At 48.8% G+C, this 50,184-nt stretch carries 50 protein-coding genes, 1 tRNA gene and 3 pseudogenes (1 of these 54 running past the window's edge); 37 read left to right on the top strand and 17 right to left on the bottom strand.

Translation table 11 applies throughout. The features are described from left to right. The 4 genes and pseudogenes from ACYQ8U_RS08030 to ACYQ8U_RS08015 form a co-directional block, all read right to left on the bottom strand. A partial coding sequence (locus ACYQ8U_RS08030) for a PAS domain-containing protein (protein ID WP_459945018.1) occupies nucleotides 1–331 on the bottom strand: 331 nt, incomplete at its 3' end. A gap of 7 nt (nucleotides 332–338) precedes the next feature. Next, nucleotides 339–542 (bottom strand): annotated as a pseudogene (locus tag ACYQ8U_RS08025) (CheR family methyltransferase); the annotation flags it as partial. A gap of 163 nt (nucleotides 543–705) precedes the next feature. Then, on the bottom strand, nucleotides 706–891 hold the full coding sequence (locus tag ACYQ8U_RS08020; RefSeq protein WP_459945013.1) for a hypothetical protein: 186 nt from the start codon (nucleotides 889–891) through the stop codon (nucleotides 706–708). A gap of 332 nt (nucleotides 892–1,223) precedes the next feature. Further along, a complete protein-coding gene (locus ACYQ8U_RS08015) occupies nucleotides 1,224–2,537 on the bottom strand; it encodes a hypothetical protein (protein WP_459945012.1) in 1,314 nt (437 codons plus the stop codon). 928 nt (nucleotides 2,538–3,465) lie between these two features. Here ACYQ8U_RS08015 and ACYQ8U_RS08010 point away from each other — a divergent pair. From ACYQ8U_RS08010 to ACYQ8U_RS07980, 7 genes are all read left to right on the top strand, one after another. After that, entirely contained in the window at nucleotides 3,466–4,251 is a 786-nt protein-coding gene (locus ACYQ8U_RS08010) for a TOBE domain-containing protein (RefSeq protein WP_459945011.1), read from the top strand. 50 nt (nucleotides 4,252–4,301) lie between these two features. Then, complete coding sequence (gene modA / locus ACYQ8U_RS08005) at nucleotides 4,302–5,054, top strand: molybdate ABC transporter substrate-binding protein (protein ID WP_459945010.1); 753 nt, start codon at nucleotides 4,302–4,304, stop codon at nucleotides 5,052–5,054. A gap of 27 nt (nucleotides 5,055–5,081) precedes the next feature. Then, nucleotides 5,082–5,762 (top strand): molybdate ABC transporter permease subunit, encoded by a 681-nt coding sequence (modB, locus tag ACYQ8U_RS08000; RefSeq protein WP_459945009.1) that lies wholly within the window; start codon nucleotides 5,082–5,084, stop codon nucleotides 5,760–5,762. A 3-nt stretch (nucleotides 5,763–5,765) separates the two neighbouring features. Further along, nucleotides 5,766–6,857, top strand: a complete 1,092-nt coding sequence (gene modC / locus ACYQ8U_RS07995) for a molybdenum ABC transporter ATP-binding protein (protein ID WP_459945008.1) — start codon at nucleotides 5,766–5,768, stop codon at nucleotides 6,855–6,857. 29 nt (nucleotides 6,858–6,886) lie between these two features. Further along, on the top strand, nucleotides 6,887–7,201 hold the full coding sequence (locus ACYQ8U_RS07990) for a winged helix-turn-helix domain-containing protein (RefSeq protein ID WP_459945007.1): 315 nt from the start codon (nucleotides 6,887–6,889) through the stop codon (nucleotides 7,199–7,201). A gap of 101 nt (nucleotides 7,202–7,302) precedes the next feature. Beyond that, nucleotides 7,303–7,785 (top strand): tRNA (N6-threonylcarbamoyladenosine(37)-N6)-methyltransferase TrmO, encoded by a 483-nt coding sequence (tsaA, locus tag ACYQ8U_RS07985; protein ID WP_459945006.1) that lies wholly within the window; start codon nucleotides 7,303–7,305, stop codon nucleotides 7,783–7,785. A 117-nt stretch (nucleotides 7,786–7,902) separates the two neighbouring features. Further along, a complete protein-coding gene (locus ACYQ8U_RS07980) occupies nucleotides 7,903–8,538 on the top strand; it encodes an alpha/beta fold hydrolase (protein ID WP_459945005.1) in 636 nt (211 codons plus the stop codon). Nucleotides 8,539–8,814: 276 nt separating this feature from the next. Here ACYQ8U_RS07980 and ACYQ8U_RS07975 read toward each other — a convergent pair. Continuing rightward, a pseudogene (locus ACYQ8U_RS07975) lies at nucleotides 8,815–9,171 on the bottom strand (TrbI/VirB10 family protein); the annotation flags it as partial. 130 nt (nucleotides 9,172–9,301) lie between these two features. Between ACYQ8U_RS07975 and ACYQ8U_RS07970 the strand changes: the two are divergent. The 3 genes and pseudogenes from ACYQ8U_RS07970 to ACYQ8U_RS07960 form a co-directional block, all read left to right on the top strand. Next, nucleotides 9,302–9,400: pseudogene (locus ACYQ8U_RS07970) on the top strand (IS200/IS605 family transposase); the annotation flags it as partial. A gap of 182 nt (nucleotides 9,401–9,582) precedes the next feature. After that, complete coding sequence (locus tag ACYQ8U_RS07965; protein WP_459945004.1) at nucleotides 9,583–9,930, top strand: hypothetical protein; 348 nt, start codon at nucleotides 9,583–9,585, stop codon at nucleotides 9,928–9,930. After that, nucleotides 9,872–10,816 carry a tyrosine-type recombinase/integrase gene (locus ACYQ8U_RS07960; protein WP_459945003.1) on the top strand — a complete coding sequence of 315 codons (945 nt, stop codon included), beginning with the start codon at nucleotides 9,872–9,874 and terminating at the stop codon, nucleotides 10,814–10,816. Before ACYQ8U_RS07965 ends, ACYQ8U_RS07960 begins: the two co-directional genes overlap by 59 nt. A 104-nt stretch (nucleotides 10,817–10,920) precedes the next feature. Here the strand turns inward: ACYQ8U_RS07960 and ACYQ8U_RS07955 are convergent. Beyond that, nucleotides 10,921–10,996: transfer RNA gene (locus tag ACYQ8U_RS07955), tRNA-Glu, on the bottom strand. A 102-nt stretch (nucleotides 10,997–11,098) separates the two neighbouring features. Then, nucleotides 11,099–12,691, bottom strand: coding sequence for a 4-alpha-glucanotransferase (malQ, locus tag ACYQ8U_RS07950; RefSeq protein WP_459945017.1), 1,593 nt, complete (start codon nucleotides 12,689–12,691; stop codon nucleotides 11,099–11,101). Nucleotides 12,692–13,030: 339 nt separating this feature from the next. Here malQ and ACYQ8U_RS07945 point away from each other — a divergent pair, with 339 nt between their 5' ends. The 9 genes from ACYQ8U_RS07945 to ACYQ8U_RS07905 all read left to right on the top strand — a co-directional run bounded on the left by ACYQ8U_RS07945 (nucleotide 13,031) and on the right by ACYQ8U_RS07905 (nucleotide 22,097). Next, a complete protein-coding gene (locus ACYQ8U_RS07945; protein WP_459945002.1) occupies nucleotides 13,031–14,359 on the top strand; it encodes a sigma-70 family RNA polymerase sigma factor in 1,329 nt (442 codons plus the stop codon). Between the two features lie 53 nt (nucleotides 14,360–14,412). Beyond that, nucleotides 14,413–15,510 carry an aminofutalosine synthase MqnE gene (mqnE, locus tag ACYQ8U_RS07940; RefSeq protein ID WP_459945001.1) on the top strand — a complete coding sequence of 366 codons (1,098 nt, stop codon included), beginning with the start codon at nucleotides 14,413–14,415 and terminating at the stop codon, nucleotides 15,508–15,510. 23 nt (nucleotides 15,511–15,533) lie between these two features. Beyond that, complete coding sequence (gene mqnC, locus ACYQ8U_RS07935) at nucleotides 15,534–16,592, top strand: cyclic dehypoxanthinyl futalosine synthase (RefSeq protein ID WP_459945000.1); 1,059 nt, start codon at nucleotides 15,534–15,536, stop codon at nucleotides 16,590–16,592. A gap of 86 nt (nucleotides 16,593–16,678) precedes the next feature. Further along, nucleotides 16,679–17,914 carry an amidohydrolase family protein gene (locus ACYQ8U_RS07930; protein WP_459944999.1) on the top strand — a complete coding sequence of 412 codons (1,236 nt, stop codon included), beginning with the start codon at nucleotides 16,679–16,681 and terminating at the stop codon, nucleotides 17,912–17,914. A gap of 4 nt (nucleotides 17,915–17,918) precedes the next feature. Further along, nucleotides 17,919–18,803, top strand: a complete 885-nt coding sequence (locus ACYQ8U_RS07925) for a menaquinone biosynthetic enzyme MqnA/MqnD family protein (protein WP_459944998.1) — start codon at nucleotides 17,919–17,921, stop codon at nucleotides 18,801–18,803. Nucleotides 18,804–18,860: 57 nt separating this feature from the next. Continuing rightward, a complete protein-coding gene (locus tag ACYQ8U_RS07920; RefSeq protein WP_459944997.1) occupies nucleotides 18,861–19,433 on the top strand; it encodes a UbiX family flavin prenyltransferase in 573 nt (190 codons plus the stop codon). After that, on the top strand, nucleotides 19,421–20,296 hold the full coding sequence (locus tag ACYQ8U_RS07915; protein WP_459944996.1) for a UbiA-like polyprenyltransferase: 876 nt from the start codon (nucleotides 19,421–19,423) through the stop codon (nucleotides 20,294–20,296). The genes ACYQ8U_RS07920 and ACYQ8U_RS07915 overlap by 13 nt, the downstream gene beginning before the upstream one ends. Before the next feature lie 29 nt (nucleotides 20,297–20,325). Beyond that, nucleotides 20,326–21,168 carry a DUF3108 domain-containing protein gene (locus ACYQ8U_RS07910; protein WP_459944995.1) on the top strand — a complete coding sequence of 281 codons (843 nt, stop codon included), beginning with the start codon at nucleotides 20,326–20,328 and terminating at the stop codon, nucleotides 21,166–21,168. Between the two features lie 32 nt (nucleotides 21,169–21,200). Next, the gene (locus tag ACYQ8U_RS07905) at nucleotides 21,201–22,097 is read left to right on the top strand and encodes a phosphoribosylaminoimidazolesuccinocarboxamide synthase (RefSeq protein ID WP_459944994.1); all 897 of its coding nucleotides are present in this window, start codon (nucleotides 21,201–21,203) and stop codon (nucleotides 22,095–22,097) included. Nucleotides 22,098–22,207: 110 nt separating this feature from the next. Here ACYQ8U_RS07905 and ACYQ8U_RS07900 read toward each other — a convergent pair whose 3' ends face one another. Continuing rightward, on the bottom strand, nucleotides 22,208–23,098 hold the full coding sequence (locus ACYQ8U_RS07900; protein ID WP_459944993.1) for a TIGR01777 family oxidoreductase: 891 nt from the start codon (nucleotides 23,096–23,098) through the stop codon (nucleotides 22,208–22,210). A gap of 28 nt (nucleotides 23,099–23,126) precedes the next feature. After that, nucleotides 23,127–23,636: a shikimate kinase gene (locus ACYQ8U_RS07895; protein ID WP_459944992.1), complete on the bottom strand. Its 510-nt coding sequence runs from the start codon at nucleotides 23,634–23,636 to the stop codon at nucleotides 23,127–23,129. 255 nt (nucleotides 23,637–23,891) lie between these two features. On the opposite strand from ACYQ8U_RS07895, the gene ACYQ8U_RS07890 reads away from it, so the two are divergent. The 3 genes from ACYQ8U_RS07890 to ACYQ8U_RS07880 all read left to right on the top strand — a co-directional run bounded on the left by ACYQ8U_RS07890 (nucleotide 23,892) and on the right by ACYQ8U_RS07880 (nucleotide 26,103). Then, nucleotides 23,892–24,221, top strand: coding sequence for a hypothetical protein (locus ACYQ8U_RS07890; RefSeq protein WP_459944991.1), 330 nt, complete (start codon nucleotides 23,892–23,894; stop codon nucleotides 24,219–24,221). Nucleotides 24,222–24,232: 11 nt separating this feature from the next. Continuing rightward, on the top strand, nucleotides 24,233–25,306 hold the full coding sequence (locus ACYQ8U_RS07885; RefSeq protein WP_459944990.1) for a DUF4388 domain-containing protein: 1,074 nt from the start codon (nucleotides 24,233–24,235) through the stop codon (nucleotides 25,304–25,306). A gap of 86 nt (nucleotides 25,307–25,392) precedes the next feature. Beyond that, the gene (locus tag ACYQ8U_RS07880; RefSeq protein ID WP_459944989.1) at nucleotides 25,393–26,103 is read left to right on the top strand and encodes a DVU0298 family protein; all 711 of its coding nucleotides are present in this window, start codon (nucleotides 25,393–25,395) and stop codon (nucleotides 26,101–26,103) included. 59 nt (nucleotides 26,104–26,162) lie between these two features. Here ACYQ8U_RS07880 and ACYQ8U_RS07875 read toward each other — a convergent pair whose 3' ends face one another. From ACYQ8U_RS07875 to ACYQ8U_RS07865, 3 genes are read right to left on the bottom strand one after another with little or no spacing between them, the layout of a single operon-like run. Beyond that, a complete protein-coding gene (locus tag ACYQ8U_RS07875) occupies nucleotides 26,163–26,993 on the bottom strand; it encodes an SDR family NAD(P)-dependent oxidoreductase (protein WP_459944988.1) in 831 nt (276 codons plus the stop codon). Nucleotides 26,994–27,001: 8 nt separating this feature from the next. After that, the gene (locus tag ACYQ8U_RS07870; protein WP_459944987.1) at nucleotides 27,002–27,670 is read right to left on the bottom strand and encodes a FlgO family outer membrane protein; all 669 of its coding nucleotides are present in this window, start codon (nucleotides 27,668–27,670) and stop codon (nucleotides 27,002–27,004) included. 17 nt (nucleotides 27,671–27,687) lie between these two features. After that, nucleotides 27,688–28,464 carry a hypothetical protein gene (locus tag ACYQ8U_RS07865; RefSeq protein ID WP_459944986.1) on the bottom strand — a complete coding sequence of 259 codons (777 nt, stop codon included), beginning with the start codon at nucleotides 28,462–28,464 and terminating at the stop codon, nucleotides 27,688–27,690. 314 nt (nucleotides 28,465–28,778) lie between these two features. Here ACYQ8U_RS07865 and ACYQ8U_RS07860 point away from each other — a divergent pair, with 314 nt between their 5' ends. After that, entirely contained in the window at nucleotides 28,779–29,651 is an 873-nt protein-coding gene (locus ACYQ8U_RS07860; RefSeq protein ID WP_459944985.1) for a PHP domain-containing protein, read from the top strand. A gap of 10 nt (nucleotides 29,652–29,661) precedes the next feature. Then, nucleotides 29,662–31,056 (top strand): sigma-54-dependent transcriptional regulator, encoded by a 1,395-nt coding sequence (locus ACYQ8U_RS07855; RefSeq protein WP_459944984.1) that lies wholly within the window; start codon nucleotides 29,662–29,664, stop codon nucleotides 31,054–31,056. 8 nt (nucleotides 31,057–31,064) lie between these two features. On the opposite strand, the gene ACYQ8U_RS07850 is transcribed toward ACYQ8U_RS07855, so the two are convergent. Together ACYQ8U_RS07850 and proC are read right to left on the bottom strand one after the other, a co-directional pair. Continuing rightward, nucleotides 31,065–31,961: an NAD(+)/NADH kinase gene (locus ACYQ8U_RS07850; RefSeq protein ID WP_459944983.1), complete on the bottom strand. Its 897-nt coding sequence runs from the start codon at nucleotides 31,959–31,961 to the stop codon at nucleotides 31,065–31,067. Further along, nucleotides 31,958–32,773 (bottom strand): pyrroline-5-carboxylate reductase, encoded by an 816-nt coding sequence (gene proC / locus ACYQ8U_RS07845; RefSeq protein ID WP_459944982.1) that lies wholly within the window; start codon nucleotides 32,771–32,773, stop codon nucleotides 31,958–31,960. Before proC ends, ACYQ8U_RS07850 begins: the two co-directional genes overlap by 4 nt. A gap of 188 nt (nucleotides 32,774–32,961) precedes the next feature. On the opposite strand from proC, the gene ACYQ8U_RS07840 reads away from it, so the two are divergent. The 8 genes from ACYQ8U_RS07840 (at nucleotide 32,962) to ACYQ8U_RS07805 (ending at nucleotide 42,802) form a co-directional block, all read left to right on the top strand. Next, nucleotides 32,962–33,126: a Trm112 family protein gene (locus ACYQ8U_RS07840; RefSeq protein WP_459944981.1), complete on the top strand. Its 165-nt coding sequence runs from the start codon at nucleotides 32,962–32,964 to the stop codon at nucleotides 33,124–33,126. Nucleotides 33,127–33,220: 94 nt separating this feature from the next. Then, nucleotides 33,221–34,957, top strand: a complete 1,737-nt coding sequence (locus ACYQ8U_RS07835; RefSeq protein ID WP_459944980.1) for a phosphohexomutase domain-containing protein — start codon at nucleotides 33,221–33,223, stop codon at nucleotides 34,955–34,957. Nucleotides 34,958–35,131: 174 nt separating this feature from the next. Beyond that, nucleotides 35,132–35,968 carry a Fe-S cluster assembly protein NifU gene (gene nifU / locus ACYQ8U_RS07830; RefSeq protein WP_459944979.1) on the top strand — a complete coding sequence of 279 codons (837 nt, stop codon included), beginning with the start codon at nucleotides 35,132–35,134 and terminating at the stop codon, nucleotides 35,966–35,968. Then, the gene (nifS, locus tag ACYQ8U_RS07825) at nucleotides 35,968–37,149 is read left to right on the top strand and encodes a cysteine desulfurase NifS (RefSeq protein WP_459944978.1); all 1,182 of its coding nucleotides are present in this window, start codon (nucleotides 35,968–35,970) and stop codon (nucleotides 37,147–37,149) included. Before nifU ends, nifS begins: the two co-directional genes overlap by 1 nt. A gap of 4 nt (nucleotides 37,150–37,153) precedes the next feature. Next, complete coding sequence (locus tag ACYQ8U_RS07820) at nucleotides 37,154–38,086, top strand: FAD-dependent thymidylate synthase (RefSeq protein ID WP_459944977.1); 933 nt, start codon at nucleotides 37,154–37,156, stop codon at nucleotides 38,084–38,086. 299 nt (nucleotides 38,087–38,385) lie between these two features. After that, nucleotides 38,386–40,590, top strand: coding sequence for a type IV-A pilus assembly ATPase PilB (pilB, locus tag ACYQ8U_RS07815; protein WP_459944976.1), 2,205 nt, complete (start codon nucleotides 38,386–38,388; stop codon nucleotides 40,588–40,590). A 43-nt stretch (nucleotides 40,591–40,633) separates the two neighbouring features. Further along, nucleotides 40,634–41,602 carry a mitochondrial fission ELM1 family protein gene (locus tag ACYQ8U_RS07810; RefSeq protein WP_459944975.1) on the top strand — a complete coding sequence of 323 codons (969 nt, stop codon included), beginning with the start codon at nucleotides 40,634–40,636 and terminating at the stop codon, nucleotides 41,600–41,602. Between the two features lie 15 nt (nucleotides 41,603–41,617). After that, nucleotides 41,618–42,802, top strand: coding sequence for a glycosyltransferase family 4 protein (locus ACYQ8U_RS07805; protein WP_459944974.1), 1,185 nt, complete (start codon nucleotides 41,618–41,620; stop codon nucleotides 42,800–42,802). A gap of 24 nt (nucleotides 42,803–42,826) precedes the next feature. Here the strand turns inward: ACYQ8U_RS07805 and ACYQ8U_RS07800 are convergent, their stop codons facing one another. Both ACYQ8U_RS07800 and glgB read right to left on the bottom strand, forming a co-directional pair. Continuing rightward, nucleotides 42,827–43,009 (bottom strand): hypothetical protein, encoded by a 183-nt coding sequence (locus ACYQ8U_RS07800; RefSeq protein ID WP_459944973.1) that lies wholly within the window; start codon nucleotides 43,007–43,009, stop codon nucleotides 42,827–42,829. 35 nt (nucleotides 43,010–43,044) lie between these two features. Then, on the bottom strand, nucleotides 43,045–45,252 hold the full coding sequence (gene glgB, locus ACYQ8U_RS07795) for a 1,4-alpha-glucan branching protein GlgB (RefSeq protein ID WP_459944972.1): 2,208 nt from the start codon (nucleotides 45,250–45,252) through the stop codon (nucleotides 43,045–43,047). A 318-nt stretch (nucleotides 45,253–45,570) separates the two neighbouring features. On the opposite strand from glgB, the gene ACYQ8U_RS07790 reads away from it, so the two are divergent. The 3 genes from ACYQ8U_RS07790 (at nucleotide 45,571) to ACYQ8U_RS07780 (ending at nucleotide 47,310) form a co-directional block, all read left to right on the top strand. Beyond that, complete coding sequence (locus tag ACYQ8U_RS07790) at nucleotides 45,571–46,146, top strand: YqgE/AlgH family protein (protein WP_459944971.1); 576 nt, start codon at nucleotides 45,571–45,573, stop codon at nucleotides 46,144–46,146. Between the two features lie 161 nt (nucleotides 46,147–46,307). Continuing rightward, nucleotides 46,308–46,706, top strand: coding sequence for a YkgJ family cysteine cluster protein (locus ACYQ8U_RS07785; protein WP_459944970.1), 399 nt, complete (start codon nucleotides 46,308–46,310; stop codon nucleotides 46,704–46,706). A 139-nt stretch (nucleotides 46,707–46,845) separates the two neighbouring features. Continuing rightward, nucleotides 46,846–47,310 (top strand): 23S rRNA (pseudouridine(1915)-N(3))-methyltransferase RlmH, encoded by a 465-nt coding sequence (locus tag ACYQ8U_RS07780; RefSeq protein WP_459944969.1) that lies wholly within the window; start codon nucleotides 46,846–46,848, stop codon nucleotides 47,308–47,310. 10 nt (nucleotides 47,311–47,320) lie between these two features. Here the strand turns inward: ACYQ8U_RS07780 and ACYQ8U_RS07775 are convergent, their stop codons facing one another. Continuing rightward, nucleotides 47,321–48,112, bottom strand: coding sequence for a class I SAM-dependent methyltransferase (locus tag ACYQ8U_RS07775; protein WP_459944968.1), 792 nt, complete (start codon nucleotides 48,110–48,112; stop codon nucleotides 47,321–47,323). 85 nt (nucleotides 48,113–48,197) lie between these two features. On the opposite strand from ACYQ8U_RS07775, the gene kdsB reads away from it, so the two are divergent. Both kdsB and ACYQ8U_RS07765 read left to right on the top strand, forming a co-directional pair. Beyond that, a complete protein-coding gene (kdsB, locus tag ACYQ8U_RS07770; protein WP_459944967.1) occupies nucleotides 48,198–48,959 on the top strand; it encodes a 3-deoxy-manno-octulosonate cytidylyltransferase in 762 nt (253 codons plus the stop codon). A 72-nt stretch (nucleotides 48,960–49,031) separates the two neighbouring features. Next, a protein-coding gene (locus ACYQ8U_RS07765) for a gluconeogenesis factor YvcK family protein (RefSeq protein ID WP_459944966.1) crosses the window boundary here: on the top strand, nucleotides 49,032–50,184 show its 5' portion. It continues 1,124 nt past the right edge of the window; 1,153 of the gene's 2,277 nt are visible here — the first part of the coding sequence; the start codon lies at nucleotides 49,032–49,034; its stop codon lies off the right edge, out of view.

Genomic DNA, 50,184 nt, shown 5'->3' with positions numbered 1-50,184 from the left:
TATAGCTGAAGTTCTCCCCGGCGAGGAAAAAGATGCCCACCGGCGTGTGTTCCACCAGCTCCTGCCACGAGGCTTCACTCTCGGCCAGGGCATCGACCATGTTCTGGAATTCCGTCACATTTTCAAAGGTGACGACAACGCCTTCGATGACATTGCCGATGGTTCGAAAAGGCCTGACCCGCATGCGATACTGCTGTCCCTGGTTATCGACAACCAGTGACTCGTACTTCTCCAGATCGCGCAGCACCTGGGTGGCGTGTTTTTTAATGTCCACGTCTTTCAGAATTGTGGCAAAATGCTCGATGGAACGACCGATATCCGAGGGAGTCAGATGAAACAATGTTTTCCGAGGTGCCCGGTAAGAGAATGCCGCCTTGCTTGAGACTATAGTGAAAGGTCGGCAGTAATTTTTCCTGGAGTTCCGGCCCGAAGTAAATCATCAGGTTCCGGCAGCTCAACATATCCAGTTTGGTGAACGGCGGATCCTTGATGACGTTCTGTTCGGCAAACACGGCCATGCCGCGAATATTTTTCTTGGTCTGAAGTACTGTATCGAAACAGCAAACTAATATTCCGCTGAATAATTAGTATGTTATTATCTTCTTGCTGACATTCTCGATATATATATTTTTTTCATCCGGTTGTCCTGTTTATACTTCCCTAGATCCCAGAAGGATCTGTGAGGGAAAAAAACAGTACACGGCGTTAAGCCAATCCTACTTTTTTCCAATACTCCTCAATTTCAAGCTTTTCTTTCAAGAATTGGTAAAATGGATAGTCGCAATTGTCTGGCTTCGAGCGTTGCTGGTAATCGGCTACTATTTGGCGGATCTGTGAAGGGCTGTAGCTGCTCAGTTCTTCTATCAAATAGTCACGCTGTGCTTCGGTCATGAGTCTCTTTCTGATAGGATTTTGATTCGTTTAGGAGATAGTGTACGATCGAAATGGAGCATTCTGGCACTTCCAAAATTCAAAATTGTTTTTGAAAAAATGGCACCAAAGAGAGAGGTTCCATTTTTTCCAGCGAATCTCCTGCTACGGGGAACTAGTCAAAATCCATCAGAGTTAGCTAAACTCACATCTCGAATAAGAGCTTACAACGCGATTACTTATTACCTACAAGATGATTGACAAGGTCACAGGACATCCGGAGAGGTTTTCTTTCCAGACGTCTTGCATATGGTAGAGATTACTTGTGAGGGATTCTGGCAGAAGCCTCGAGATTACCGGCCACGACATATTAGAGTGTAGGCAGCACCTGCTTTTTTAACCCCTGAGAGAGCTGATTGATCTGCACCAACAACCAGCCAGGAACCACCGAAAGGATCTATTGCCAGACTTTGGCCGAATTCATCGTCTTGTGCAAGATCTTCAGGGGCAACAGTATCATCGAGCAGCCAGCTCTGCTCGGAATCATCATAACTGTACAAATAAACCTGCCCGGTCTTTTTCCCCGCTTCTGAATCAGTACGGCGGGCGGATACGGCAAGATTGGTTGCCGTCTGACGGTCAAAATCAACCGCAAAACCGTATTGAGCTTTGTCTTTTCCGTCCGGTGGGGCCAGCTTTTGTACCAGTTTCCAGGTTTTCCCTGGTTTTGATAAACTGTAAATATAGGCGGCGCCCACTGCATTTCCGTCACTATCAGGTGCATTTCTCGCACCGATAACCATCAGGTCGCCAGACAGTTTCAACGATTGGCCGAAATAATCGCCCTCGACGCCATCATCAGCGGCAATTTCTTGGCTCATCACCCATGTCATACCCCTAGGCATAAATATCAGCACTTTGCCCTGGCTTTCTCCTTCGTCAGTCTCGCCTTTGCGGCTTCCTACCGCCAGATATTGCGAAGATTTCGTATCAAAGGATATTGCCCGCCCTAACTGGTCCTGATCACCGCCGTTCGGGTCGGTCAGTTTCGTTTCAAGTTGCCATTCATTTCTGCGCTTTTTGTAGACATAAACAGCGCCGCTTTGCACGCCTTCTGCATTGAAAGCAAACCGCGCACCAACAAAAAGTCTGTGAGGTCCGAGAGCAACGGAACGTCCGAACTCATCCCCATCTGTTCCGTCGGGTGGTTCTATTTCGGCGTCCATTACCCAGCCGTGTTTTCGTCCTCTGTAGGTATACAGATATGCGGTACCTGACAGCCGACCATTGCTAGCTAACATTGAGCGGGCACCTATGAGGATTCGGTTGTGGGAAACGGCTACTGATTCCCCGAATTCCGTCGGCGATATGCCATCAGTATTGTCCAAAACCAGTTTCTGTATAAACTGCCACTCGCCGGTAATATGTGTTTTGCTATAGACGTACGCTGCACCCGTCTGCAATCCATCAATTGTAGCGTATTTGGCGCCGACTACCAGCCAACGACCGTCTGTATCGACGCTAAATCCATACTGATCACCGTTCGCTGCGTCCTCTGCAACAAGCGTAGTGTACCCTTCCACCATGAAACCATGCGCGACAATCGCGGGCAATTGCAGCAACAGCATTGCGGCAATGGTTACAAACCAATTTCTAGTACCTGACATGTCTCTCCTCCTTGGAAGATATAATTCTGATTAGCTGAAAATGACTAACGGAGGAACAGCCTGATGTCAATCAACACATCCACATTAGACAAACAATAACAACAAATAACCACAGATAACAACTTGTGGTTTTGCGGCAGAATGACTACGTCCAAAATATTACCCACCCAAAGATCACGATTCGGTCGTTGAACCTCAAATGGACGAAAAAGTACTATAGGGGTCTGAGGATCTGTGCACATTCGTATGGAAATAGTTGTTATGGTTTGGATTGAGTAGGATTGACAAATATTTCTCACATTTGATCCATGACCTGAATCTGAGTTATCCGTTACCACGAGTTCACTCGTCGAACATCACCATACGAAATAATATTTTTCACATCACATGTTGAAAATGGAGCAACTTACTAGTCCAATAGGCCAGGACCTTAAAACAGTAGGCATGTAAAGTCGAGGCACATGCCAAATTAGTTTAGATTCGATGTGCCAATCTCAATCCAGATTTCTTAATATGGCTCAATGCTGATCTGCTATGCAAGCAAATAAGCGATTGGCAAAAATACATTTTACCGCTGTTTGTCCCTGCATATTTCGTATTGTGCCCAGACAACCTTGTAGGGTTAGTGTTGCATTGTTACATAATTGTAGACCATTTCAACAAGGAATCAGGACATCTCATTTCTGTCATTTTCGTCTCCCAACACCCATGACCTGAGGTAATTACTATAAATACAAATACCTAAATACAAATACCTACATGATGCCACTTGGTAAATAAAATTTAATTTTATCACTTGGTCCGCATTTTGTGTTGCATAAAGTGAGCTTGTTTGCTAATCGTTATGTCGTAATATCATAACGATTCATTTATTAAGAAACCTTTTTTGAGAACGCACCTTACTGAAAACTAGAGGATGACAAAACCAATGATGAAATCGCCAAACATCATTTATGAAATCATGGGTTGGTCTGCCGGCAAGCCGGCTATTTCACTCCTGCAGGCATTGGAGAGGACCGGCTCGATCAACAGCGCCGCCCAAGCAATTGGCATGCAATATAAAACGGCCTGGCAGAAGCTGGAACAGATCAACAATCTGCTGCCTTACCCCTTGATCGAAAAAAGAACCGGGGGAAGTGGCGGCGGTGGGTCCGTTTTGACAGAAGAGGGTAAAAACCTGCTAAAACAAGTGGATGCACTGCAAAAAGAATTTGTCCAGTTCATCCAGTTTTTTACTGATAATCCTAACGAGGCACTGGAAACACTAAAAACATTAAGGAGGATAGAGATGAATTTAAGCGCCAGAAATGTCTGGCTCGGACAGGTAAAGAGCATTGATAAGGGAGTAGTCAACAGCGTGGTGAATATCCAACTCAAAGGAGGTGATACGGTTAGCTCAGTAATTACCGATAACTCGGTCAAGCGTCTGGGACTTGATGCAGGCAAGGAGGTCATGGCGATCGTCAAAGCGTCCAACGTGCTGCTCGGCAGCAAAATAGATCCACAGGTAATTTCAGCACGCAATATCCTCACCGGCACTATCAGCAGTATCGTGCCTGGTGCGGTGAACGATGAAATTACCATCGATTTGCCCGGAGGCAGTTCGGTTACTTCGATCATTACCTCGGCCAGCGTAAAGCGGTTGGGACTCATCGCTGGTAAAGAAATATCGGCGATTATCAAGGCCACCGATGTGCTACTGGCTACAGCGTAACAGTAGCGGCTTTATGAATGCATTAACCACATAACAAATAGGAATACTTTATGAAATTAAAAAATTGGATAACTGCTATTATTTTGCAAATCTGTTTTGCTGTCTCCGTTCAGGCGCAAACCGTTCATCTATCCGTTGCCGCGAGTATGACGGACGCTTTCAATGATATCGTGGCGGGCTTTACAGCAGCACATCCGAACACTGAAATCCTGCCCAATTTCGCCTCTTCCGGAAGTTTGGCTAAGCAGATTGAACAGGGGGCCCCGGCGGACATCTATGTCTCTGCCAACCCCAAATGGATGAAATACCTGGTGGAGAAAAATCTGATAGCAACAGGGACCGATCGCATTTTTGCTTATAATCAACTGGTCTTTGTCGGTGCAGAAAAAACACAGGTCTCGTCTCTGGACAACCTCGGCACACTTGAACGAATTGCCCTGGGTACTCCCCAGAGTGTTCCAGCCGGTCAGTATGCCAAACAGGCAATGGAAAAGGCGGGCATCAATGCGACGCTGGAACAGGCAAATAAGCTTGTCATGACCAAGGATGTTCGCCAGGCTTTAATCTATGCTGATCGAGGTGAAGTTGACGGTGCCTTTGTCTATAGAACCGACGCGCTTCTCGCCAAGCAGGCGAAAATCCTCTTCATCGTTCCTGAGAACCTCTATGATCGTGTTTCCTACCCGGTGGCTCTGACCGTAGAGGGTGCAGGAAATGATTCGGCTAAAGCCCTGTATGAGTACCTCAAAAGTCCCGAAGCAATAGCAATTTTAACCGAATACGGTTTTCAAGCAAAACAGTAAACTCTTCTTGAAGAGCAGGAACAGGATATGTTGTCTCTCACACCAACTGATTGGATTGCCATAAAGCTGTCTCTCCAGGTAGCTGTAGCCGCAACGATTATCGCCTTGCCAGCGGGATTTGCGGTTTCCTATCTGCTAGCAATGACTGAGGTCCGCGGAAAAGCGGTTCTTGAAGGTATCGTTAACCTGCCGCTTGTTTTGCCCCCGGTGGTAACCGGCTATCTCCTGCTCCTGCTCTTTGGCCGCAATGGCTGGCTAGGTCAATTGCTTCATTCACTCGACATCAACTTAATTTTCACATTACGTGGTGCGGTGATAGCCTCAACGATCGTTGGTTTTCCCCTTCTCGTCCGCTCTATCCGCATTGGCCTTGAAGGTATGGAAAGACAATATTTACAGGCATCGCGAACTCTCGGAGCGACATGGTGGGACACGCTCTTGACGATCACGCTTCCTTTATGTTCTCGAGTGATCCTTGCCGGAATGACCCTGATGTTTGCTCGAAGTCTTGGCGAATTCGGAGCCACTATCATTCTGGCAGGTAATATACCGGGAGTGACCCAGACCATCCCGCTGGCGATCTTTCAATATACCAGCATTCCGGGCGGCGATAAAATGGCCCTGTCACTTTGTCTGGTTTCAATTTTTCTCTCATTTGTCGTGCTCATGGTCGGCGAGGCGGCAAATAAGAAGCTGGCAAGGAGATAGCTCATGTTCCTGGAAGTTGATGTAGAGAAAAACTTTTCCGAATTCAAATGCCAGGTCAGCTTTTCCATCCAGAACAAGAAATGTGGAGTCTTCGGGCCCTCTGGAAGCGGGAAATCGACGCTGATGCATATGATCGCCGGTCTGCTGATACCTGACGAAGGACGAATTGTTCTTAACGGCCTGACCCTTTTTGACCATAAAGAGCGTATAAACCTTCCTCCTGAACGTAGGCGTATCGGCGTAGTCTTTCAGCATGCGCACCTATTTCCGCATATGAGCGTCAAGAAAAATCTGTTTTACGGGTTGAAACGAATACCGGTCCAGGAAAGAACGATTGACCCGGAGCAATTGCTGGATGTCCTGCAGGTTGACAAGCTCCTCGATCGCAGGGTGAGCAGGCTGTCCGGCGGTGAGCGTCAACGCGTTGCCCTGGGCAGAACCATCCTCGCCTGCCCGCATCTTATCCTTCTCGATGAGCCGTTGTCAGGCCTTGATGGTAAATTGAAGTACCAGATCATTCCCTACCTTCAACGAGTCTTTTCTGAGTTTTCCATTCCTATGCTTTTTATCAGCCACAGCCTGCAGGAAATGCGGCTGATGACCAATGAAGTCCTCGTCATGGACCAGGGTGGGGTCACCCGACAGATTGCAACCGAAGAGCTGGCCCGTACCAGCCTCGGCAGTGGCGGTCAAGGTTATACCAACCTGCTCCAGCTTGATTCTCCCGAGGATCTTGGAAAGCTGACCAGTTACCGCTGGGGAGCGAACAGGCTGATGCTCGTGAAAACAGTAAAAAACAGAGCAGGTCAATTCGCCTTGAGCAGCAGGGACATTCTGCTGTTCAAGAAACATCCCGAGGCAACCAGTGCCCGTAACATGCTGCCCTGTGTTGTGCGCAGAACCTATGAGACGGAGTGGCTCGTGGGCGTCGAGCTTGACTGTGGTGGGAATACCCTTATTGCCGAAATCGTTCCCCAATCCTTAACAGAGATGGGTATTCGTCCGGGAAGTGAACTCGTCGCTGTATTCAAGGCCTCGGCATTTCGGCAGCTCTACGGAGCCGGTGAGACCCGGGACGTATCCGGCAATCAATGATCTGCATAGCATCACATGAGAAGACAAAAATGGAAAAAGCCTGTGTAACACCGCCCGACAGTTGTGTCATGATAGAAATGGAACCGGGTATCTACCTGGGATACAGGAAAGCGGTATTGCTCAATGAGATCGAAGCACTGGGATCACTTGAAAAAGCTGCAAAAACCTCTCGAGTAGGACTTCAGCATGCACGAGACTTAATCAATGAAATGAACAACAGCTTCTCCCGACCTCTCATCCGTTTTACTGGCAAGGTTTACGATTGCGACCAAATTCAACTGACTAAATATGGGCAAAGCGTCGCCAGATCTTACTGGCGGCAATTCGAGCCTGTATGGCTGTAAATCCTCGAAGAGCGCAGTCGGCATTATTAAACTAAAATATCCTGGCCACTGATAGGCCGGATGATTGAAAATCTTCACATTACTGTAATTAGGAGCACATAATGAGTATTACTTTTTCGCCTATTGGATACTTCAGAACGCCGTTCACCAATATTAAGGGCATGCCTATTCAGCCAATTGGTGGAGCTGATGTCGAAGGACATATCGAAGTACTACCGGATTTCATGGCCGGGCTTAAGGATCTTGACGGTTTTTCCCATCTCATAGTCCTTTATCATCTTCATCAGATAGCGGGACATGAGCTTGTCGTCCAGCCTTTCCTCGACATTGAGAAACATGGTATCTTTGCCACCCGATCTCCAAAACGACCTAATCCAATCGGCTTATCAATAATGCGCCTCATTGGCGTATCGGGCAGGGATGTATACCTGCAGGGAATCGATGTTCTCGATCAAACCCCGGTAATTGACATCAAACCGTATGTCGCCGATTTCGACCAGTGTAATGCGGACAGGTTCGGATGGTTTGAAGGAAAATCCGGCAATGCCAAACATCATCAGAGCGACGAAAGATTTGCTAACTGAAACCTTTCAAAAGAACCAAAACACAAAATGATAACATTCGTCTTCGTTCATGGCGCTTTTCAAGGTGGCTGGGTTTGGGGAAAAGTTGCCGATTTGCTCCGTGCCAGATGATACGATGTGCACACACCGACTCTCGCCGGCTGCGGCTATCTTGCAAGGCCAGGCTCGCAGAAGAGCGACCTGCATGACTATATTGCCGACATTCGCGGTTACATCGAATTCGAGGATTTACGTGAGATAATTCTTGTTGCCCACAGTTTTTCCGGCATGGTCTGTGGTGCACTGATGATGCAGATACCGGAACGGATCCGCCATGCCGTGTTTATCGATGCCGTCCTTCCCGAATCACAGCAGTCATTCACGGATCTGGCCGGTGAACTCTTTAGACTCATGCTGGAAGAACACCACCTGGAGGATGGCTCCGTCAAGCCCTGGCCTCTCCAGGTTTTTGGAGTGACTTCGCCGGAGACGTCCTGGTTTTCTGCCCGGTTACGACCGTTTTCATATAAATCCTTCCATACTCCCTTTCCGGAAATATTCGATCCCAAACGAGTTCCTGCCAGCTTTATCAGTTGCAGGGGAACAGTCAGCCCATATATCCAGGCGATGGGCGGAAAGGCGAAAGCAAATGGATGGCCACTGATGGAGATCAATACCGGTCACTGCCCCATGGTAACCGCCCCCGTTAACTTAGCCAGGACGATTATGATCCAAACCGCGCCTTTCCAGGACTTATTGACTTTTTTAGAATAGTTTAAAAAGTCCTGAAAATATTAATCGATGCAGCGGTAACCTCAAAATAAGCAGAAAGTCTAAGGGATAAAGCTTCTTCCTGATTTCCTTAAAATGAATAGCGGCGTGGATCTGCTGCAATTTTCCTGGAAATGCATGTTCATCGGACCTGTGTTTTATTGCGAAATGATTCAGTTTAAGGCTCAATTGTTGAAGGAGTAACACACACTCATTTGTAGAGAAAAAACAGGGTAGCTCTGCCACGAGCAAGAACTATGGCTGATGAGTGCTTATAACTCAAAGGGTATCGCTCTCAAATTCCTTAATTTCAAGTTCCTTGCCCTCGGAAACAATAACGGTAATCTCCTTAGCTGCCCCTACCTCAATAACCGGAGTAGCCTGCTTGGCAAGGCTCAGATAAAACTCCTGCAAACTTGCAGCCCCATCTGACAGGCCGCCTCCAATGGAATATTTAGCCACCTGACTGGAATCAATAGTGGTAGTTGTGCCGAGTGCGGAAGTGGATTGGGTCGTGGCAGCCGATTTCAGCATATCGCCCATGCCGCCGAAAAATCCGGCTACGATGGTTCTGGCTGTGGCCGAACCCATTCTGGAGACTACCCGGCCTGACAGGCCGACTTTACTGTCAGAGTCTGTAACAAAACCATAAAAAGGAGGTGAACCACCGACTCTGCAGGTGGACTCCTAAGTTTGACAATTACGGAAATAAGAGGGAAGTCTCACAATTGTGAACCGCTCAAAGTTCAAGAAAAGGAGACTTTCCATGTACGACGGACAAAGTTTAAGCTACACGAAATGGGAATGCAAGTATCACATCGTATGGATTTCGAAGTATCGCAAAAAGGATATATTTGAAGACCTTATAGCTGCGGTTGAAACATCAGTAACAATGTAGCCTTGGGAAATGAAGTGGCATTTTCAGATCCAGATGTCCCTTCATTACTAAATATTCCCACGATCATCAGCTGTATCACAAGAGCCCGACGACAATTAGCCAATACCCTGAGTCGTATTGGCAAAAATGGTTGAGATGGGAGGAAAAAAATGACTCGAATAAACGAAGAGCTAGGTCGACCGATGTCGGCTCGAGAGATAGCTGCTTATTTAGATATTGACGTAAAAACCGCCAGGAAATACTATCAAGAACTAGGTGGAGTACGCATTGGAAGCCGCTATAAGTTTTTTGAAATGGAGGTTTACGATGCCGTACAAAAGATTAGAGGTGAAGGAAGGCAAGACAAAAACCGTATATATCGGACAAGTGAAAAAAAACGAGAGGAGGGTGGAAAAACGATTCAAGACGAGGAAAGAGGCGCTGGCATGGGAAATGAAGATGAAAAATCAATCAAACGAAGATTGGCTAAAAAAGACCAACACGGTCTCTTTGGGTGATTGGTCGTTGCACTATCTGGATTACGCAAAGGACAAATTTTCTAAAGGCACATATGAGGAAAAGAAAGCAGTCTTTTTGCGATTCTTTGGGATGGTGAATCCAACTACATCGACTGTACAATTGAACCCTGCCCAAGTTATGCAATATTCTCAGGTTCAAATGAAGGAACGTTCTGGTTATGCTGCTAATAAGGATAGAAAAAATCTTATGGCTGCGTGGAATTGGGGATTAAGATACATGAATCCGCCACTACCAAAGGATAATCCCTTTGACATTGCTAAAATGCCGGAAGTTCGTTCTCCACGATATGTCCCATCGCAGGAGGATTTCTGGAAAGTCTACAACGTTGCTGAGGGGCAAGATAAAGTGATGATTCTTGCCTGTTTGTTTTTAGCAGCTAGAAAGGGTGAACTCTTTCGTCTCAAGGTTGAGGACTTGGATTTTGAGAATGATGTGGTTCGATTGTGGACAAGGAAACGTGAGGGTGGAAACTGGGAATCGGATTTGCTTCCGATGGGAAAAGAGTTGAGAAACTCATTTAGGAATTGGCTTGATACTAGGGATGTTTCGTCTGAATTTGTGTTTGTTTGTGTGGATAAAACCGAATTCACAAAAGAGTATTACGGGCAACCTTTTACAAGTCGCCAGCATCTTTTTGAACGACTATGTGAGAAAGCTAAGGTGGATAAATTTGGTTTTCATGCTATCCGGCATCTGACTGCCACTCAGCTATATAAACAAGGTCGAAATGTTGCTGAGATCCAGAGAGTTCTGAGGCATACGAGTCCAAATACTACTGTCCGATATTTGAAGACGTTGGGAGTTGACGATATTAGGACAGCGATGGACTCCTTTCAGGCTTCATGCAGAGAAGCGTTAGATTAGTTGGAGGCTGTAAGATGTTTGAGCAAAAAGCCGTCATGGAGCCGTCACCTTATAAAAAGACAAAAAAAAGCCACCTAGAAAGAATCTAAGTGGCTGTAATTGCTTGGTGACCCCAAGGGGACTCGAACCCCTGTTACCGGCGTGAGAGGCCAGTGTCCTAGGCCACTAGACGATGGGGCCCAATGGTGCTGCTTTATAACTGACCCGGCAGGGCTTGTCAATACTTTCTTGCCGGGAAAAACAAAAAGTAAGGGCATGCATGTTGTCGCGTTGAAAGGTTTTTCAGTCCAACCGGTTTAAGTCGGTCATTCGCTCTCTATTCCCCCGATTAAACAGCTGGGTTGATTTTTTCAGCTGTTTTGCTACCTGCGGGGTAAGAAATTCTCCCCCACAGCGCCATCTCCAGTTCCCTGTGGCAATGCCGGGGCTGTTCATTTTACAGTCACCGCCAAAACCGAGAATATCCTGCAGCGGAATGATGGACAATATGCTGATGGAAGACTGGGCGAGGAAGATCAGGTCATGATGGATACCCCGCTGGTCGGAGCCGTCTCTATTGGCTATCAGTTTGATATTTTCACGTTGCTGGTCGTTGAGCTTATCACTCATAAACCACCCGAGAGTTGTGTCATTGTCATGGGTTCCGGTGTAAACGATATATGCAGGGGAGGTAAAATTATGGGGAAGAAAACTATTGTCCGGATTGCCGTCAAAGGCAAACTGCAGCACCTTCATTCCCGGAAAACCTAGCTCGTCGCGCAGTATTTCCACCTCTGGGGTTATGATGCCGAGATCCTCGGCGACAATATTGAGAGGGCCGAGTTTATCGAAAATTTTCGTAAAGAATTCTTTCCCCGGGCCTTGCAGCCATTCACCGTCTACCGCCGTCTCGCACTCTTCGGGGATGGACCAGTAGGATTCAAAGCCGCGAAAATGATCGATGCGCGCAATATCAACCAGTGTAAACAGGTGGGCTAACCTGTCCGCCCACCACTGGATCAGTTTGTCCTGTACATGTTTACTGGTACTTTGCCAGTCATACAGTGGGTTTCCCCACCGCTGGCCGGTAGTACTGAAATAGTCCGGAGGGACACCGGACACATGGGTGGGATGCAGGTTTGTACGGTTTAAGGTGAAAATCTGCTGATGGGCCCAGACGTCGACGCTGTCGTAGCTTACATAAATAGGCAGATCGCCGAAAAGATGTATTCCTTTTGAGCCGGCATATGCATGCATAAGCTGCCATTGCCGGAAAAATTCAAATTGCTCGAAACGATAGTAGTTTATACGTTCGGCGTGGAGCAGGGAAAACGCCCGAAGCGCTTCCGCCGACCTGGTCGCAAGTTCACGTGGCCACGAAAACCAGCCTGCGTCGTGGTAAAGCTCCTTGGCAACCATAAAAATGGCGTAATCATCGAGCCATACATTATTCTGTAGAAAATCGGCATATGCCGTGAATTGGTCCGGGCGAAACCTGCTGAACGCCTCCTGCAGCAGATGTTTTTTATATACCGCCACCTGTTGATAGTCGGTGAGGTACGGTGAAAATTCAATATGATTCTCAAGGCTTGCGCGAGAGATGAGGCTGGCCTCAAGAAGGAGTTCGGGCGACAGCAATATGGACGAGCCGGCAAATGCCGAACTGCTCATATAGGGAGAATAGTCAAAGGGCTCATTTGTCGGACCTGTTGGCAAAAATTGCCAGTAACTTTGATCACTTGCAACAAGAAAGTCGATAAAATTGTAACTTGAGGTGCCGATATCACCGATCCCGTAGGCCGATGGCAGCGAGGTTATGTGGGCGAGAATTCCGCTTGATCGTTGGTTTATCATTGTTTTGTCGCTATTATAAAAGCTTTTTTCATACGAAAGAATCCTTTTTCTATGGCCGGAAAATAAAAGCAGCAGCGTTCCTTGTATCTCATACTATCGATGCTATAATATAAGCTTGTAAAATAATGACCGTGGGAAATTTTTCCAGGGCTTACCGCATGGCAGATTTTAAAAAATTGCTTTTTATGTTCAAATATTGTAATAGTACGTTCTTTTGAAAACTACTACACGCTAGCGAGATCTTTCTCGTCGGCTTTTTTTTTGTCAAAAAAATCATTAAAAAAATCGCCTAATTGGTTCTCTTGAGACTATTGGAACAACGCTCTAGGGCAACTGTACAATAGATAGTCTTTTAAATTCAAGAAATGGAGTGGTTGTCTGGTGCTGCCTGAACTTAAAGAAAACCTTCTAAAAGCTGGAAAAGAAGAAGGCTGTATTAGCTTTGATGATTTAAATGAACTGTTGCCCGATGAGATAAAAGACCCCAACGAAATTGAGTCAATCTTTAACTTTCTCGGTGCGCATTCGATTGAAATAGTTACCGTGGAAGAGGATGGTGAGAAACGCACGCTATCCGGGGAGATATGGGAACGAAACGACAGCTCAACCTCCAATGTCAATCAGGAGGATGAGATGAGTCTGCCCGATGAGGAAACTCATGAAGCCGAAGAGACGACGACCACCTACCTGCGAGAAATGGGACGGTTTGATCTTCTCACTCCTGAAGAAGAAGCGAAATACAGCAAGACCATTCGACAGGGTTTTGAGGCGATAATCGCTGCTATTCGTGAGGACATTTCCGGCACAAAAGAGATTCAACTGCTTCGCGAACGGATCGATCTCTGGGAAAAACGAGATCCAACCCTGAAACCGAAAAAACAGCAGCTTAATTTCATGCGGTACAACGTCATCAGTGCCGCAAAAAAATATACCGATATTCGTGAACTCTTCGAATTACAGGCAAAACTCGAAGCGTACAGCAGGTCCATTGAAGTAGCCAAAGATACCATGATCAGGGCCAACCTGAGATTGGTTGTCTCCATAGCCAAACGGTATATGCATCAAGGTTTGACCCTGGCCGATTTGATCCAGGAAGGAAATCTTGGTCTGATGCGGGCGGTGTTCCGTTTTGATTATACCAAAGGCAACAAGTTTTCCACCTATGCCAGCTGGTGGATCAGACAGGCCATAACCAGGGCTATACTCGACAAGACCAGAACAATCCGCCTGCCTGTGCATTTTCTAGAGCTGCGAAGCCAGTTTTTTAAAGCTTTTTACGCACTGTTTAAAGAACTTGGCCGGGAACCCACTCCCCTGGAAATATCCAAGGCAACGAACCTGCCGATGGACAAGATTCTTTCCATTCTCGAGGCGTCCCGAGAGCCGATTTCTCTTGAGACGCCGGTGGGAGATGATGACTCCACCCTTGGGGATTTTCTGGAAAACCAGGAATCCCAGTCGCCCTACGATGCGGTTCAGACACGAGAGTTGTCCGGACGGGTCAATGATATTCTCGAGACCCTCAGTGAACGAGAAGAAAAAATCATTCGCCTGCGTTTCGGTATCGGCGAGAAGGCGGAATATACCCTCGAGGAAATCGGCAAACTCTTCAATGTCTCCAGGGAAAGAATCCGCCAGATTGAAAAGAAGGCCTTGAACAGGTTGCGTCACTCCAGTCGTCGTGAAAAACTTAAATTTTTCATAGACTGATCAAATCTTCTCTATTGAAAAAGCCGGGTTAAAGCCCGGCTTTTTATTTTATCGTGGAAAATTATATTCATAATGCCGGCTTTGGACGCATTCTCGAAAAGGTAAAAGCAGAGGAAAGACTCAGTTTCGATGAAGGTCGACAGCTGTACAACAGCAATGACATCCTTGCGCTTGGCTACCTCGCCAACCTTGTGCGCAACAGGTTGAACGGTGATTATACCTACTTCATCTACAATCAGCATATAAATTATTCCAACATCTGTACCAACCTGTGTAAATTCTGCGCCTTCGGCCGGGAGAAAGATTCTGAGCTCGCCTATGAGATGAGCGTTGAACAGGTGAAGCAGAAGGTAAGGGACCGTCTCGATGAGCCGATCACCGAGGTGCATATAGTCGGTGGCATTCATCCTGATCTGCCTTTTGAATACTATCTGGAAATTCTGCGTGGGATCAAGGAGGTACGGCCGGCGTTGCACATTCAGGCCTTTACCTGTGTCGAGATTGCTCATCTGACCACACTGGCCGGCAAATCGGTGGAAGAGACGCTGAGGCTGCTCATCGAAGCAGGGCTTGGTTCCCTGCCGGGCGGGGGGGCGGAGGTCTTCAGCCCAAGAATACGTCGTTTGACCTGCGATAAAAAAATATCCGGCATGGAATGGCTGGAGATTTCCAAAATTGCCCATAAAATGGGTTTGCATACCAACGCGACGATGTTATACGGCCATATTGAAACCGTGGACGAACGTCTGCAGCATCTGCAGGCACTGCGTGAAACCCAGGATGAAACCAATGGTTTTCTTGCCTTTATCCCTCTTTCCTTTCATCCGAAAAACACGGCCATGTCCGATCTGTCGAGAACAACGGGGATCGATGATTTGAAAAATGTGGCGGTTGCCCGACTCTTTCTCGATAATTTTCCGCATATTAAAGCCTATTGGGTGATGATTGGCCCGCAAATGGCCCAGATTGCCCTTGCCTTTGGGGCTGATGACATGGATGGGACGGTCAAGGAAGAGGTCATCACCCATATGGCCGGCGCCGAAACGGACCAGGCCATTGGCAGTTCCACGCTGGTGCGGCTGATTAAAGAAGCCGGTCGCGTCCCTGTGCAGCGCGATACCCTGTACAAGGTCATTGAAGTACATCGATAGCCGACGAGGGAGTACGGAGTAGAATGCAGCTTGAAACGATAATCGATAAAGTGGCAACCGGCCGTCGTGTCAGCGACAATGACTACCTGTTCCTCGAAAAAGAGGCTGATCTGCATCAGCTCGGCTTTCTTGCCGACACTGTCAGGCGGACAAAACATCCGGAGGGGCAGGTAACCTATGTCATCGACAGGAATATCAACTATACCGATATCTGTATTTCCGCCTGTAAATTCTGTGCCTTTTTTAAGCCTCCCGAGGATAAAAAAGGATATCTGATCACCTTTGACGAGCTGGCGGAAAAAATTCGTGAGACGCAAGCCCTTGGCGGTACCCAGATCCTTCTGCAGGGAGGGCTGCATCCGGGACAGCCATTAGCCTATTACGAAGAGATGGTCGGCTTTATCAAGGCTACCGGAATCCATCTGCACGGCTTTTCTCCGCCGGAAATCTGCCATTTTGCCGATATTTCCGGTCTACCGGTAAAAAAAGTGCTACAGAGGCTCATCGCCGCGGGCCTTGATTCAATCCCCGGCGGCGGTGCGGAAATCCTCAGCGAACGTGTGCGGCAGCTCACCGCACCAAGAAAATGTACGGCAGACCAGTGGCTCAACGTTATGGAAGAAGCGCATAGTCAGGGGTTGCGTACAACGGCGACGATGATGTTCGGCCACGTAGAAACAAAAGAGGAACGTCTTGAGCATCTCCGCAGACTTCGGCAGCTGCAGGACCGCACCCATGGATTCACCGCATTCATCCCATGGCCGTTTCAACCTCGTAACACCGTGCTGGCTGAGGTTGAAAAAACGACCGCTCTGGAGTATCTGCGCATGCTGGCCCTGTCGAGAATCTATCTCGATAATTTTGATAATATCCAGGCATCCTGGGTAACCCAGGGCCCCAAGATCGCCCAGATTGCCCTCTCTTTTGGCGCCAATGATTTCGGCAGCACGATGATTGAAGAAAATGTGGTGGCCGCCGCCGGAATTAGTTTCAGATTGTCTGAACAGGAAATCAGGCGGCTCGTCACCAATGCCGGTTTTCTTCCGATGCAACGGCTGATGGATTATACTCTTGTCAAATAGGTCAACGGGATCACCCCTTGTTTTATCCATCCGCGGGAAGGGGATGGTTCGTCTCGAACCTTCCGGCTCCGGCTGCAGGTAGAATAATGCACATTTTTTCCGCCCCGTGGGTTGTCCCGATCGAGGGACCGGTTATTCAGCATGGCAGCATTGTCGTCGCTGACCATCGAATTGTCGACCTCGGTAAACGAGATGACCTCGTACACAGCTATTGTCATTCCCCGGAAACCGTCTGTAGTTGTGTCCTTATGCCGGGTCTTGTCAATGCCCATATGCACCTCGAACTCAGTCATCTGCGACCGAGTCTCTGCCTGCAGCCGGAGGATAATTTTACCGACTGGATCGATGCACTGATCGAGAGAAGGGCGGCAGAAAAAAATTGTCCGGAAAAAATTGTTTCCGGCTTCAGAACAGCCCTGCAGGATCAATATCGCCAAGGAGTGGTGCTGCTTGGTGATATTGGAAACGAGTATTTTGACGAATTGCATGGTCAGGGAAGGGAGTTGCCGCCGCATGTAGTCCGAATGATTGAATACCTCGGGCCCAACCATGAGGCGTGCCGGACGGCGCTGGCGAACCTTGCTTCCCTTGATGAACGGATCAGTGCAACAGGCCATGCACCCTATTCAACCGCGCCGGAACTGCTCGTGGCAATCAAGAAGCGCTGCAACCGATTGGGCCATGTCTTTTCTATCCATACTGCCGAGAGCGCTGACGAAGAACAGTTTCTGCGAAGCGGTAGCGGATGTTTCCAGGATTTTCTCAAAAAGAGAAACAGTTGGGACGGGCTGTTTTCCATTTTTGCAACCGGCTTCCCGGGTACCGTCGATTATTTTGATCATCTGGGCATTCTCGACGAGAAAACCCTGCTTGTGCATTGTGTCCATGTCTCTGACCAGCAACTCCGGTTGATAAAGGAACGGGGCAGCGCTGTCTGTCTCTGTCCAGGCAGTAATCAGTTCCTTGGCGTCGGCACTGCTCCGGTCGAACACATGGTGGCACTTGGCCTGTTGCCGGCACTGGGCACAGATTCTCCAGCCTCTAATGAAGCCGTTGATCTCTGGCGGGAAATGACCATCCTGGGTAAATGCCACGCCGGTCTTGAGGACGCAACTGTTCTGGCCATGGCCACACTGGGCGGGGCTCGGGCTCTTGGTCACGGCGCTGATTTCGGCAGTCTGACGGTCGGTAAAAAAGCAGAATTTCTCCATGTATCGTCAATTGCGCTTCAGGGTTGCCGCGATGGACAGCAGCTGGTAAAAGAATTGGTTTCAGGGGGCAAACCCACAGAAATCAGCTGGGTGTCAACTGATTATAAGTGAGTCTATGGGTGAGTCAACAGGGAGAAAAACAGAGGTGGTCGGCATGAAAGAATCCTTTGAAATCATTGCCAGAATCGGCATAGTGAACTATCTCAATATGGCACCTATCCATGAAAAATGGAAGAGTACCGTACCTGCCAAAAATTGGCAGGTGGTAGAAGCCCCCCCGGCCACCTTGAATCAAAAACTGGCGGAAGGGCACATCGACCTGGGCTTTGTCTCCAGCTTTGAATATGGCCGGCACCCGGAGGGCTATAAAATCCTTTCCGGACTTTCGATAAGCGCCAATGGACCTGTGGGCTCAGTGTTTCTTTTCTCCCATGTGCCGATGAATCAGCTTGATCAGGCGCCTGTCCTGTTCAGCGCCCAGTCTGCGACCTCAGTCGCCCTGGTGAGGATCATCCTGGAAAAATTTCACAATGTGCAACCTTGCTATTCAACCGGCAACCTAGAGACTGCTGCAGGAAATTTTCAAGCAGTACTGGCCATCGGCGACGAAGCCCTGAGGTTGGTTGAAAAATCCACCTATCTGTATGAATATGACCTGGCGGATATCTGGAAACGTCAAACAGGACTGCCTTTTGTCTTTTCGGTTTGCGCCGTCCGTGAAGAGTTCTGTGTCGAGCAGCCGGAGATGCTCGCTGAAATACATCGTCAGCTCATCAGGTGCCGTGACGAGGGGAAAAGAGATCTGGCTGCCATCTGTGAAATCGCCGCATCGCGCATCCCCATGTCGAAAAAAAAATGTTATCAGTACCTCACAGCTATAGAATATGATCTTGACGGCCAGAAGCGTAAGGCCCTGGAGACGTATTTTGACTTCCTGATCAAACGTGGAGATATTAACAAGGGCGCCTTGCCGCTAAAAATTTTTGCCAACCTTCACTAAAGAACAGCTGGTAAGTGCTATGCTCTGCTTACTCCACCCTGCTGTTGAGTTGAACAGATGACGATACAAACCGAAAAACAGAAAATCCTTTTAGGTGTTACCGGGGCCACCGGCATGCTTTTTCTACGGTCTTTTCTTCACTCTCTGGCAGAGCTCGATGTGACGGTACACGGGATATGTTCCGCATCCGGCAGAGATGTGCTCAAGATGGAACAGGGTCTCCTGCCGGAGGAATTACCGGCGGTTGCCACATGGTTTCCCCATGACGATTTAGCCGCGCCACCGGCTTCGGGATCAAGCGATTACACCTCAATGGTCGTCCTGCCCTGTACCATGGGCAGCCTGGCCGCCATTGCCGGAGGTCTGTCGATCAATTTGATACATCGTGCCGCCGACGTCATGCTCAAGGAGCGGAAAAAACTTGTTCTCGCCGTTCGGGAAACGCCCTTGAACAGAACCCACCTGCACAACATGCTCACGGCCCATGATGCGGGGGCGGTTATCTGTCCGACCATGCCGAGTTATTATCTGCAACCCAAAACGCTTGAGCAGGCCGCGGAGAGCTATTCCTGGCGTCTTGCCGACCAGCTTGGTCTTGTTATACCCAATCGAAAGAGATGGAGAAGTTAGCAATCATCAAAACAAAGATAAAAATTTTATTGGAAATGATCCAATTTAAATTGACTGTCTTTGCCCTGCCTTTTGCCTTTACCGGCGCCTTTCTCGCCTCGGGAGGTGTGCCGGATATGCATGTATTTTTCTGGGTCCTCCTCGCTATGGTCGGCGCGAGAACCTGCGCCATGGGCTTCAACAGGATCGTCGACCGCAAGTTCGACGGAGCCAACCCGCGAACCGCCGCAAGGGCGCTGCCTGCAGGCGACATCAGACTTCGGGAGGCCTGGGCAATGGTATTTTTGTCCGGAGCGCTGTTTTTTTTGGCCTGCTATAATCTCAACCAGCTGACTTTGCTCCTCGCTCCCTTTGCTCTCGGCCTCACGCTGTTTTATTCACTCACCAAGCGGTTCACTGCTTTTTGTCACCTTATTCTTGGCGTGGCGCTGGCCTTTTCTCCCCTGGGTGGATGGGTTGCTGTGCAGGGCAGTCTGCTGGGCTATCCTTTCGTTCTTTCCCTGGGGGTCCTTTTCTGGGTAGCCGGTTTTGATACCATTTATGCCTGCCTTGACGCCGATTTTGATCGGCAGACGAAGCTGCATTCCCTGCCTTCCAGGCTGGGGAAGAAAAATGCCTTTCGGCTAGCCGGCTTCTTCCATCTGCTGGCCTTTGTTTTCTTTACCTTAACCGGTTACCAGGCTGGGTTGAATATTTTTTACTATATAGGGATCATTCTAGCTGCGGGGGCATTGCTGTATCAACATATGCTCGTCAAACCCGAAGATTTATCGCGCATCCATGCCTCCTTTTTTTCGATGAACGGGTTTATCAGCATCACTCTTTTTGTTGCTACCTGGCTTTCTCTGGCCACTCTTGGATGATAACGGTGCTGAAAATAAGACAAATTGTCATGTTATTTGCAGTCTTAGCGCTTCATTTCAGCGTCGCCCAGGCCGAGACGAGTGGTCCCCCGGTACCCAATACCGTTGATATTTCTTTAGGGGTTATTGATCCGGGACTCCTGCCGATCGGCTATTCCGGACAGGAGACACTCGCCTATGATGTTTCCTGGACCGGCGGTATCAAGATAGGTGAGCTGCATCTGGTGGTTACCGAACTGCCGGAAGTTGATGAAGGGTATCAAATCAAGGCCGTTGTCACGACGAAAAACGGGGCCGTGAATCTCATTTATCCGATTGAAGATGTCCATGTCACCAAAGTGCGGGGCCCAGACAGGCTGCCCTATCATTATGAGATCTGGCAGAAAGAGGGATATCGTTATAAAGCGCACCGGGTGATCGAATATGATCAGGAAAAAGGTGTTGTCCGATATAGGAAAAATGAAAAACCTGCCGATGAATATCATATCGACGGGGAGACAAACAATGAATTTTCCTCTTTTTTCAATAGTCGTCTGATGCCGTTTGCAATCGGCGGAAAATTTGTTGTTCCGACCTTTGCCGATAAAAAGAGGGCGGAGGTGATCGTTCATGCGGTTGCGCAAAAAAAATTCCCTGCAACGATTCTTGGCCCGGTAAACACCGTTGCGATCATGCCGGTTATGACTTTTAAGGGCCTGTATGATAAAAAAGGGGATACAGTAATCTGGTATACCGATGATGAATGCCGCGTTCCGGTACGGATTACTTCAAAGATTATCATCGGCTCCCTGACGGCTGATCTTGCGGCATATGAAAATCCCGCCTGCAAAAGGTATCCTGCGGTAAAAAAGAAATGCGTTAACCCGCGTTAAATAATTAAACGGATTGCAAGGAGTAACTGAACATGACAACACCTGTAACAAAGACCGATTTTCCGCTGCTGGTCCTCAAGCACAGAGGAAAAGTTCGTGATATGTATGAAATACCAGGCCACGACGATAAGCTCCTTATGGTGGCTACAGATCGCATCTCGGCCTATGATGTCATTATGGATGACGCCATTCCGGGCAAGGGGGCGGTGTTAACCGAGCTCTCCCTTTTCTGGTTTGATCTGCTGCAGGACATCGTTGAGAATCATCTCATTTCCGCTGATGTCAAAGAGTATCCGTCGGTGTGTCAGCCCTATGCCGAGCAGTTACAGGGCCGGTCGATGCTGGTGAAGAAGACCCGGCCGCTGTCCATTGAGTGCATCGTCCGGGGATATATCTCTGGATCTTTCTGGAGCGCCTACACAAAGGATCCGGTCGTTTGCGGCTTTCAGTTGCCCAAAGGGATGCAGGAGTCGGATAAGTTTCCGGAACCGCTGTTCACTCCTTCGACCAAGGCCGCGCTTGGCGACCACGACGAAAACATTTCATTGCAGCAGATGATGGATATTGTCGGAAAAAAAAGGGCCGAAGAGATCGCCGATATCTGTATCGCCTTGTATAAAAAAGCGGCAGACTATGCCCTTACCAAGGGCATCATTATAGCGGACACTAAATTTGAATTGGGTGAACTTGACGGCAGACTGATTTTGATTGATGAAGTATTGACGCCTGACTCGTCGCGTTTCTGGCCGGTGGATCTCTATGAACCGGGGAAATCGCAACCAAGTTTTGATAAACAGTTTTTAAGAGACTATCTCTCCACCTTAGATTGGCATAAAACGCCGCCGGCACCGCCTTTACCGAAAGATATAATCGACAAGACGAAAGAGAGGTATGAAGAAGCGGTGCAGAGAATCACCGGCAAACGATAGGCCCAGAACTGCAGCTCTTTTAAATAAACACCCAGGGGCTGGTTTAGGGCTTTATGCAGAACCGCTCCTGGGGGGACGAAAGAAGATTTTTTTCTAGCTGGCTGCGGCAGCTATGACTTGCCAATACAGAATTTCAGAACGGCATCGAGCGATTGATCGTTAAATTCGTAACCGGATTCCAGCAGAACTTTTGGGGTGACCCGACTGCTGCTTAACAGCATTTCGTCGGCCATCTGGCCGAAAACGAGTCGTACCATAAAGCTTGGTATCTTAAACGGCGTCCATCGGTTGAGTGCTTTACCAAGTGCGTTTGTCAGTCCCTCATTGGTGGTCTGGATCGGCGAGACGACATTAACCGGACCGCTGATATCATCTCTGTCAATGAGGAAACCAACGATTTGGACGAGATCTCTTATGCTTATCCAACTGATGTACTGTTTCCCGGAGCCGATAACCCCGCCTAAGCGTGCCTGAAAGGGCGGTATCATTTTCTGCAGGGCGCCGCCTCTTGGACTGAGGATCATGCCAAAACGAAGGTTTACTACCCGGACGCCCATTGAAACCAGGCGCTGGGTCTCTCTTTCCCATTGCCGGCAGACATCGGCTAAAAAACCGCTGCCGAGTGAGCTCTTTTCGTCAAGTATTTCCTCATCTCTGCTGCCATAATAGCCAATGGCCGACGCACAGAGAAAAACGGACGGTTTTTCCGGCAGCGTGGAAATATAGTCGATAAGTCCCTTCGTTCCTTCGAGTCTGCTCAACAGGATCTGCTGTTTTTTCCCGGGCGTCCAGCGCCCCTCGGCGACATTCTCTCCGGCAAGATGGATAACGGTCTGAAACATACTGTCGGAATTCTCAGCAGGATCGGTGGTCGTCCAGAAATTATCTGCCTCAGCCACCCGATTGCGTTTGAGACAGTGTATGGTATGCCCTTGTTGGAAAAGATATTCCACAAGCGCGCTGCCGACCAACCCGGAACTCCCGGTAATGAGTGTTTTCATAATTTCTTATCCTGGCGAATAGCAGTTTTTAAACGGGAAGCTGGGCGACAATTGCATCGCAGACTTGATCCTGGGTCAGATTTGAGCTTGGTACGGTTATGTCGGCATATTTCTCATACAGTATCCGCCGTTCTTCAAAAAGATCATGGAAGCTCTGCTCCGGCCGTTTGGCCAGGCCTCTGGTTTCATAATTGTGGATGCGTTGCTTGAGAGCGGGGAGATCGGCATGAAGAAAAACGACAATTCCATCATCTTTCAAATGCATCATCGCCTGCTCACTATAGGCGGCGCTTCCTCCCGTGGCTATGATATGATTTCTGCAGCGGATGCCAAGCAGTACCTCTTGTTCGATTGCACGAAGAGCCATATGGCCTTCCTTGTCGACGATATCCTGCAGGCTCCTCTTGTTCAGGTTCTGCAGGAGAATATCGGTATCAAGATATCTTTTCGCCAGCATTTTTGCCAGGATAACCCCAACGGTGCTTTTGCCGGATCCCGGCATGCCGATCAAAATGATATTGGACTTTTTGCTTTTCATCTTCTGCTCCGAATGGGTCAATAACGTAACGTGTGTACCCCTATTGTAAAACAGAGCCTTCTAATGGCAATAGTTTGCCGGTGTATACTTGTAACTGGAACTAAAATAACAACAATTATTTCGCCGATAGTGAGATGAATAGAATTTTAGTATTGGGTATGCGTCTTGTAATTATGCTATACTTTTTTCAGTAATCAGTCGGTCTTGGTAAATGTAACGTTGGGTAATTTTCTATTTAAAATGGTGAGACAACATATGGATTTTTTCACAAATATCAAAGAATGGTTTGCTTCGACTCATGTCCAGGAACAAATCAAAGATGTTGATTTCGTAGGATTGTTTACCAATCCATGGTTTATCATTCCTTTTGTTGCACTGGTTCTCTACAGTCTCTTTCGACAGAAATGGAAGGATCTTATAATTATTGCAATATTTGTTGCAATCTGGTGGGTGTCCGGCACGAATTATATGAACTCTCTTCTTGTCAATGGTGAGATACAGATCAATAAAATACTGCCGGTGATTTTTGGCGGCGCCACGGTTTTGGGTTTTGTCATCTATCTTTTTTTCGGCAGATCAGACTGAGTGGGATGTCTATGCAGTTTCGAGATGGTGTTTTTATAATTACTGAAGAAGATCATTGTCCCCTGTACAACGTTCGCGAAGAGTTGTGGGTCAGCGAAGGCATTCTCAACCTGCCGGCGAGTAAACCGACCTGCCTTACCCTGGCAAAAGAGCTTATAGAGATCACCTCTGCCGATACCAGTTATGAGAACTATTCCCATGCAGGAAGCCAGAAGGTCAAATTTGAATGCGGTGGATGTGAAGGTCTTGTTCGTTTTGAATTTAAAAAGGACAAAGGATTCGCCACGCTGCAGATGAAGCTGCTTGCCGCGGCTGAGCGTCGGGAAAAAATCAAAGAAACGAGCAGTTTTGCCGGGCTTTTGCAGTCGGTGGAAATTTTTTCAACGCTTTCCTCTGAAGACCTGCTCGACCTCGCCACTTTACTTGAACTCAATGATGTTCCCTGGCAGTTTCCAATCGCGCAAAAGGGTGATCCGGGAGACAGACTTTTCATCCTCTTGTCAGGAAGGGCTGAGGTTATTGATGATCATGGCGTAGCCCTGGCCGAATTGAAAAAAGGTGAGGTTTTCGGCGAGATGAGTCTGTTGTCAGGGGATCGCGTTTCCACGACTATTATGACCGTGGAACCCTGTCAGGTAGCCATCATGAACCAGAAGAACTTTCGCCACGTCCTCAATCGGTTTCCTGCACTCCAGGTGTATTTCTATAAGCTTCTGGTGAGCAGGATCACCAAGATGAACATGCAGCGGGCGGAAGAGTTGTCGTCCGGTATGGTTGGCCAGCTATCGGATATCGCCCCGGTGGAACTCTGTCAGATGATCAACTCGAATCAAAAGACCGGCAGGCTCAATCTCGAGTTCGAGGATAAAAGGGCAGTGATCACCTTCAATGAAGGGGAACTGGTCGATGCCGAGTTTGACATGTTGTCGGGCAAAGATGCTTTCTACAGAATTTTATCGATTGACAGCGGACGCTTTAAATTCACCCATGGTTTGACGGAGAAAGAGAAATGTCTCGATGTCCTCGGCGGTTTCATGGGCATGCTCATGGAAGGGATGAAACGCCTTGATGACTTACATGAGTGATATCGGACTGAAGAGATGTTTCCCACGCCTCATTTGTGTCGTTGTCGGGTGACCAATGTGAATTTTGCTTAAAAAGGAAATTCGAAATGAACAGAAGGCAGCTGAAAAAAGAAGTCCTGCATCTCTTGCAAGAGTCCAGTCTTGAAGAGATTTACCAGCAACTTGGTCACTACCCCGCCCACAGTCTTCTTAATCCTCTCTTTATAGCTCTCTGTCATCCGCTGGAAAAGGTGCGCTGGTATGCCGTGTGTTGTTTCGGCCGGCTTGTTCCGGCAATGGCCGAAAAGGATCTGGAGGCAGCGCGGATGGTCATGCGCCGTTTCCTGTGGATGCTCAATGATGAATCCGGAGGAATAGGGTGGGGGGCGCCTGAAGCTCTGGCAGAAATAATGTGCCATAGCGCACAATTACGCAAAGAATACCTGCATATGCTGCTCTCTTATATGCGCGAAGACGGTGAAGCGTTGTATCAAGACGGCAACTATCTCGAGTTGCCGATGCTGCAGCGTGGCCTGTTATGGGGGATCGGCCGCTTGTGCCTGGAACATCGCCTGGAGATGCTTGAATGTAAAATAATTGATGAGGTGAGTGCGTATCTCGAATCTTCCGACCTGCATGTGGTTGGTTTAGCTATCTGGTGCCTGGGCACACTGGGCATTGAGGCTAGTTTAGAGAAAATCAAGCGTTTTGCAAAATGTGATGAGTCTGTGCATCTCTTCCGAGGGAGCGACATCCAGGAGATATCCGTTGCCGAACTCGTGCAAAGCGCTTTATATCCCTCAGAGTGTGATGCATGAGTATGGTCGAGCCTGTTGCCATCCGAAAAACGGCCTGCCTCTTTTGTCAACCGCTCCTGTCACAGAATCCCCTCTGGCATTTGCGGCACTTTATTGCCGCCTAAGACAAAACCGCCGTCCATGCGCAGGCTCGCACCGGTGATATAGGTGGCCTGTACCGCCAGGAAAAAGACGGCATCGGCGACTTCCTGGGGAAAACCGGTGCGGCCAAGGAGAACGTCGCCTGTTATAGACTCCTTTTCCCGGGCGGAGAGCGTCGCCCATCCCCGCGTGTCCTCGCCATGCCTGCTTCGGATGAGCCCGAGAACCAGCTCGTTGACCCGAAGAACCGGTGCCGCTTCCCGGGCCCAGGTTTCGGTGAGGAGCTGGATGGCTTTGTTGGCGGCGCTGTACCCGTCATTAAAAAATACTGCAGCCGGCCCGCTTCTCCCGCTGATCCCGGCGATAGAGGATATATTCACCACGGCCCCTCCGGTTCTTTCCTGCATGAGCGGCAGGAGATGGTGAAAGAGAAGCCACTTGGCCTTGACGGTTGTGTCAAATTCGACGTCCCACTGGTCCTCATTGTGCGGCAGATCATAGCTGCCGTGCACTACCGGCATGCCGCCGCGTTCTATATTATTAATAAGAAAATCGAGAGAATGGGTCTGCTTCTTGATAAATTCTCCGAGTCGCACGACGTGTTCTTTTACTCGCAGATCGGCTGAGAAGATGAAAAAATTGAAACCCTCGGCGGTAAACTCGTCCTGCATGTCCAAGATCGATTCCGGCCAATCATAAACCGGAAGGATCAGCGTCGCACCATGGCCGGCGAATTTCCGGGCGATAGCCCGTCCTATTGGCCGGGAAGCCCCAGGGATCAGTGCGGTTTTGCCATGGAGTTGCATCATTTGGACACTTAGAGTATTGAGTTGAGGAAGGGTTGCCGCGGTTCTGCAATGGGCTGGTCGCGCTCAGGCTGCCGCTGCAGGTCGAACATGGCCAGAATCTCATCATCCATACACAGTTGATAATCATCTGTTGCCAGGATAGTATTGTTGACCGGATGTATAAGCCGGGCAGAAATATACAGTAATCGATTGGATCGGGAAATTGTCCCGACCAGTATCGCCTGTGCCTGTTGCTGTCCATTACTGAGTTGGGCCAGATCCCTTGAAAGTATCGTTTCACCGGATCGAGGCTCTATGTGCAGCGTGCCAGCGATTTTCATCTCTCTCACCGTATAGCCGAGCTGAACAAGCCTGGAGGCGACTTGTTCCTGGAGAACACGACCAAATCGGGAAGTTTGCTGCAGGTCGTTATTATCAACAAAAGTGGTGACGAGAACAGGCATATCCGGATGACGGGGTACCAGTGGAGGCCGGGATCTTTCGGTCAGATGTTCTGCGATGGTATATGAAAATTGGATCAAATTAGTCTTGTCGCCAAAAATGGTTTCCAGCCGGGTGCAGTTAAAGGATGCACAGCCGCTTAAAAAAAAGAGGATGCAAACAAGGGCGACAACGGTGATGGAAGGTGCTCCCGAAGACGAAGTGGGGAATAAACGTGGAATTTTACATCGTAGCATCAGACTGTTTCCTTCGATCATTCTGTTTTGGCGGCAAAATCCGTCCCGGAACCTAATACAGGTCTTGCAGCTGCCGCCACTTGCGGTAATGCCGCGACGGCAGCCTGTTCCCGTCGATTGTCAGCGGAAAGCATGATGGTTTTCGTTTGCGGCATATTTTCCTGGTAATGAAAAAAATCCTCATCATTGATATAATAGATATCTGATGCCCTGAAGAGATATTGATCGTTGAGGACCATTGAAGTGGTGATAATCACCTCGTAATGTCCGCTCTGCACCAGACTGGTATTGGCGACATCGGCAGCCATGCCCGACGCGAGGATTATAAGCTCACTGGGGGCATTATACAACACCATTATTGCGGCGGAGAGACCAGTCAAAATGCCCGGCTGCAAGGTGCGGATACGATCGGTGTTGTGATAAACAATCTGGACTTTATAGTGTATGGTTATCGCTTTTTCATCCGGACGGCTTTTCGTTGGCACACCGTATCGGAAAAGAGTGGTTATCAGGAGATCGCGGAAGGCCTCATCGAAGCTGCTTGTTTCATGAGATTGGCAGGGAATTGCCTCATCGCCGCAGGTCTCCTTGACAAAGACAGCTTTGTTAATGTTATCGGTTATAATAAGCTGCTGGTTGATACGATTGGCCAGGTCCGCGGCCAACACCTGCCAATGGGAAGATGCCTGCATTTTTTTCTGCTGGGAATAGGGATAACTAACCGGTTCGGGGATCCGGCTGGTACAGCCGCAAAGAAGAACAAACACCAGAATAGAGACTGCAAACGACCGCATGATGATTCTCCGAAAGATGATTGCCCTGAGAAGTAATTCTTTCTTATTACAAAGAATTTTCATATAGAAAGGACTTATGCCCCAGAGGGTGCAGTGGGAAAAATCCCGTACAGAAGGGCCGACGCTTTATCTTTACAGAGACTTTATCGGATGGCCGGAGAAATAATAAAGTAAAATATGTGATTGCCGACGGCCAACTTGATCTTCTGCGGAAGAGGTACTTATAGTACTCGGATGAGCAAAAAGAGCAAATAGTCGGTACAATGGTCTAGCCATAGCCGGGGGCTGTCTATAAAAGAGAGCAGTGTAAACATATGTCTATTGATCTGCACACACATTCGACAGCTTCTGACGGAACAATGCATCCCGCAGAGCTGGTTAAATATGCCCACCGGAAAGGTTTGTCGGCCCTTGCCCTCACCGATCACGATACCATCGAAGGTATTGGCCCAGCCGTTGCTGCTGGAGATATTTTGGGAATAGAGGTTGTACCGGGCCTAGAATTGAGCGTCAAATATCGCGATCACAGTCTTCATTTGCTTGGCTACCTGTTTGATCCTCAGAATGAGGAATTGCTCGTGGCTCTCGACCGGCTGCAGACCGGCAGAAGAGAAAGAAACAGAAAAATTATTCTTAACCTGAACAGGCTCGGTTGTTCCATCCAGTACGATGAATTGCAACAATCAGCCGGCCCCGGGCAGAACGGTCGACCGCATATCGCCAGGCTTATGATAGAAAAAAAATGTGTCGGCACAATGGATGAGGCCTTTGAGAAATATCTTGGACACAGTGGACTCGCCTACGCATCCAGGTTTGTCTATGAAGCAGGTGAGGCAATTGCTCTCATTCACAACGCCGGAGGCATCGCCGTTCTTGCCCACCCGCTGCAACTCGGAAGGTCGGTTGACGACCTGCCCCATTTTGTACAGCAGCTGCGTGATAAGGGGTTAGATGGCATAGAGGTATATTATCCCAATCATTCCCGGCAATTTAGAAAACATCTTATTTCTCTTGCCGAGAAACTCTGCCTGGTCGTGACCGGCGGCAGTGATTTCCACGGCAGTATCAGACCGGGAACAACTGTTGCCGGCGGGAAAAATGTCACGGTTCCCTCGCAATTGCTGGTTAAAATGAAGGAACGCGCCCTGCAGAAACGGATAGTCTGCAGTGAAACAATAAGTAACTAAAAGGAATAAAATGACGATGTATTCGATACTTGTCGTGGACGATGAACCCAACTATCTCATCGTCTTATCGGAACTTTTAAAAGATGAAGGCTTTGAGGTCTTCACCGCCTCTGACGGCATGCAAGGTCTGAAAATAGTCGAAGATGTGGACCTTGATATTGTTGTCACCGATATGCAGATGCCTGGCATGAACGGCTTGGAGTTTTTAAATAAAATCAAGGAGAAAAACAAGGATCTGCCGGTCATTGTCATTACCGCCTTTGCCGAGATCGATAAAGCGGTAACGGCGATGCAGGCCGGAGCATACAGCTATCTCGCCAAACCGTTTTCCAATGACGAATTGATTATTACCCTGAAAAAAGGTGCCCAGCACTACTCCCTTGTCCGAGAAAATACGCGACTGCGCGATGAGATCAAAGGAAAAAGCGGATTTAGCGGCATGGTTGGGAAAAATCCCAAAATGCTGCAGGTCTATCAACTTATAGAAAAGGTCTCGCCAACCCATGCCTCGGTGTTGATAACCGGAGAAAGCGGCACGGGCAAAGAGCTGGTGGCAAAAGCAATCCACATGAACAGTCCGAGAGAGTCGCAGCCCTTCATTGCGGTGAATTGTGCCGCGCTCTCCGATAATTTGCTGGAAAGTGAACTCTTCGGTCATGAGAAAGGTGCTTTCACCGGCGCGGTGGCCATGCGCAAAGGTCGCTTTGAACTGGCTGATCATGGGACGATATTTCTTGATGAAGTCGGAGAAATTCCCCTGGCCCTGCAATCGAAATTGTTACGGGTGCTTCAGGAGAAAACCTTCGAACGTGTCGGAGGGACAAAAACCATTGAGGTTGATGTGCGCATTCTCAGTGCATCGAACAAGGATCTGCGGGAAGAGGTTTCCGCAGGCCGATTCAGGGAAGATCTGTTTTATCGTCTCAATGTCATTCCCGTAACTCTTCCTGCTTTGCGAGAGCGTATGGATGACATGCGCCTGCTGGCCGAGTTTTTTATCGAAAAATACAAAAAAGAACTGGCAAAACCTGACCTGACCATTTCAGCGGATGCTTTGAAACTGCTCATGAAACTCCCCTGGGAGGGCAATATCAGAGAGTTGGAAAACACTATAGAACGGGCGGCGATTCTTTGCTCAAACGACGTGATCGAGGCCGAGGATGTGCAACCGGATACGCTGTACAGCGAGGCGCGTCCGGCATGGGGCCAGGATGTCGATCTGCGGCAGATCATTCCAGAGGACGCCGGGCTGAACGAGGTACTCTATGCGGTCGAGAAAAAAATGCTCACCCAGGCCCTTGCCGACACCGACTTTGTCCAGGCGAGAGCCGCCGAAAACCTGGGCATAACCAAGAGCCTGCTCCAGTACAAGATGAAGAAATACCAGATAAAAAAGAAAAAGTAACGAGCAACTCAGTTTGCTTTGTGCTGCTTTCCAGCGACTGTCTTCTCGCCGGAAACGCCCCAGTGCAGTTTGTTGCGCAGGATGGTGAAGTAATCACGGGTTGAGGAGAGGATCAGCTGAAGAAAATGTTCTGCAGTTTCCAATTCCAGTTCGTCCCCGCCCTGCATTTCCCAGAAAGCCTGTCCATCAATTATGACTTGAGCTCTTTCGGCGTGATTTCCGGCAATAAAACGAGTCTTGATTCTTTTGGTCGCAGGCAGGATGATCGGCCGGCTGCTCAGCATAAAAGGACAGATGGGGGTCACCGTGATGGTGGCCAGACCGGGATAGACCAGCGGGCCTCCGGCTGACAGATTATAGGCGGTTGATCCGGTGGGGGATGATAATATCAACCCATCCGCTTGGTAGGTTGTAATATACTCTCCATCGGCCGTGGTTGACAGGCGGAGCAACCGATCTAGAACATTTTTGGTTATGACGATATCATTGAGGGCGTAGCGGTATTCGGTTGCCTGGCCATGTGCTACATGGCGAGCCTTGAGCATCAGGCGGTTTTCCACCGTCACTTTGCCCGAAAGGATACGCTCGAGGGCCTGGTACGCCTCGTCTTCGGTCAGTTCGGTCAAAAAACCAAGGTTGCCCAGATTGATACCGAGTACGGGAATGGCATGGCGCGCCGCTTGTTCGGCAATATGCAGCAGGGTACCATCACCGCCGAGGACGATGAGCATATCAAGATCGCCACTGATCTCATTGAGCGAGACGACGATATCCCGCTGCTGCAGCCAGACAGACAATGTTGCTGCGTAATGATCGGATCGGGCATCGTCTTTTTTAGTGATAATGCCGGCCTTGCGCACTACAAGATTTGTCTCAGTTCGAAAAGGGGTCGAAGTGTAGGTCATTCCATTTCGCCTAATTGCTTCGATCGAATAACGGCAGATTCGACGATGTCCATAATGATGCCATGGAAACCGACTTTTTCAAGGACATGCAGGGCCGTAATTGCCGTTCCGCCGGGAGAAGTAACCTTGCCACGCAGGGCGGCTGGATGTTCACCGCTTTCCCTCAGGAGTTTTATCGAACCCGATACGGTTTGCAGGGCCAGTTTTTCGGAAACTACCCGGGTTAGTCCGGATTTTACACCGGCATCGATCAGCGCCTCGACAAAGGAAAAAACATAGGCAGGACCTGATCCGCTCAGACCGGTTACGGCGTCCAGATGGACTTCGTCAAGGATAACAACTTCCCCAACGGCCAGGAAAATTTCCTCGGCAATGCGCAATTCCGCATCGCTGACATTGGGGTTTCTGCTCAGCGCGGAGGCGCCTTCAAGAACCAGTGCCGGGGTATTGGGCATGACTCTGATGATTTTCGTATCACTCTTGCCGATCATCTTCATATAGAAGGATATCGGCAGGCCGGCGGCAATACTTATAATAATATGCTGTGATTGTACCCGCTCTCTGCAGTCTTCAAGGAGAGCTCTCATGGTCTGCGGCTTGACGGCAAGGATAACGACGCGGCAGTTTTCAAAAATCGGCACATTGCTGGGATATGTTTTTACCGAATAGGTCTGTTCGAGATGTTCACGTCGCTGATCGTTCGGTTCCGCAACGAGGATATCCTTTTCCAGGTAAAGCCCGGAAGCGATGATCCCTCTGATTAATGCCTCGGCCATCTGCCCGCCGCCGATAAATCCAATGAGCTGTTCCATTTTTTTCCTAAAGAGTGTGATAATTTCATAAGAGTGAAGAAAAAATATTTCTATGCAATCATAATCGATTTCAGGTAAATATCAAATTCGACCCATTTATTCAATCATATATCTGGAATTCATCTCATTGACTGACGCAGGTTTTTTTAAAAATCCCGCCTCGGCAAAAAATAACATGCGAGAACGCAATGATAAATAAAGACTTATTGGAAATATTGGCCTGCCCACAATGCAAGGGACCGGTGAAGCTAAAAAATGAACATGGACTGATTTGTGAAAAATGCATGCTTTTATATGAGATAAAAGACGATATCCCTATCATGCTCATCGATAAAGCAAAAAAAATCAAATAAATATCTCGTAACATTATTGTATTTTTTCAGATTATTCAGATAATTGTCCTATGCGCCCGTCGCATCGGTTGCGAACCTGAACTGGAGGAAAGGTATGTCTATAACCGAGAATTCTCATCAGTTGTTCGAACGTTTCACTGTTAAAGGAGACCATGCCCGAAGTGATTATTTTGCCCTGATAAAAGAGCTGGTGGCGAAAAAACAAAGCGAAGGGGCGGAGTGGCAACAGGCGATCGATGCTGCCTATCGGTTGGTCCGGCAGGAGATTGAGGAAAACTCCGGCAACCCGACCCAGACCATTACCTTTGGCACTTCCGGGTGGCGGGGAAAACTCGGTAAAGATATTTTTTGCCGTTCCGTCGCGCTGGTGACTACGGCAATTGTCAAGATGTATGAGGCAGTCGACCGCGAAGAGGAACTCCGGTCTCTGCTCGGCGTGCAAAGCATTGAGGAAGCGAGGCAGCGTGGCTGTGTTCTCGGATTTGACAACAGGTTCGCCGGTGAACTCCTGGCCTGCCAGGTGGCGGCTGTTCTTTCTGCCGCCGGTTTTGCCGTGCATTACGCGGGAGAATCCACCACCGGGGTTCTCTCTGCTGCGGTCATTGAATTACAGGCGGCCTGTTCGATAAATCTGACGCCATCCCACAATCCATTGGAATACGGCGGTTATAAATTTAACGCGGCGGATGCCGGGCCGGCAGCGTCAGAGATTACCGAAAGAATCACCGTCAACGCCAGAAAACTTCTTGATGGGAAATTTACCTATACAACCCTGCCTTGTCGCACAGCAAAAGATATCGAGGTCATTGATAAGGTAACATCTTTTCATTCGCTGGAGAGCTGGAAGAGTCTGGTGAAAAAAAACCGACCGGTACATGGCCTTGATCTTGATGCGACTGTCGGCGCATTTTCAGAGCGCCAGGACATGGTTGTTGCCGTTGATTGTGTGCATGGCGCCAGCCGGCTGCATATCCGCGAGCTTTTCAATACTCCTTCGAGCCGTCGGTTGATCCTGCTGCGTGAGAATGGTGATGTGACTTTCGGCGGGGTGGCGCCTGAACCATCGACCGCCAACATGCGCAAGGTCGTCCAAGTGCTTTTAGACAGGGAGGAGCCGCTCAGGCTTGGGGCGATCATCGATCCGGATGGTGACAGAATCCGTTTTACCGACGGGAAGACGGAAATCAGCATGAATCAGTTTGGCGCCATGGCCTATCACTTTCTACATGAACACAAAAACAGAAAAGGCATGGTCGCGAAAACGGTGGCCACATCCAATCTGGCCAACAGTCTTGCCGAGCACTTTAAGGAAGAACTGTTTGAACCACGTGTCGGGTTTAAAAATTTTAAACCGGTTATCGGTCGGGCGCTGGTTTATTTTGAAGAATCGGACGGCATATCGATAATTGGCCACACCCCTGAAAAAGATGCTTATATCGGTCTGCTCCTTGCCTTGGAGATGATGCTTGTGACCAATATGAATCTCGGCGATTACCTGCGACAGATTGAAGGCGTTTTTGGCGCCTATTACCCCGACCGGGATGCGGTTGAGGTCACAGTCAAGGGCGAAAAACTGCAGTCGCTCCTGGCTGGGCTGGAAAAGTATCGCAAAGACGCCATGGTCTCAATCGGCGGCCAGCCCAGGCGCATCGAAAAAGTGCTTACCATCGATGGCAGAAAAATCGTCTTTGACGACGGTTCCTGGCTGATGATCCGCGCCTCCGGGACGGAGCCTAAAGTGCGTTTTTATGTCGAATCGAGAACGTCCAGCGGGGCGGCTGAGCTTGTCGCTGCCGCAAAAGCCATGCTGCAAGAGATAGGAATTTTGTAGTTGTCAACGGTGGGGAGTTTTCCTGCAAAAAACTCCCCACCGTAAACAAGAAAACGTTCTGTAAGGTATTAAATGGCAGGTGGGCGGGGAAGCTGGTTGCATTTTGTGGTTCAGGTATTATTGTCAGCTTGTAACAAACTATAATCATTATCATATTAAATTCAGGAGTTGAGTATGTGGGAATATACTGACAAAGTGCAGCAACATTTTTTAAATCCCCAGAATGTTGGTGAAATTAAAAAACCAAGTGGTACCGGAGAAGTTGGTTCGCTTGCCTGCGGTGACGCCTTGAAACTGACGCTTAAAATAAATGATGAGGACATCATTACCGAGGCGAAATTCAAGACTTTCGGTTGTGCCAGCGCCATAGCATCGTCGTCCGTACTGACGGAAATGGTGGTCGGGATGTCGGTGGAACAGGCAGCCAAAATCACCAACGAAGATATTGCCAATGCCTTGGGTGGACTGCCCAAGGAAAAAATGCATTGTTCGGTGATGGGGCGTGAAGCGCTGGAAGCGGCAATTGCTGATTATCGTGGTCTGATCTTACCTATGGCCCAGGGTGAGGTGGTCTGTGAGTGTTTCGGCGTCACCGATATGGAGATCATCAGGGCCATTAAAGAATCCGGTCTGCGTTCCGTTGAAGAGATTACCAACTTCACCAAGGCCGGTGGCGGGTGCGGTAAATGCGAGGACAAGTTACGCGAAATACTGCGAAATACCGTCAGTAATATATCTGAAATACCCGTTGTAAAAATAAAACCGAAAAGAATGACCTCGCTGCAGAAAATAAAGAAAATTGAAGAAGTCCTGGAACGGGAGATTCGTCCGGGCCTGAGAAAAGATGGTGGTGATATAGAACTCGTCGACGTGGATGGCGATTTTGTCATAGTTTCCTTGCGTGGAGCGTGCAAGAGTTGTCATAAATCTCAAACCACGATCAAAGAATATGTCGAAAAAAAATTACGTGAACTCGTTCTGGAGAGTCTGATAGTGGAGGAAGAGAATTAATGACCACGGTAAACGAAAAAGTTGTCTACATGGATAACAATGCAACGACCCGGGTTGCGCCGGAAGTGATTGAGGCAATGATGCCCTATCTTACCGATGCGTACGGTAATCCGTCCAGTATGCATACTTTCGGCGGGCAGGTCGGCGATGCAGTCAGAAAATCTCGACAAAGAGTGGCCGCCCTGCTGGGTGCTGAGCCTGAGGAAATCACCTTTACCAGTTGTGGCACGGAGAGTGATTCCAGCGCCATATTGTCCGCCCTGCGGACCTATCCGGAAAAGAGACATGTGGTCACGACCAGGGTCGAACATCCGGCAGTAAAAAGTCTCTGTGATAATCTTGAAACGGTAACCGGGCATAAATATAAGATAACCCGCTTAAAGGTTGACTCGGAAGGGATGCTGGACATGTCCGAATACGAGGCGGCCCTTACAGACGATACGGCGATTGTCAGTGTCATGTGGGCAAACAATGAGACCGGAGTCATTTTCCCTGTGGAAGAAATGGCTCGAATGGCCAGACAGCGAGGAATTTTGTTTCACACCGACGCCGTGCAGGCGGTTGGTAAAATCGATATCAACTTGAAAGAGCTCGATATCGATTTTCTCTCGCTTTCCGGACATAAACTCCATGCACCAAAGGGAGTGGGCGCTCTGTATATCAAACGGGGAACTCTTTTTGTTCCTTTTTTAACCGGAGGGCATCAGGAGAGCGGTCGAAGAGGCGGTACGGAAAATGTTGCGGCCATCGTTGCGCTTGGTCGGGCATGCGAGCTTGCCGGCGAAAAAATGGCCGAAGAGAATGGCCGGGTAAAAGCGCTGCGTGATAAGCTTGAGGAAGGCTTGCTTGCCAATGTACCGAGATCGATGTTGAACGGACATAAGACGCACCGTCTGCCGAATACGGTAAATATCAGCTTTGAATTTGTTGAAGGGGAAGCAATCCTGCTGCACATGAATAAATACGGTATCTGTGCCTCTTCCGGCTCTGCCTGTACTTCCGGGTCTCTTGAACCATCCCATGTCCTTCGGGCGATGGGTGTACCGTTTACCGCGGCACATGGCTCGATCCGGTTTTCCCTCAGTATATATAATACCGAAGAGGAGGTTGATTTTGTCGTTGAAAAGATGCCGGCTATCATTGAGTCACTGAGACAAATGTCACCATTTTGGAAGGGATAAAGGGATGAAAATTGTAGAACCTTCTTTTGAAATTCAGCATGACCTGGACAATTCATCAATTCTTGTACGCCTGGAAGCATGTGGTCGGGTGTGTTACAAAAGTGAAGATGCTATTACCGAAGATTCAGCGATTCCCTTTGTGACCCGAATCGCCGCCCACGGTCATAATTCGCTGCTCGAATTGGCCGTGGTGTCATTTGAAGTAACCTGCCACCCCGACCATGTTTTGGAACTCCTTTCTTGTCATCCCAGATTTCTGGTGATCGACAGGATTGACAACGGCATGCTGGTGACCGGGTCCATTCGTGCTTTCAGAGAACTCTACAACCAGCATTTTCATAATCAAATCGTCAACGACCTCGTTGCCGTTCTCGCGGCAAAGGAACCGTATTTATTTGAAAACATATTCGACAAAGATAAGGCGCTGGAGAAAGATGAACAGGTCGGTATAAAAAAATTGTCACTGCAAGAGGTCGATGCACTGCCAACAAAGCTGCGTCTGCGGCACAGATACGTCAGTGTCAGGTTTATCGTCAATCGAGCAGTGAGTCATGAACTTGTCAGACATAGCCTCTGTTCCTTCCTGCAGGAAAGCCAGCGCTACTGCCGCTATGGGCAGGATAAGTTTGATAACCAGGTGACCTTCATACGACCGGTATTTTTTCCTGAAGAGAGCAAGGAATATGCTCTCTGGGTGGAGGCGATGGAAGCAACGGAGACCTGTTATCTCAAACTCCTCGATACGGCGTCGCCGCAAGCGTCAAGAACTGTTTTACCTAACTCGTGCAAAACGGAAATCATTGTCTATTGCAATCTGTCCGAGTGGCAGCATATTTTTAAACAGCGAACTGCCCCGGCAGCCGATCCGTCAATGCGGCAGATAATGATTCCGCTGCAACAAGAGATGGAAAAAAAGTTTTTGCTAATTTCTTCGTAGGCGATTTGCAATACGCCGAATATTTCAGTAAAATCTTCTTACTGTCTCGATAGATTGAGTAAGAAGATTTTTTTTTGCATTGCTCAATCCTATCTGCAGGAAATTCTTTTAAGTAAATAGCTCGTGTGGCTTATTTTAGCAATGGTGCGTGCTTGGGAAAATTTTGCACCAAGGTACCTGTGCCGTTTATCGCTTGGAAGATCTTTTGTACCGGTGTTCCGTTTAGGTTCGCAACCCTTCATTTTTAATGGTTACTGGATATGGCAAGACAAAGTACTGTAATGCAGCGCAGATCTTCAATGAAGCAGACGGTCAAGGATCAATCGGGTGCCGGGAAACTTAAGATTGGCGAACTGCTGAGCAAGGCGGGGTATATAACGCCAAGCCAGCTGGAAACTGCCAAGAAGATACTGAAAAAGAACGGCGGGAGGCTCAGCACGATATTACGCCAGCTGGAATATATTGACGAAAACACTGTTGTAACTTTTCTCAGTCGCCAGCATAATTATCCCTCGGTGGATATAAAAAACGAACCCCCGTCAAAAGATGTCCTGAAGCTGCTGCCCTATGAACAGGCAAAGGAATTCATGGCGTTTCCCCTGCGCATGGCCGGTAACACCCTGCTGGTCACCATGACTGAACCCTCCGACGCCACAGCGGTTGAGGAGTTGCAGAACTCCGTAAACAGGGAATTATCCGTTTGTGTCTCCTCTGAGAAGGACATCGTTGAAGCCTATCAGAAATTTTACGGCATTGATGACGCTGAGGCGCACTCCTTACTGGGCATGCAGGAGCAGGTCGAAGACGAGCTCGATATCACCCAGGTCGATGATTTCGGCTCGATAGTTGCCGAGGCGGCAGATGACTTTGAACTTGAGGCAGATGGGGGGGACGAATTAGGCGAGCAGTTTGCCGCCTCCGATGCACCGATTATCAAGCTGGTCAATGGAATTTTGATCAAGGCCGTGCAGGATGGAGCGTCTGATATCCATGTAGAGCCCTATGAAAAATCGATGCAGGTGAGATACCGCAAAGATGGGGCACTTTTCAAAACAATGAACCTTCCTCTGACCATTAAAAATGCCCTGGTGGCGAGAGTGAAGATCCTCTCCGGCCTTGACATTACCGAAAGAAGAGTTCCCCAGGATGGTCGCATAAAAATGCGTATGGGCAGAAACAGATCGGTCGATTTTCGCGTGTCATCCCTGCCTACCTTGTATGGAGAATCGGTTGTTTTGCGTATTCTGGACAAATCTTCGTTAAACGTTGATCTCACCAAGCTGGGTTTTGAGGAAAAGACCTTTGAAACGCTGAAAAGATGCCTCAAACAGCCGCAAGGATTGCTTCTTGTCACCGGTCCTACCGGCTCTGGAAAAACGGTCACCCTGTATTCAGCGCTGAACTCAATGAACAGTGAGGATATCAAGATCCTCACCGCCGAAGATCCGGTCGAATTTAACTTTAAAGGTATCAATCAGGTCAATGTACACCAAGAAGTGGGAATGACCTTTGCAGCAGCGCTGAAGGCCTTTCTCAGACAGGATCCTGATATAATTATGGTTGGTGAGATTCGGGATATCGAGACGGCGGAAATTGCCATCAAGGCGGCCATGACCGGGCACCTAGTCTTTTCCACCCTGCATACCAACGACAGTCCCGCGACTATTGGCCGTCTCGTCGATATCGGTATTCCACCGTATATGCTGGCTTCGTCGGTAACCATGGTTCTCTCCCAGCGTCTGGGCCGGAAGTTGTGTACCAAGTGTAAGAAAATCGTTGAATATGAGCCGGAGGAACTGATCCGGGCTGGTTTCAAGGAAAATGAAGTGCAGGATCTGCGAATTTACGGTCCGAACGGCTGCCCGGAATGCAACAACCTCGGCTATAAAGGACGGGTCGGGTTTTTCGAACTCATGGAAATAACCGACGAGGTCGGCAAGGCGATCAGTGCGGAAGTTCCTGAAGATCAGTTGCGAAAAATAGCGGTCCAGGAGGGAATGACACCTCTTCGTGAGGCGGCGCTGCAAAAAGTCAGGGCGGGTATTACCAGCATTGAAGAGGCGTTGCGACGAACCGTTGCCCATAAGGAAAGCCTCCCCGCCTACCTGGTCAATCCGGATGAGGAACAGTATGAGGATGGCGATGTGATCATCAGAGAGGGCAACAAGGATATAGATTTTTTTAAACTTATTCGTGGGGCGCTGACGGTCATCAAAGGCGGCAAGAAAATTGCCGAGCTGACCGAACCCGGTGAATATTTCGGGGAAATGGCTACTATTACCGGGGAACAGCGAACCGCTTCAATTATATCACTCGGTAGATCGACGGTGAAACGTTTTCCCGGTGACAAGCTTGAGGAGGTCATTGAGAAATATCCTGACGTTTCCAGGTATCTTTTTAAAACCATGACCAAACGACTGCAGAAATCCAATCAGATCATCGTCAAACTCGCCGGAGGAGGGCGCAGACCGCCGCCGGGTCTGCCAACCACGCCTGCCCGATGACCGCCGCCGTTGCAACTGACTCTTTTTTATTTCTTGACTATCCATGACCGCTGATGCAACAACAGCCTTACGTATCATTGCGCTGCTCGATGGTCGGCCGGGGCATGAGAAACAAACCATGGGAATCATCCAGGCTGTGCAGAAGAAGGTGCCCGTTCAGCTCACCAGAATACACGTCAGTGGTTTCTCTGTTTTTGACAAGCTGATACAGACCTGTCGGCTGTATCTGCCCGGCACGGGTCTGTCGCATCCGCAAATACGTCAAGCCGATCTTTTGATCGGCACCGGAAGTCGTACCCATCTGCCCATGCTTCTCTATAAAAAAAAGTATGCCATTCCCGCAATTACCTGTATGACCCCTGCGAGCCATCTGCGGAACCGTTTCGATCTGTGTTTCGTCCCGGAACATGATGGCCGGACCGGAGGGAAAAACATCATGCTCACCATCGGTGCCCCCAACCAGTCACGCAATAAAAGAGTCCACCGTAAGGAGTGCGGGCTGATCCTGCTCGGCGGGATTGATACAAAGAGCCATCGCTGGGACAGTAGCCAGGTGGTAAGAATGGTAGAAAGAATCATTGCGACCGATCGGCAAAAAGCGTGGACGGTTTCCTCCTCTCCCAGAACCCCGCAAGATACCGTGGCAATGCTCAAGCAGCTGTCGAAACAATATGACAATACACATTTTTTTGATTACAAAGATACCCCTCCCGGCTGGATAGAGGAGCAATATGACAAAAACAAGGTGGTCTGGGTCACCGCTGATTCGATCTCGATGATCTATGAGGCGATCACTGCCGGCTGCTCCGTTGGCATTTTTCCCATGCAGTGGCTAAGCAAAAACAGCAAATTCAAGAGAAATGAAGACGTGTTGCTGGCCAAGAGCCTGGTCACCCCATTTGGTTCCTGGGAAAAAGGGCATATGTCTTTGGATGAGACGAGAGAACTCAATGAAGCAGAACGATGTGCTGAGCGAATTTTACAACAATGGTGGCCGGAAAAAGTCGTCTAAATTTTTGTTATACTTATGAAAAAACAGCACAAAGAAAAACTCGAATCCCTGACGGTCATGCAGTTGCTTCCAGACTTGAACAGTGGGGGAGTAGAGCGCGGCACCCTGGAACTGGGCCGTTACCTGGTACGCCACGGCCACACTTCGATTGTTGTTTCCGGCGGCGGCAGACTGGTGGCACAACTGGAAAAAGAGGGCAGCCATCATCGGCAAATGACAATCGGTTCGAAAAGTCCTTTGGCTCTTTGCCATATCTGGCCGCTGCGTCAGGAAATGAAAAAAAGGCGTGTCCATATTTTGCATCTCCGCTCGAGGATGCCGGCGTGGATCGGTTATCTTGCTGTCAAATCACTGCCCAGGAAATATCGTCCGCTGTTGGTCACCACATTTCATGGGTTTTATTCGGTCAACGGCTATAGCGCCATTATGACAAAAGGTGCTGGAGTTATAGCAATTTCCAAAAGTATTCAGCAGCATATTGCTGAGAAATATAACCGTAAAAAAGACGTTCGTCTTATTTTCCGTGGGGTTGACGTCGAATCGTTTGATCAAAAAAAGATAGAGCGGCATCGCCTGGACAGTCTTTCGCAGGCCTGGAAGATAGATAGCCGAATGCCGGTGTTAATGCTGCCTGGAAGACTGACCCGATTGAAGGGGCAGGATATTTTTCTTAAAAGCCTGCTTCTTTTGAAGACCTCCAGTTTTCAGGCCCTGATCGTTGGAGATACGCAGGATAATCCCGGCTACACCAGCGAACTGCAAAATTTTATAACACAAAATAATCTTGCCGACCGGGTTCGTCTTGTTGGCCATTGCCATGATATGCCCGCCGCCTTTTTACTTGCCGACCTTGTTCTTTCAACATCTTCCAGTGAACCGGAGGCGTTTGGACGCACGACCATCGAGGCCATGGCCATGGGCAAACCCGTTATCGCAACAGCCCACGGCGGCAGCCTGGAAACGGTGGTTCCAGGTGTCACCGGGTGGTTGGTGAAACCGGCTGATCCCGGCGAACTGGCTGTGGCAATCGAGGAGGCTCTAGCGATGAAGCAGGAACAGCTGCAAGAAAGAGGAGAAAACGGCAGACTCCGGGTTGCCGCCAACTTCACCGCAGAGGCAATGTGCGAGCAGACGCTGGCTTTCTATTACGAACTGCTGGGTGCCGAAAGCACCACTTCGCCGCCTGACAGTGTCGGCTGAGCGGAGTTGAGTGCCGGTCGCCAATCATTCTTTTTTGAAATGACGTTCGAGAAAGGCGCACTCCTTTGGTGATAAGTCAAATTGTCCGGCAACCTTTTCGAGCAGTTTCCATCGTTCAATGTCCGGCTTCTCCCGTAACAACTCTGAGAATTCCTTGATAGCTTTTTGTATCTTTTCCCCAGGGGGATGAATAGTCGTTTTTGGCATACTCTTTACCTGTGCAGAAAAATGGGCAAATGGTTTTATTCCCTGATCGGTTCAAGGATGAGCCCCGACAGGGGTGGAATCGACATGGTTGTGTGGTAGGGTGCCTGGGCATAAGGGCTGTCAATTGGCTTGTAGACCGTTTCCTTGCCACCATCCGAACCGCCAAACATTTTGTTATCTGAGCAAAATAACGTCCGGTAGCGGCAATTATCCGGCAGGCCCATCTTGTAATCCGAGAAGGTCTGTGGCGTATAGTTAAAAATTCCCACCAGATGGTTATCGCGGTCTTTGCCATATCTGGCAAAAGAAATAATGGAATTATTTCTATCTTCCAGGTCGAGCCATCGAAAGCCGTCAGGTGAGAAATCAAGCTGCCAAAGAGCAGGTTGCGCTCTATACAGGGTATTCAGCTCAGCGACGAAGCGTTGTAGCTGGCTATGATATACACTTTCTTTCAGCAGATGCCAGTCGAGGCTGCGCTTGCAATACCATTCCGACCATTGACCAAATTCGCTGCCCATAAAGAGCAGTTTTTTCCCTGGATGCATCCACATTGTCAGGAGAAGCAGACGGAGGTTGGCGAATTTCTGCCATTCATCGCCCGGCATTTTATCAATCAGTGATTTCTTGCCATGGACAACCTCGTCGTGCGACAGCGGCAGAATAAAATTCTCCGAAAAGGCATACATGATGGAGAAAGTCAGGCTGTTATGGTGGAATTTTCGATAGAGGGGGTCTTTGGCAAAATAGTGTAGGATATCATTCATCCAACCCATATTCCACTTGAAACCAAAGCCGAGGCCACCTTGGTCGGTGGCCTTGGAGACGCCGTAGAAATTTGTCGATTCTTCGGCAATAAGCAGCGTATCCGGATAGATATCATAGACTATGGAGTTGAGATGTCGGAGGAATTCGATCGCTTCAAGATTTTCTTTTCCGCCGTAGCAGTTCGGCAGCCATTCGCCGTCATTTCTGGCATAATCGAGATAGATCATCGAGGCGACAGCGTCTACCCTCAAGCCGTCAATGTGGTATTTGTCCAGCCAGAAAAGGGCATTGGCGATGAGGTAGTTGCTTACCTCGTTTCGGCCGTAATTATAGATATAGGTGCCCCATTCCGGATGCGAGCCGCGCCGATAATCTTCATGCTCATAGAGGGCCGTGCCGTCGAACTGTCCCAGGCTGTGGCTATCCTTTGGAAAATGAGCCGGCACCCAGTCCAGTATGACCCCTATATCGTTTTGGTGACACGAATCGACAAAATACATGAATTCTTCAGGGGTGCCATATCGGCTGGTGATACTAAAAGGTGCGGTCACCTGATATCCCCATGACTCGTCAAGCGGATGTTCCATGACCGGCATAAGCTCAACGTGGGTAAAACCGAGCTTTTTCACGTAAGGAATAAGGCTATCGGCCAGTTCCCGATAGGTGAGAAAACGGTCTGGATCATTCGGATCTCTTTGCCAGGAACCGGGATGTATTTCGTAAATCGACAGGGGACCATCGTATGCCGGGGTATCTTTTTTAGTCTGCTGCCATTGCTGATCATTCCAGGTAAAGGTGTTCACCGACCGCACAACCGAGGCGGTTTTCGGCCGCAGTTCCCCATAGAATTGAAAAGGATCGCATTTTTCCAGGAGGTGTCCTTCCTGGGTCTTTATGGAGAATTTATAAATTTCATTTTCCTGCAGATGCGGGATGAAAAGTTCCCAGATGCCGGATGCACCGAGGCTGCGCATTTGATTGACTCGGCCATCCCAGCTGTTGAAACTGCCGACCACCGAGACGGCCTGGGCATTGGGAGCCCACACCCGGAAAATGATACCGTTTATATTGTGCAGAGTGACCGCATGCGCACCAAGGTGGTTATATAATCTGTAATTTCTCCCGCTGTTAAAGAGAAATCGGTCCTGTTCCCCCAGTTGAACGGGAAATCTGTAGGGATCATTGGTTCTCCAGACGGTGCCGTTGTGGTAGTGTATTTCATACTGGTAGGCATAGGGATCTAAAAAAGGATCAGCAAGCTGATCGATGTCTAGGATAAATTGAAAGATACCGTCCTGATGGATGCACTCCATGACGTGAGCGTCTCCACCGAGCAACAGTTTCACCTGCCGCGCATGGGGCTGAAACGTCCGCAGCGTCACCAGTCTTTCCGAGGGTGTGGAAAAATGTGCTCCGAGATAGTGAAAAGGATCATGATGGCTACAGCTGAGAATTTTTTCTAAATCACTTTGCATAATTGGCTGAATTCGGTTTAAAGATGCTCGGAAAAGTTGCCATGGTGCCGGCTGTTTTAGGTTGTCTGCTGCCCCACTCATTGTAATAGTATGATACATAGCTTGTTTTGTCATGATTTATCTCCGTTTCCTGATGGATTTGCCGGCCAAGGGTTCACTCCCTTTTTGAGTACGGCTCTTGACGCAAAGAACAGAGGTTTGATAGTATCAGAGTAATGTGAATGAAATTTTGCGACACGAGGGAAACCGTGGAAAGAATAGAGCGATTCTTTTTACGGTTTTTCCAATAAAAACCGTACATTCAGGAAAAAAACTGCAATGAAAGAAAAATCGTCGCCTGAAAGTAACTCTTTGGCTGGAAGCTTTCTCGTGTCCACACCGCAGATGCCGGATCCTCGTTTTGAGGAGCACGTTATTTATATTTGTGCCCACAATGCGGATGGTGCAATGGGTGTTTCCGTCAATCGGCCCAATCATATATTTTCCCTGGCGGAGATACTGCAGGGGGCCAATTTACCGGTGCCGGATAAAATCCTGCCGCCTGTGTATATCGGTGGGCCGGTTGAACTTGAGTCGGCTTTTATCCTCTATATCTCCGATTATTATGTCGAACATAAGCTGGATATCAGTGACACGGTTTCCCTCACCAGGGAAACAAAGGTCCTTGAAGACATTGCCAGAGGCGGTGGGCCGTCCACCTACCTGTTTATTCTGGGCTATACCGGCTGGGGACCAGGGCAGCTTGAAAATGAACTGGTTGAAAATGGCTGGCTGACCTTGCCGGCAAGCAATAACATTATTTTTGATATGCCCGATGAGCTGAAATGGAGGGCTGCGGCAATGCAGTATGGTATTGATATAGCAACGTTCAAGGATGATATCGGTTACGCCTGACTGTACTTGATACGTGCCGATTCGTTTCATCTGCTTGGCTCCTCGGCCGGTTTTTGCATGTCCAGTGCGGCTTTTGCGTGAAACTCAGGGCAAAGAGATGTATGTTGTCGATGTTTTTCTATTCATCTTTTCTCACTACAGCTTATAAAAACAGGTAGGTAATGACCTTAGTCTCCCAGATATTCCGCTGCACACGATGCGGTTACTGTTGTCATGGCGAAACCACGGTTTCACTGGATGCGAACGACCAGACACGAATGGTTGCAGCCCTGAATATGCCGCAGGAAGATGTGAATGAAAAATTTTGGCGTCTGACCGGGCAGACGGTGCAGATGCAGATTGAGGATGGCCATTGCGTCTTTTATAAGGATGGGTGTACGGTCCATAACGGCAGACCATGGCGGTGTGCACAGTGGCCGCTCCATCCATCTATCCTGTCAGATGAGAATAATTTTCATACCATTGCTGACTCCTGTCCGGGCATAAAAAAAGATGTCGGGTACGACAAATTCTGCCAAATTCTGCGCAAACTGATGGATGTGGCCGTTATAAAATGCTGATGAGTGTCTTAGACTTTCCTCTGCTTTATATCGAACGTCGGCAGCCTGCCAGTCCTGCTCTGGGAGAAATAAAAAAATTATCGGTCCCTTTGACGATTATCGCGGTTGGTAGTTGCAGCGCCCATGGACTGAACTGCCAATGAAACACCAGCTGCTCTTTCTGGGAAAAATAAAGGATCGATTTATAGAAGAAGGGGTGGCAGAATACGGTTCCCGGCTGCAGCATTACACCTCCTTTGACATTACCGTTTTGAAGGAAAAAGGCAGGGGGCGGGGCAAACTCCTGACGGCAGCCGAACAAGGCAAACTGTTACTCCAGGCAGTTCCCGCGGGAGCGACAATCGTCGTTCTTGATTCACACGGCAAGCAGTTCACCTCAGAAGCCTTTTCCAGGAAAATTGACCAATGGGAGATGCAGGGTATCAAACAGGTCTGCTACCTGATTGGCGGGCCGGATGGCCATGCGGCGGAAGTGCTGGCAGCGGCCGATCTGCTGGTGTCGCTGTCAAAAATGACGTTTACCCATGATATGGCCCGGCTGCTGCTTGTCGAACAACTGTACCGGGCATATACCATTAAAGCGGGCGAACAATATCATAAGTAACGGCACGCTGTTACGATTTAAACGTTAAGTATATGTCAAAGCGGCTGTTTTTCATCAGGATAACATGGGATGGTCGGACCTCGGAGAGCAGGGGCGCCTTGCGCGGCCTTTTGACAACAACCCGATTTTCTGCTCTTTCCCGGGCGATTTCGAGGAGTGCTGCGCTGTCCGGGTCACTTCCGACCAGAGAGCGAATGACTCGCAGGGTCTGCTTATTAAGCGACGATTGATTTCGATGGGGATACATCGGATCGAGAAAAATTGTGTGAAAGGTTTCGGTTGTATTTTCCAGGTACTCCCGGGTGTCTTCCTGCACCAGGTCTAACCGTTCGACGATACCGGCAGTCTTTTCTTCTCCTGCAGCTCGACGGAGACCGTCTTCGAGCAGGGCGCCGATGATTGGCGAACGTTCGCACATCGTCACCCTGCACGCAAGACTTGCCAGCACAAAGGCATCAGCGCCAAGTCCCGCCGTCCCATCGAGGATGGTCGGTCGAAACCCCGGTTTAATCCCTGCTGCCCGGGCGATTGGTTGTTTACTGGTGCAATTTTGCGCCAATCTGTAGCCGTTTTTTCCATGGACGAAATCAACAAAGAGCAGACAGACGGACTTCTGCGTATCAGGAGGCATGTGCAGCAGCTGCAACCCTTCATGGGTATATGCCAGAACAAACTCGGTTGATCGATGTGCCAGGGTGGAACTGCAGGGGAGATTGAGTTTTGCAGCCAGCTCAATTACTTTTTGTAGAATTGTCGGTGAATCTATTGTAGATGAAACAGATATTGAACTGCGTTCAAGCATGAGCTATGCACTCGCTGATGTAAATAAGGAACAGATAGATTCCGCTTTGCTAGCCAACTTCTTCTCACAAACCATCAAGTATACCATGCCAAACAAAAAACCTGAAGTTATAGCTATCATCCCTGCCCGTTACGAATCAAATCGCTTTCGGGGCAAGCCGCTGGCCATGATTGCCGGGAAACCGATGATCCAGCACGTCGTCGAACGAGCTCGCGGGGTGAAAATGCTCTCCCGCGTCGTTGTCGCAACAGACGATTCACGTATCGCCCGATGTGTTGAGGACTTTGGCGGAGAATACGTGATGACGAGAAGCAATCATGTTTCCGGTTCCGACAGGCTCGCTGAAGCGGCGGAAATTCTTGGAATTTCTGAACATGACATCGTGGTTAACATTCAGGGCGATCAGCCGCTGTTTCCTGCCGAGGTGGTCGAGCAGGTGGCGCAACCCTTGCTTGATAACCTGACTCTGCCGATGTCGACCCTTATTTATAAAATTATACGACCCGAGGAGATACATGATCCAAATCATGTAAAAACGGTCTTTGACAGACATAATTACGCCCTCTATTTTTCACGTTCACCGATTCCTTTTCAACGCAATCCAGACGACCAGGTCAAGCCGACCTACTATAAACATCTTGGCTTTTATGCCTATCGCAAAGGCTTTTTACTCTCTTTTGTCGCCTTGCCGGAAGGGGAATGGGAACGATTTGAAAAACTCGAACAATTGCGGGCACTGGAATATGGCTATAAAATAAAAGTGACGGTAACTGAGCATGATTCAATCGAGGTCGATACCCCTGAAGACCTGCTCCGAGTCGAAGAATATCTCCTCGATAGAGCATAACACGTTACCTGTTCAACACAAACAGCCAAATATAGAGATTCCTTGAGTGAAGCTACCAGGATGAGGTTGAGCTTGATAACAGAGAAACTGCAGAATATCCGGGAAGTTCGGCTTTCTCCCCTTGACCTGCTTCCGCAACACGACCTGCGAGAAAAAATTTTGGATCTTGTGCTGCGGGGGGTCCCGGCCGGGGCACATTCCGCGGCGAAAACCCATCTGCAATCCTTTCGTCAGGAACTGCTGGCCGCAAGTGTTGAAAACGTCAAGGTGGTGGTCTTCGGCGGGGGAACGGGGCTGTCGAATATTGTCGGCGGGGATTCCAGGCTTACAAGCTGGGCGCAAAAGCCATTTGTCGGCCTGAAAGAAATTTTTCCCCTGACACGTTCCATCGTCTGCATTACCGATAACGGTGGATCAACCGGAGAGTTATTAAAAGATCTGCCGATTGTTGCCATCGGTGACATGCGTCACGTTTTATTGTCTTCTATTCAACTGGCTAATCTGCAGAAAAGGTACACTATTGACACCATGGAAGCGAGGGTGGTGGCTGCGGTTCTGTCTACGGTCTTCAACTGGCGCTTTGTCGGTCCCCTGGAAAGAGATCAACCTGATTTTTTGAACATTGAAGTACAACTCAACCAGCTTCCGCGACCCTTGGAACAATTCCTGAAATCTCTTGTCAACTATCTGTTCAGTGACCAGAGACTGCGACCTACCTTGAAACGCTCGCATTGCTTTGGCAATCTCCTTTTGGCTGCCGCCATTTATCGGGAAATTGATCAGGGAATTTCCAATTTCGATCTGGCCACCAACCAAAAACTTTTGCATAAGGCCATTTTCAGCGGCCTGAATGGGATTGCCCAGGCCATCGGTGCCGGCGAGAGGGCCGTACTCCCCTGTACCTCGACACCGGCTCAACTTCAGGTGCTCTATACCAATGGCGTGGAAAGTACCGGCGAGCATAAACTCAGTGAAGCCCGAAGGGGTTTCCCGGTCGAAAGTGTCGAGGTCGATTACTGTGACACCGTGCGTGTTTATGAAGAGGTACTCCAGGATATTCACGAGGCGGATATTGTCATTCTCGCCCCCGGCAGCCTGTATTCTTCCATTATCCCGGTGTTCAAGGTTCCTGGCCTGGCAGATGCCGTCAGGCATAACCGGAAGGCGTTAAAGATACTCGTTTCAAATCTTTGGGTGCAGGCCGGTGAAACTGACCTGTCTATTG

The sequence above is a fragment of the Desulfocastanea catecholica genome (assembly GCF_054657295.1).
This window is presented reverse-complemented; position numbering and strand designations above follow the sequence as displayed.

Bases quoted from the DNA above. Each gene is read 5' to 3' on its own strand.
- ACYQ8U_RS08020 (WP_459945013.1), bottom strand. From the start codon at position 891: ATGACCGAAGCACAGCGTGACTATTTGATAGAAGAACTGAGCAGCTAC.
- ACYQ8U_RS08015 (WP_459945012.1), bottom strand. From the start codon at position 2,537: ATGTCAGGTACTAGAAATTGGTTTGTAACCATTGCCGCAATGCTGTTG.
- ACYQ8U_RS08010 (WP_459945011.1), top strand. From the start codon at position 3,466: ATGATGAAATCGCCAAACATCATTTATGAAATCATGGGTTGGTCTGCC.
- modA (WP_459945010.1), top strand. From the start codon at position 4,302: ATGAAATTAAAAAATTGGATAACTGCTATTATTTTGCAAATCTGTTTT.
- modB (WP_459945009.1), top strand. From the start codon at position 5,082: ATGTTGTCTCTCACACCAACTGATTGGATTGCCATAAAGCTGTCTCTC.
- modC (WP_459945008.1), top strand. From the start codon at position 5,766: ATGTTCCTGGAAGTTGATGTAGAGAAAAACTTTTCCGAATTCAAATGC.
- ACYQ8U_RS07990 (WP_459945007.1), top strand. From the start codon at position 6,887: ATGGAAAAAGCCTGTGTAACACCGCCCGACAGTTGTGTCATGATAGAA.
- tsaA (WP_459945006.1), top strand. From the start codon at position 7,303: ATGAGTATTACTTTTTCGCCTATTGGATACTTCAGAACGCCGTTCACC.
- ACYQ8U_RS07965 (WP_459945004.1), top strand. From the start codon at position 9,583: ATGACTCGAATAAACGAAGAGCTAGGTCGACCGATGTCGGCTCGAGAG.
- ACYQ8U_RS07960 (WP_459945003.1), top strand. From the start codon at position 9,872: ATGAAAAATCAATCAAACGAAGATTGGCTAAAAAAGACCAACACGGTC.
- mqnC (WP_459945000.1), top strand. From the start codon at position 15,534: ATGCAGCTTGAAACGATAATCGATAAAGTGGCAACCGGCCGTCGTGTC.
- ACYQ8U_RS07930 (WP_459944999.1), top strand. From the start codon at position 16,679: ATGCACATTTTTTCCGCCCCGTGGGTTGTCCCGATCGAGGGACCGGTT.
- ACYQ8U_RS07925 (WP_459944998.1), top strand. From the start codon at position 17,919: ATGGGTGAGTCAACAGGGAGAAAAACAGAGGTGGTCGGCATGAAAGAA.
- ACYQ8U_RS07920 (WP_459944997.1), top strand. From the start codon at position 18,861: ATGACGATACAAACCGAAAAACAGAAAATCCTTTTAGGTGTTACCGGG.
- ACYQ8U_RS07915 (WP_459944996.1), top strand. From the start codon at position 19,421: ATGGAGAAGTTAGCAATCATCAAAACAAAGATAAAAATTTTATTGGAA.
- ACYQ8U_RS07910 (WP_459944995.1), top strand. From the start codon at position 20,326: ATGTTATTTGCAGTCTTAGCGCTTCATTTCAGCGTCGCCCAGGCCGAG.
- ACYQ8U_RS07905 (WP_459944994.1), top strand. From the start codon at position 21,201: ATGACAACACCTGTAACAAAGACCGATTTTCCGCTGCTGGTCCTCAAG.
- ACYQ8U_RS07900 (WP_459944993.1), bottom strand. From the start codon at position 23,098: ATGAAAACACTCATTACCGGGAGTTCCGGGTTGGTCGGCAGCGCGCTT.
- ACYQ8U_RS07895 (WP_459944992.1), bottom strand. From the start codon at position 23,636: ATGAAAAGCAAAAAGTCCAATATCATTTTGATCGGCATGCCGGGATCC.
- ACYQ8U_RS07890 (WP_459944991.1), top strand. From the start codon at position 23,892: ATGGATTTTTTCACAAATATCAAAGAATGGTTTGCTTCGACTCATGTC.
- ACYQ8U_RS07885 (WP_459944990.1), top strand. From the start codon at position 24,233: ATGCAGTTTCGAGATGGTGTTTTTATAATTACTGAAGAAGATCATTGT.
- ACYQ8U_RS07880 (WP_459944989.1), top strand. From the start codon at position 25,393: ATGAACAGAAGGCAGCTGAAAAAAGAAGTCCTGCATCTCTTGCAAGAG.
- ACYQ8U_RS07875 (WP_459944988.1), bottom strand. From the start codon at position 26,993: ATGATGCAACTCCATGGCAAAACCGCACTGATCCCTGGGGCTTCCCGG.
- ACYQ8U_RS07870 (WP_459944987.1), bottom strand. From the start codon at position 27,670: ATGCTACGATGTAAAATTCCACGTTTATTCCCCACTTCGTCTTCGGGA.
- ACYQ8U_RS07865 (WP_459944986.1), bottom strand. From the start codon at position 28,464: ATGCGGTCGTTTGCAGTCTCTATTCTGGTGTTTGTTCTTCTTTGCGGC.
- ACYQ8U_RS07860 (WP_459944985.1), top strand. From the start codon at position 28,779: ATGTCTATTGATCTGCACACACATTCGACAGCTTCTGACGGAACAATG.
- ACYQ8U_RS07855 (WP_459944984.1), top strand. From the start codon at position 29,662: ATGACGATGTATTCGATACTTGTCGTGGACGATGAACCCAACTATCTC.
- ACYQ8U_RS07850 (WP_459944983.1), bottom strand. From the start codon at position 31,961: ATGACCTACACTTCGACCCCTTTTCGAACTGAGACAAATCTTGTAGTG.
- proC (WP_459944982.1), bottom strand. From the start codon at position 32,773: ATGGAACAGCTCATTGGATTTATCGGCGGCGGGCAGATGGCCGAGGCA.
- ACYQ8U_RS07840 (WP_459944981.1), top strand. From the start codon at position 32,962: ATGATAAATAAAGACTTATTGGAAATATTGGCCTGCCCACAATGCAAG.
- ACYQ8U_RS07835 (WP_459944980.1), top strand. From the start codon at position 33,221: ATGTCTATAACCGAGAATTCTCATCAGTTGTTCGAACGTTTCACTGTT.
- nifU (WP_459944979.1), top strand. From the start codon at position 35,132: ATGTGGGAATATACTGACAAAGTGCAGCAACATTTTTTAAATCCCCAG.
- nifS (WP_459944978.1), top strand. From the start codon at position 35,968: ATGACCACGGTAAACGAAAAAGTTGTCTACATGGATAACAATGCAACG.
- ACYQ8U_RS07820 (WP_459944977.1), top strand. From the start codon at position 37,154: ATGAAAATTGTAGAACCTTCTTTTGAAATTCAGCATGACCTGGACAAT.
- pilB (WP_459944976.1), top strand. From the start codon at position 38,386: ATGAAGCAGACGGTCAAGGATCAATCGGGTGCCGGGAAACTTAAGATT.
- ACYQ8U_RS07810 (WP_459944975.1), top strand. From the start codon at position 40,634: ATGACCGCTGATGCAACAACAGCCTTACGTATCATTGCGCTGCTCGAT.
- ACYQ8U_RS07805 (WP_459944974.1), top strand. From the start codon at position 41,618: ATGAAAAAACAGCACAAAGAAAAACTCGAATCCCTGACGGTCATGCAG.
- ACYQ8U_RS07800 (WP_459944973.1), bottom strand. From the start codon at position 43,009: ATGCCAAAAACGACTATTCATCCCCCTGGGGAAAAGATACAAAAAGCT.
- glgB (WP_459944972.1), bottom strand. From the start codon at position 45,252: ATGCAAAGTGATTTAGAAAAAATTCTCAGCTGTAGCCATCATGATCCT.
- ACYQ8U_RS07790 (WP_459944971.1), top strand. From the start codon at position 45,571: ATGAAAGAAAAATCGTCGCCTGAAAGTAACTCTTTGGCTGGAAGCTTT.
- ACYQ8U_RS07785 (WP_459944970.1), top strand. From the start codon at position 46,308: ATGACCTTAGTCTCCCAGATATTCCGCTGCACACGATGCGGTTACTGT.
- ACYQ8U_RS07780 (WP_459944969.1), top strand. From the start codon at position 46,846: ATGAAACACCAGCTGCTCTTTCTGGGAAAAATAAAGGATCGATTTATA.
- ACYQ8U_RS07775 (WP_459944968.1), bottom strand. From the start codon at position 48,112: ATGCTTGAACGCAGTTCAATATCTGTTTCATCTACAATAGATTCACCG.
- kdsB (WP_459944967.1), top strand. From the start codon at position 48,198: ATGCCAAACAAAAAACCTGAAGTTATAGCTATCATCCCTGCCCGTTAC.